The 55,252-nt window shown below is 72.4% G+C and carries 58 protein-coding genes (2 of these 58 running past the window's edge); 35 read left to right on the top strand and 23 right to left on the bottom strand.

Going from position 1 to position 55,252, the window contains the following annotated elements:
* From HOO61_RS00820 to HOO61_RS00810, 3 genes are all read left to right on the top strand, one after another.
* Window positions 1-112: the 3' end of a response regulator transcription factor gene (locus HOO61_RS00820; RefSeq protein WP_216658498.1), read on the top strand. It extends 533 nt beyond the left edge of the window; 112 of the gene's 645 nt are visible here — the last part of the coding sequence; its start codon lies beyond the left edge, outside the window; it ends in the stop codon at window positions 110-112.
* Window positions 113-481: 369 nt separating this feature from the next.
* A complete protein-coding gene (locus HOO61_RS00815) occupies window positions 482-2,392 on the top strand; it encodes a hypothetical protein (RefSeq protein ID WP_216658497.1) in 1,911 nt (636 codons plus the stop codon).
* A 98-nt stretch (window positions 2,393-2,490) separates the two neighbouring features.
* Window positions 2,491-2,826, top strand: a complete 336-nt coding sequence (locus tag HOO61_RS00810; RefSeq protein WP_172256052.1) for a hypothetical protein — start codon at window positions 2,491-2,493, stop codon at window positions 2,824-2,826.
* Window positions 2,827-2,894: 68 nt separating this feature from the next.
* On the opposite strand, the gene HOO61_RS00805 is transcribed toward HOO61_RS00810, so the two are convergent.
* Window positions 2,895-3,578 carry a nucleoside/nucleotide kinase family protein gene (locus HOO61_RS00805; RefSeq protein WP_172256050.1) on the bottom strand — a complete coding sequence of 228 codons (684 nt, stop codon included), beginning with the start codon at window positions 3,576-3,578 and terminating at the stop codon, window positions 2,895-2,897.
* Window positions 3,579-4,070: 492 nt separating this feature from the next.
* Between HOO61_RS00805 and HOO61_RS00800 the strand changes: the two genes are divergently transcribed.
* Complete coding sequence (locus HOO61_RS00800; RefSeq protein WP_172256048.1) at window positions 4,071-5,444, top strand: HNH endonuclease signature motif containing protein; 1,374 nt, start codon at window positions 4,071-4,073, stop codon at window positions 5,442-5,444.
* A gap of 20 nt (window positions 5,445-5,464) precedes the next feature.
* Here the strand turns inward: HOO61_RS00800 and HOO61_RS00795 are convergent, their stop codons facing one another.
* Complete coding sequence (locus HOO61_RS00795) at window positions 5,465-5,872, bottom strand: hypothetical protein (protein WP_172256046.1); 408 nt, start codon at window positions 5,870-5,872, stop codon at window positions 5,465-5,467.
* Between the two features lie 120 nt (window positions 5,873-5,992).
* On the opposite strand from HOO61_RS00795, the gene HOO61_RS00790 reads away from it, so the two are divergent.
* Window positions 5,993-7,162 carry a hypothetical protein gene (locus HOO61_RS00790; protein WP_172256044.1) on the top strand — a complete coding sequence of 390 codons (1,170 nt, stop codon included), beginning with the start codon at window positions 5,993-5,995 and terminating at the stop codon, window positions 7,160-7,162.
* Window positions 7,163-7,170: 8 nt separating this feature from the next.
* Here the strand turns inward: HOO61_RS00790 and HOO61_RS00785 are convergent, their stop codons facing one another.
* Window positions 7,171-7,998: an oxidoreductase gene (locus HOO61_RS00785; protein WP_172256042.1), complete on the bottom strand. Its 828-nt coding sequence runs from the start codon at window positions 7,996-7,998 to the stop codon at window positions 7,171-7,173.
* 154 nt (window positions 7,999-8,152) lie between these two features.
* Between HOO61_RS00785 and HOO61_RS00780 the strand changes: the two genes are divergently transcribed.
* The 12 genes from HOO61_RS00780 (at window position 8,153) to HOO61_RS00725 (ending at window position 16,989) form a co-directional block, all read left to right on the top strand.
* Window positions 8,153-9,169, top strand: coding sequence for a serine hydrolase (locus tag HOO61_RS00780; protein ID WP_253941944.1), 1,017 nt, complete (start codon window positions 8,153-8,155; stop codon window positions 9,167-9,169).
* Between the two features lie 54 nt (window positions 9,170-9,223).
* Complete coding sequence (locus HOO61_RS00775) at window positions 9,224-9,682, top strand: DUF4265 domain-containing protein (protein WP_216658590.1); 459 nt, start codon at window positions 9,224-9,226, stop codon at window positions 9,680-9,682.
* Window positions 9,679-10,272, top strand: a complete 594-nt coding sequence (locus HOO61_RS00770) for a hypothetical protein (RefSeq protein WP_172256040.1) — start codon at window positions 9,679-9,681, stop codon at window positions 10,270-10,272. Before HOO61_RS00775 ends, HOO61_RS00770 begins: the two co-directional genes overlap by 4 nt.
* Window positions 10,269-10,565: a hypothetical protein gene (locus tag HOO61_RS00765; protein ID WP_172256038.1), complete on the top strand. Its 297-nt coding sequence runs from the start codon at window positions 10,269-10,271 to the stop codon at window positions 10,563-10,565. Before HOO61_RS00770 ends, HOO61_RS00765 begins: the two co-directional genes overlap by 4 nt.
* Window positions 10,562-10,966 carry a hypothetical protein gene (locus HOO61_RS00760; protein WP_172256036.1) on the top strand — a complete coding sequence of 135 codons (405 nt, stop codon included), beginning with the start codon at window positions 10,562-10,564 and terminating at the stop codon, window positions 10,964-10,966. Before HOO61_RS00765 ends, HOO61_RS00760 begins: the two co-directional genes overlap by 4 nt.
* 91 nt (window positions 10,967-11,057) lie before the next feature.
* Entirely contained in the window at window positions 11,058-12,005 is a 948-nt protein-coding gene (locus HOO61_RS00755) for an ABC transporter ATP-binding protein (protein ID WP_172256034.1), read from the top strand.
* A gap of 9 nt (window positions 12,006-12,014) precedes the next feature.
* The gene (locus tag HOO61_RS00750) at window positions 12,015-13,190 is read left to right on the top strand and encodes an ABC transporter permease (RefSeq protein ID WP_172256032.1); all 1,176 of its coding nucleotides are present in this window, start codon (window positions 12,015-12,017) and stop codon (window positions 13,188-13,190) included.
* Window positions 13,187-14,350 (top strand): ABC transporter permease, encoded by a 1,164-nt coding sequence (locus HOO61_RS00745; RefSeq protein WP_172256030.1) that lies wholly within the window; start codon window positions 13,187-13,189, stop codon window positions 14,348-14,350. The genes HOO61_RS00750 and HOO61_RS00745 overlap by 4 nt, the downstream gene beginning before the upstream one ends.
* 65 nt (window positions 14,351-14,415) lie before the next feature.
* Entirely contained in the window at window positions 14,416-14,655 is a 240-nt protein-coding gene (locus tag HOO61_RS00740) for a hypothetical protein (RefSeq protein ID WP_172256028.1), read from the top strand.
* Between the two features lie 4 nt (window positions 14,656-14,659).
* The gene (locus HOO61_RS00735; RefSeq protein WP_172256026.1) at window positions 14,660-15,169 is read left to right on the top strand and encodes a DinB family protein; all 510 of its coding nucleotides are present in this window, start codon (window positions 14,660-14,662) and stop codon (window positions 15,167-15,169) included.
* 72 nt (window positions 15,170-15,241) lie between these two features.
* A complete protein-coding gene (locus HOO61_RS00730; RefSeq protein WP_172256024.1) occupies window positions 15,242-15,463 on the top strand; it encodes a hypothetical protein in 222 nt (73 codons plus the stop codon).
* A 41-nt stretch (window positions 15,464-15,504) separates the two neighbouring features.
* Window positions 15,505-16,989, top strand: a complete 1,485-nt coding sequence (locus tag HOO61_RS00725; RefSeq protein WP_172256022.1) for a cryptochrome/photolyase family protein — start codon at window positions 15,505-15,507, stop codon at window positions 16,987-16,989.
* A 241-nt stretch (window positions 16,990-17,230) separates the two neighbouring features.
* Here the strand turns inward: HOO61_RS00725 and HOO61_RS24405 are convergent, their stop codons facing one another.
* The 4 genes from HOO61_RS24405 to HOO61_RS00705 all read right to left on the bottom strand — a co-directional run bounded on the left by HOO61_RS24405 (window position 17,231) and on the right by HOO61_RS00705 (window position 20,492).
* Window positions 17,231-17,962, bottom strand: a complete 732-nt coding sequence (locus HOO61_RS24405) for a matrixin family metalloprotease (RefSeq protein WP_172256020.1) — start codon at window positions 17,960-17,962, stop codon at window positions 17,231-17,233.
* A 45-nt stretch (window positions 17,963-18,007) separates the two neighbouring features.
* Window positions 18,008-18,340 (bottom strand): hypothetical protein, encoded by a 333-nt coding sequence (locus tag HOO61_RS00715; RefSeq protein ID WP_172256018.1) that lies wholly within the window; start codon window positions 18,338-18,340, stop codon window positions 18,008-18,010.
* A 485-nt stretch (window positions 18,341-18,825) separates the two neighbouring features.
* A complete protein-coding gene (locus HOO61_RS00710; RefSeq protein ID WP_172256016.1) occupies window positions 18,826-19,197 on the bottom strand; it encodes a hypothetical protein in 372 nt (123 codons plus the stop codon).
* Window positions 19,194-20,492 carry a hypothetical protein gene (locus HOO61_RS00705; RefSeq protein WP_172256014.1) on the bottom strand — a complete coding sequence of 433 codons (1,299 nt, stop codon included), beginning with the start codon at window positions 20,490-20,492 and terminating at the stop codon, window positions 19,194-19,196. The genes HOO61_RS00710 and HOO61_RS00705 overlap by 4 nt, the downstream gene beginning before the upstream one ends.
* A gap of 175 nt (window positions 20,493-20,667) precedes the next feature.
* Between HOO61_RS00705 and HOO61_RS00700 the strand changes: the two genes are divergently transcribed.
* Window positions 20,668-21,177, top strand: a complete 510-nt coding sequence (locus tag HOO61_RS00700) for a hypothetical protein (protein ID WP_172256012.1) — start codon at window positions 20,668-20,670, stop codon at window positions 21,175-21,177.
* Between the two features lie 34 nt (window positions 21,178-21,211).
* Window positions 21,212-21,967: an MOSC domain-containing protein gene (locus HOO61_RS00695; protein ID WP_172256010.1), complete on the top strand. Its 756-nt coding sequence runs from the start codon at window positions 21,212-21,214 to the stop codon at window positions 21,965-21,967.
* Here the strand turns inward: HOO61_RS00695 and HOO61_RS00690 are convergent.
* From HOO61_RS00690 to HOO61_RS00680, 3 genes are all read right to left on the bottom strand, one after another.
* The gene (locus HOO61_RS00690) at window positions 21,957-22,256 is read right to left on the bottom strand and encodes a WXG100 family type VII secretion target (RefSeq protein WP_172256008.1); all 300 of its coding nucleotides are present in this window, start codon (window positions 22,254-22,256) and stop codon (window positions 21,957-21,959) included. The genes HOO61_RS00695 and HOO61_RS00690 overlap by 11 nt on opposite strands.
* Window positions 22,253-22,582 carry a WXG100 family type VII secretion target gene (locus HOO61_RS00685; RefSeq protein ID WP_172256006.1) on the bottom strand — a complete coding sequence of 110 codons (330 nt, stop codon included), beginning with the start codon at window positions 22,580-22,582 and terminating at the stop codon, window positions 22,253-22,255. Before HOO61_RS00685 ends, HOO61_RS00690 begins: the two co-directional genes overlap by 4 nt.
* A gap of 80 nt (window positions 22,583-22,662) precedes the next feature.
* Entirely contained in the window at window positions 22,663-22,983 is a 321-nt protein-coding gene (locus tag HOO61_RS00680; RefSeq protein ID WP_172256004.1) for a hypothetical protein, read from the bottom strand.
* Between the two features lie 109 nt (window positions 22,984-23,092).
* Between HOO61_RS00680 and HOO61_RS00675 the strand changes: the two genes are divergently transcribed.
* Both HOO61_RS00675 and HOO61_RS00670 read left to right on the top strand, forming a co-directional pair.
* The gene (locus HOO61_RS00675; protein ID WP_216658496.1) at window positions 23,093-24,508 is read left to right on the top strand and encodes a GntP family permease; all 1,416 of its coding nucleotides are present in this window, start codon (window positions 23,093-23,095) and stop codon (window positions 24,506-24,508) included.
* Window positions 24,505-25,020 (top strand): gluconokinase, encoded by a 516-nt coding sequence (locus tag HOO61_RS00670; RefSeq protein WP_172256003.1) that lies wholly within the window; start codon window positions 24,505-24,507, stop codon window positions 25,018-25,020. The genes HOO61_RS00675 and HOO61_RS00670 overlap by 4 nt, the downstream gene beginning before the upstream one ends.
* A 46-nt stretch (window positions 25,021-25,066) precedes the next feature.
* Here HOO61_RS00670 and HOO61_RS23870 read toward each other — a convergent pair whose 3' ends face one another.
* Entirely contained in the window at window positions 25,067-26,653 is a 1,587-nt protein-coding gene (locus tag HOO61_RS23870; RefSeq protein ID WP_172256001.1) for a bifunctional NAD(P)/FAD-dependent oxidoreductase/class I SAM-dependent methyltransferase, read from the bottom strand.
* A gap of 66 nt (window positions 26,654-26,719) precedes the next feature.
* On the opposite strand from HOO61_RS23870, the gene HOO61_RS00660 reads away from it, so the two are divergent.
* From HOO61_RS00660 to HOO61_RS00630, 7 genes are all read left to right on the top strand, one after another.
* On the top strand, window positions 26,720-27,280 hold the full coding sequence (locus HOO61_RS00660) for a helix-turn-helix domain-containing protein (protein WP_172255999.1): 561 nt from the start codon (window positions 26,720-26,722) through the stop codon (window positions 27,278-27,280).
* Between the two features lie 40 nt (window positions 27,281-27,320).
* Complete coding sequence (locus HOO61_RS00655; RefSeq protein WP_172255997.1) at window positions 27,321-27,533, top strand: DUF2945 domain-containing protein; 213 nt, start codon at window positions 27,321-27,323, stop codon at window positions 27,531-27,533.
* Between the two features lie 436 nt (window positions 27,534-27,969).
* Window positions 27,970-31,317: an ATP-binding protein gene (locus HOO61_RS00650; protein ID WP_172255995.1), complete on the top strand. Its 3,348-nt coding sequence runs from the start codon at window positions 27,970-27,972 to the stop codon at window positions 31,315-31,317.
* A complete protein-coding gene (locus HOO61_RS00645; protein ID WP_172255993.1) occupies window positions 31,314-31,751 on the top strand; it encodes a roadblock/LC7 domain-containing protein in 438 nt (145 codons plus the stop codon). Before HOO61_RS00650 ends, HOO61_RS00645 begins: the two co-directional genes overlap by 4 nt.
* Window positions 31,752-31,764: 13 nt before the next feature.
* A complete protein-coding gene (locus HOO61_RS00640; RefSeq protein WP_172255991.1) occupies window positions 31,765-32,133 on the top strand; it encodes a DUF742 domain-containing protein in 369 nt (122 codons plus the stop codon).
* A complete protein-coding gene (locus HOO61_RS00635; protein WP_056906137.1) occupies window positions 32,114-32,710 on the top strand; it encodes an ATP/GTP-binding protein in 597 nt (198 codons plus the stop codon). Before HOO61_RS00640 ends, HOO61_RS00635 begins: the two co-directional genes overlap by 20 nt.
* A 4-nt stretch (window positions 32,711-32,714) precedes the next feature.
* Window positions 32,715-33,542: an ABC transporter substrate-binding protein gene (locus HOO61_RS00630; RefSeq protein ID WP_172255989.1), complete on the top strand. Its 828-nt coding sequence runs from the start codon at window positions 32,715-32,717 to the stop codon at window positions 33,540-33,542.
* A 64-nt stretch (window positions 33,543-33,606) separates the two neighbouring features.
* Here the strand turns inward: HOO61_RS00630 and HOO61_RS00625 are convergent, their stop codons facing one another.
* Both HOO61_RS00625 and HOO61_RS00620 read right to left on the bottom strand, forming a co-directional pair.
* Window positions 33,607-34,779, bottom strand: a complete 1,173-nt coding sequence (locus HOO61_RS00625; protein WP_172255987.1) for a calcium:proton antiporter — start codon at window positions 34,777-34,779, stop codon at window positions 33,607-33,609.
* 43 nt (window positions 34,780-34,822) lie between these two features.
* A complete protein-coding gene (locus tag HOO61_RS00620; protein ID WP_172255985.1) occupies window positions 34,823-35,824 on the bottom strand; it encodes a GTP pyrophosphokinase family protein in 1,002 nt (333 codons plus the stop codon).
* 114 nt (window positions 35,825-35,938) lie between these two features.
* On the opposite strand from HOO61_RS00620, the gene HOO61_RS00615 reads away from it, so the two are divergent.
* Window positions 35,939-36,556 (top strand): hypothetical protein, encoded by a 618-nt coding sequence (locus HOO61_RS00615; RefSeq protein WP_172255983.1) that lies wholly within the window; start codon window positions 35,939-35,941, stop codon window positions 36,554-36,556.
* A 12-nt stretch (window positions 36,557-36,568) separates the two neighbouring features.
* Here HOO61_RS00615 and HOO61_RS00610 read toward each other — a convergent pair whose 3' ends face one another.
* The 4 genes from HOO61_RS00610 to HOO61_RS00595 form a co-directional block, all read right to left on the bottom strand.
* On the bottom strand, window positions 36,569-38,020 hold the full coding sequence (locus HOO61_RS00610; RefSeq protein ID WP_172255981.1) for a phosphodiester glycosidase family protein: 1,452 nt from the start codon (window positions 38,018-38,020) through the stop codon (window positions 36,569-36,571).
* A 63-nt stretch (window positions 38,021-38,083) separates the two neighbouring features.
* Window positions 38,084-39,319, bottom strand: a complete 1,236-nt coding sequence (locus HOO61_RS00605; protein WP_367649968.1) for a site-specific DNA-methyltransferase — start codon at window positions 39,317-39,319, stop codon at window positions 38,084-38,086.
* Between the two features lie 10 nt (window positions 39,320-39,329).
* Window positions 39,330-40,733: a wax ester/triacylglycerol synthase family O-acyltransferase gene (locus HOO61_RS00600; RefSeq protein ID WP_367649967.1), complete on the bottom strand. Its 1,404-nt coding sequence runs from the start codon at window positions 40,731-40,733 to the stop codon at window positions 39,330-39,332.
* A 101-nt stretch (window positions 40,734-40,834) separates the two neighbouring features.
* Window positions 40,835-41,968 (bottom strand): glutamate--cysteine ligase, encoded by a 1,134-nt coding sequence (locus HOO61_RS00595; RefSeq protein WP_172255977.1) that lies wholly within the window; start codon window positions 41,966-41,968, stop codon window positions 40,835-40,837.
* A gap of 79 nt (window positions 41,969-42,047) precedes the next feature.
* Between HOO61_RS00595 and HOO61_RS00590 the strand changes: the two genes are divergently transcribed.
* A complete protein-coding gene (locus HOO61_RS00590; RefSeq protein WP_367649966.1) occupies window positions 42,048-43,469 on the top strand; it encodes a threonine/serine exporter ThrE family protein in 1,422 nt (473 codons plus the stop codon).
* Here HOO61_RS00590 and HOO61_RS00585 read toward each other — a convergent pair.
* The 6 genes from HOO61_RS00585 to HOO61_RS00560 all read right to left on the bottom strand — a co-directional run bounded on the left by HOO61_RS00585 (window position 43,447) and on the right by HOO61_RS00560 (window position 48,765).
* A complete protein-coding gene (locus HOO61_RS00585; RefSeq protein WP_172255975.1) occupies window positions 43,447-44,016 on the bottom strand; it encodes a DUF402 domain-containing protein in 570 nt (189 codons plus the stop codon). The genes HOO61_RS00590 and HOO61_RS00585 overlap by 23 nt on opposite strands.
* Window positions 44,017-44,148: 132 nt before the next feature.
* Window positions 44,149-44,976, bottom strand: a complete 828-nt coding sequence (locus tag HOO61_RS00580) for an SDR family oxidoreductase (RefSeq protein WP_253941943.1) — start codon at window positions 44,974-44,976, stop codon at window positions 44,149-44,151.
* A gap of 20 nt (window positions 44,977-44,996) precedes the next feature.
* A complete protein-coding gene (locus HOO61_RS00575; protein WP_367649965.1) occupies window positions 44,997-46,439 on the bottom strand; it encodes a sensor histidine kinase in 1,443 nt (480 codons plus the stop codon).
* The gene (locus tag HOO61_RS00570) at window positions 46,436-47,161 is read right to left on the bottom strand and encodes a response regulator transcription factor (protein WP_172255973.1); all 726 of its coding nucleotides are present in this window, start codon (window positions 47,159-47,161) and stop codon (window positions 46,436-46,438) included. Before HOO61_RS00570 ends, HOO61_RS00575 begins: the two co-directional genes overlap by 4 nt.
* A 39-nt stretch (window positions 47,162-47,200) precedes the next feature.
* Window positions 47,201-48,349, bottom strand: a complete 1,149-nt coding sequence (locus tag HOO61_RS00565) for a sigma-70 family RNA polymerase sigma factor (RefSeq protein WP_172255971.1) — start codon at window positions 48,347-48,349, stop codon at window positions 47,201-47,203.
* A gap of 8 nt (window positions 48,350-48,357) precedes the next feature.
* On the bottom strand, window positions 48,358-48,765 hold the full coding sequence (locus tag HOO61_RS00560) for a YciI family protein (RefSeq protein WP_172255969.1): 408 nt from the start codon (window positions 48,763-48,765) through the stop codon (window positions 48,358-48,360).
* Between the two features lie 162 nt (window positions 48,766-48,927).
* On the opposite strand from HOO61_RS00560, the gene HOO61_RS00555 reads away from it, so the two are divergent.
* The 5 genes from HOO61_RS00555 to HOO61_RS00535 all read left to right on the top strand — a co-directional run.
* Window positions 48,928-49,311, top strand: a complete 384-nt coding sequence (locus tag HOO61_RS00555) for a hypothetical protein (protein ID WP_172255967.1) — start codon at window positions 48,928-48,930, stop codon at window positions 49,309-49,311.
* Window positions 49,312-49,367: 56 nt separating this feature from the next.
* Window positions 49,368-53,165 (top strand): ATP-dependent RNA helicase HrpA, encoded by a 3,798-nt coding sequence (gene hrpA / locus HOO61_RS00550; RefSeq protein WP_172255965.1) that lies wholly within the window; start codon window positions 49,368-49,370, stop codon window positions 53,163-53,165.
* Between the two features lie 26 nt (window positions 53,166-53,191).
* The gene (locus HOO61_RS00545; protein WP_367649964.1) at window positions 53,192-53,788 is read left to right on the top strand and encodes a hypothetical protein; all 597 of its coding nucleotides are present in this window, start codon (window positions 53,192-53,194) and stop codon (window positions 53,786-53,788) included.
* Window positions 53,789-53,937: 149 nt separating this feature from the next.
* Window positions 53,938-54,408, top strand: a complete 471-nt coding sequence (locus HOO61_RS00540; RefSeq protein WP_172255963.1) for a type II toxin-antitoxin system PemK/MazF family toxin — start codon at window positions 53,938-53,940, stop codon at window positions 54,406-54,408.
* A 9-nt stretch (window positions 54,409-54,417) separates the two neighbouring features.
* A protein-coding gene (locus HOO61_RS00535; protein ID WP_172255961.1) for an extracellular solute-binding protein crosses the window boundary here: on the top strand, window positions 54,418-55,252 show its 5' portion. Its footprint extends 572 nt past the window's final position; the window shows 835 of its 1,407 coding nt (coding positions 1-835); its start codon is at window positions 54,418-54,420; its stop codon lies off the right edge, out of view.

Genomic DNA, 55,252 nt, shown 5'->3' with positions numbered 1-55,252 from the left:
GAAGCGCCTGTTCCTCTCGCCCACGACCGTTCGGGTGCACGTGTCAAGCGTCCTGCGCAAGCTGCGCGTGAAGGACAGGGAGAGCGCCTTCAAGGTGCTGCGCGGGGAGTGAACGCGTCCGCTCGGTCGACCAGCTCGGTCGACCAGCTCGGTCAGCGGCGTCCTCAAGGGTTCGGCCCGCGAGGTCTGGGGTGGAATCTCGGCTCGCAGACGCGGACGTTCAGGTGTTTGAACGCCTCAGGTGGGGGTGTTTACGCGGTTGAACGCCCAGCAGGGCTGATTGCCATGGCCCGACCGTCGACGGGCGCCTACCTTCCCGGTGGGGGCGAGGTCAGTGGGGGTTCGCCAGTGGGCCGTGAAAGGCATAGAGGACATGATCGTTGTGGGGAAGCGTGTGAACGAGAAGGCGACGAGCGGGGCCGGGGGGACGGGGTGGCGGCGTGGGGCCGCTGCTGTCGTCGCGCCTGTGATGCTCGGGGGGTTGCTGCTGGCTGGCCCGGCGGAGGCGGCGACGGGCGCGACGGGTGGGATCTGCAACGGTGTCACCAACCAGCTCGCGCACCGTGGCAGTGTCCAGCCCAACCTGGTGAAGGCAGCAGCGCGGCAGAACGCCGAGCAGATCGCGACGCTGCAGGCCGAGCGGGCGGGTCTGGTGAGGACGCAGGAAGCTCTGACCGCGCAGATCACCGCTGCGGAGGAGGAGATCGCCAGGCTCGACGCCGAGCACGCCACTCTGGTGGGCGAGATCGACACCGTGACGATGTCCCTGACCAAGCTCGAGGCCGACAGGGCGACGCTGACCTCTGCGATCACCGCGGCTGAGACGGAGCTGTCGGCCCTGGAGGTCCAGAAGGCCGCCCTGGTCGACGAGATCGCTCCGCTGGAGTCACGGCTGAGCGCCGCTCAGGGCCAGCTCGTGGACCTGAGGGCGGAGAAGCGCGAGGTCGTCACGAGTCTCGAGGCGAAGGAGGTCGACCTGGCGGCCGCGAGGAGCAGGCTCAGCAGCGCGACCGCGACCGCGACCGCCGCGCAGCTCGCGGTCGATGCCCAGGTGGCAGCGATCGACACCGCGACCGAGGAGCTCGACGTCCTGGTCGCCGGGGGTCGTGAGACGCAGGCGCTCGTGGACGCAGCAGAGGAGAGGCTGGCGGACGCCCGCGCCGCCCTGCCGGGGCTCGAGGACGCAGCCAGGAGCGCTGATGCCGACGTCGCCGCCGCGACCGCAGCCGTGACGGAGGCCGAGGAGGGGGTACGTCTCGCGCAGCAGGAGGTCGCCACCCTCACGCAGCAGATCACCACGATCGAGGCCGCGCTGCCGGCACTGGAGACCGAGATCGCTGCCCTGGAGGCCGACATCAGCACGAAGAACGCCGAGATTGAGGCGAAGGAGGCGGAGATCGCGGCGGCAACCGCCACCCCTGTTGCCGACGTGGCCGCGCTCGAGGCCCAGCTCGATGCACTCGAGGCCGAGCGCAAGGCGCTGGCCAACAAGAGCGGTCCGCGGGCCAAGGAGCTGCAGGACCTGATCGTTGCCAAGAGGGCGGAGATCATGGCCGCGCAGCAGCAGATCGACAACAAGACCGCGCTGATCACCGCCCTGAACGGCGACCTCACCAAGCTGCAGGGCCAGCTCGCGACATTGAACTCCCAACTGTCGGCCAAGCAGCAGGAGAGCAGCAACCTCCAGCAGCAGCTCCCGGGCCTGCAGACGAGCCTGGCCGGCGCCAACGCGCAGCTCGTCAGCGCCACCGAGACCCTGGCCGATGCGAGGACCGAGCAGAAGGCTGCTGAGTCGACCCTCGCCGAGGCCGAGGCCGCGGTGGCCGCCGCGAAGGTGGAGATCGCATCTCTCGAGGCTTCCCTGCCAGACCTCACGAGCGACCGCGACGCCGCGGAGGCGGCGATCGCCGCGAAGAAGTCCGAGCTCGCGATCATGGAGGACTCGTTGTCCGGGCTGCGGGCGACGCTGTCGGACGCGACGGCTGCCGTCGTCACCGAGGCTGCTGAGGTCTCTCGCCTCGAGGGTGAGGTCGCCACCCTGTCGGCCTCGCTCGACAAGCTGAACAGCTCGATCACGGCGGCGGAGAACACCATCCTGTCGCTGCAGAACCAGCTGACCCCGCTCCAGAGCTCGCTGAACACGCTCAACAAGCAGATCAGCGACAAGGAGGCAGCGCTCGCCTCGGCGAAGGCCGAGCTCAGCTCGATCGACGCCCAGATCGTCGTCCAGTCCTCGGCGCTGCGGACGCTCGAGAGCGCCAAGAAGGTCAACCGCGACGCGGTTGCGGCCCAGAAGGCCGTGGTCACCGGCCTGCAGACCCAGTACGCGGCGGTGCTGGACAAGATCACAACGATCGACGGGACCATCGCCCTCGGCGGCTGTCTCGTCTGATCCGCTCGTCAGGAACAGCGTGCGGGGCCTCAGGTCGGACACCTGGGGCCTCGCACCTGCGCAGGGACACGCACCCGCGCGACGGTCAGGAGGTGAGCATGGACATCGACCCGGGGCGCGGTCGCCCACAGCCTGTCGATCCCACTGCCGCGGGTGTCTGCCCGCCTTGGTGTGCCTCCCACCACGACGGTCATCCGGAGCACCGGGACGGGTTGGACGTTCACATCAGTGGGACCCTCCTGGTCAAGGGCACGGTGCTTCGACTGGCATCTCCTCTCGAGCCCGCGGCAGGAGCCGCGGACAGCCCCCTCGTCTACGTCGGTGACGAGGAGTACACGCTCCATGAGGCCGAGGTCCTCATCGATGCTCTGACGCACCTGGTCGACGAAGGAGCCGGGCGCACACAGCCCGCCGATCGTGCATGGCGGAGCTGACCCACCCGGCGCTGCCGTGACCCGACCGCTCCTTCTGCGGCGCTCCGTCGCGAGGCGCAGACAACCCGTCAGTGGGTGTCCGACACCACCACGAGGTCCGCGGCGTCGCGGGTGGTCGCGATGAGGTCGGCGTTGGGCTCGTCGACCTCCTCGACCCAGGCGCGGGCGGCATCGGGGGTCTTGCCGAACTCCTCGTGCCGGCGCACGAGCCGTTCGCGGCGTACGGCGTCGTCCACCTCCACGAACCACACTTCGGTCAGGAGTGGCCGCACCCGCTCCCAGCCGCCGTCGGGCAGGAGCAGGTAGTTGCCCTCGGTGACCACGAGGCGCGCCGACGACGGGATCGCGACGGCTGCGGCGACGGGCTGCTCGAGGGTGCGCTCGAACCCAGGGGCGAAGAGCGTGCGGTCCGGTTCGTCGTGCAGCCGCCGCAGGGCGGCGACGTAGCCGTCGGCGTCGAAGGTGTCCGGCGCGCCCTTGCGGTCGCGGCGGTCGAGCCGGTCGAGCTGGACGTCGGCAAGGTGGAAGCCGTCCATCGGCAGGTGGCCGAGGGCGTCCGGACCGAGGTCTGCGCGCAGCCGCGCCATCAGGTCCTCGGCGAGGGTTGACTTGCCGGCGCCCGGCTGTCCGGTGATGCCGACCACGATCCGTCCGGGCCGGTCGAGGAGCGAAGCGGCTCGGTCGACCAGCGCCGAGAGGGAGGGCGTCGTCGTGCCAGACGGCCTGCGGGCTGGGCTTCTCTCGGCAGGCATGCCTCGAGGCTAGGGGTTGGCGTCGACGCGGCCGATCATGGCGGAATCGGCTGCGGTCCGGTCCGCTTGTGCCTAGGCTCCTGCGCCGGGGTTGACAGGTGATGTCAGCAGGGGAGTCGGCGTACGACGTCGCGCGCAGGCAGCGGGACAAGGCGGCGCGTCTTGAGCGGTCGGCCGCGCTGTGGGAGCAGGGTGCGGCAGGTGAGGTCGCCGTCGCGAGGGCGCTGGGAGCGCTGCCCGACGGGTGGGTCGTGCTGCACGACCTCGCGTGGCCAGGTCGAGCCCCCGGGACGCCGATCGCGGGGCGAGCTGGCCGACGAAGTGTGTCGAACATGCTTGCTAATAGTGCCAATCTCAGCTAGGCTGTTCGTGAACTCCTGGATGGGAGTGTGCTACGAGGGCCTCGGCCCAGTTGGCGTCCTTCGTGACGACCCGTTGACCTGCCGCACGGTGTGTGCGGTGTGGAGACCTGTCGTCGAAAGGAGGCCGCTCGTGGACCGTCACCCGATCATCGCTGCGGCTTCCGACGTGCGTGCGTCGCTCAAGGCGGTCGCGGACGCGAACCCGACGTTCATGACCACCGAGGACAAGGCGACGGCGCTGGTCCAACTGGCGGCCGCGGAGGCGCAGCTGGGCGAGCTGCGGCTGCGGATCCTGGCCGACGCCAGTGACCTCGCTGAGGTGAGCGCGGCCCGGGACGCGGCCGGCTGGCTCGCCCGGCACACCCGCAGCTCGTACGCCGACGCCCGCGCCGACCTGCGCCTCGCGACCGCCCTGGACCGTGACCGCCCGACCCTGGCCGCGGCGATGCGCGAGGGCGCCGCCTCCCTGGCGCAGGCGCGGGTCATCGAACGCGCCCTCGGCAACCTGCCCGTCGCCGTGGACGCCGAGACGGTGGCGCTGGCCGAGAAGCACCTCGTCGACCACGCCCGCGAGTTCGGGCCCAAAGAGCTCGGCCGGATCGGGCGCCGCATCCTCGACGTCATCGCCCCCCACATCGCCGAGGCGGCCGAGGCCGCCCGGCTGGCCGACCTCGAAGCCCACGCCGCCGAGAAGACCCGCCTCACCATGCGCCGCCTCGGCGACGGCACCACCCGCATCTCCGCACGACTGGCCGACGCCGCCGCCACCCGCCTCGCGACCTACCTCGAAGCCTTCACCAACCCCCGCCACACGCCAACACCCACTACCCAGCCAGCCACCCCTCAGGCACCCGACGAGCCGTCCAGCCCCCAGCCGCCTGACACCGAGCCGGCCGACACCGAGCCGACCGGTACCCGGTCCCAGGAGGGCGGCGCGACCGCACACGACCCGGTCGCCCGGCAGGCCTACCCCCGCCGGATGGGCCACGCGTTCGTCCAGCTCCTCGAAACCCTCGACCCCACACGCCTGCCCGTGCACGGCGGCGACGCCACCACCGTCGTGGTCACCATCGACCTCGACGCCCTCAAGGCCGACCTCGCCACCGCCGACCTCATCGGCGCCGGCCTCGTCCCCGGCGACGAGCTCACCGGCGATGCCATCGCCGCCGCGCAGGCCCGACGCCTGGCCTGCACCGCGAATATCCTGCCCGCCGTCCTCGGCGGCCACAGCCTCCCCCTCGACCTCGGCCGCACCCGCCGCCTGTTCACCCCCGCCCAGCGCAAAGCCCTTCTCATCCGCGACAAGACCTGTCGTGCCGAGGGCTGCGACACCCCCGGCACCTGGTGCGAAGCCCACCACCACGACCCCTGGCACACCGGCGGACCCACGGACCTCGCCAACGCCGTTCTGCTCTGCAGCCATCACCACCACCGCGCCCACGACCCCACTTGGCGCACCGAACGCCTCCCCAACGGCGACCACCGCTTCCACCCCCGCAGATAGGCCGTGACAAAACGCACGCGCTACCGGATCCCGACGACGTCGGCGGGAATGGGGCGGACGGCGCCGCGGGTGGCGAGGTGCACGACCTCGCACGGCACCGCGGCGCGGCGGGCGGCGGCGTACAGGCTGGTCGCCCAGGCGCGGTCGGTGTCGGTGACGACGTCCTTGCCGGGCCGGGAGCGAAGGAACGCGACGCGCATGCCCGGGGCCACCTCACGTTCGAGCATCATCAGGATGTCCGCGAGGCCGTCGACGTGCTCGGGGTCGGGTGGGGCCTCCGCCTCGTCGATCTGGGTCAGCTGGGGCAGCGGGCGGTCGTCGACGATGAGCATCATCCAGATGCTGTGTCGGCCGTGGCTCCACGGTCCCATGAGCTCGCGCCATGCGTGCTCGAGCTCGGTCTGGGTGGTGAGGACGGGTTCGTACATGACTCCGAGACTGCCTGCCGACGAGACCCGTGGCGAACGAATCTCCACAGGCCCGGCGGCTGTCCACCGATCCGCTCGAGCGGCTTGTGGCGGCCGTCCTCGCGGGCCTTGGGTGGAGGCATGTCTCGGAACCCCACTCCCGGCTTCCGCCGGCGGCCGCGCGTCGCCGACCGGATGACCGCGGCGCACTTCGACCTCGTCCAGCAGTCCCTCGCCGCCGAGCGGTCCGGCGATGCGGCCCGCGCGCTCGAGCTGCACGCGGCCGTGCCGGCACTCAACCTGCGCAGCCGCCACCACGTGCTCCTGACCCAGCTTGCCTCCCTCGGCGAGGAGCTCCCCGACCGGGTGTGGGCGCGCTGGATCGCCTACCAGGCCGTTCGCTGCGAGGACCCGGACACCGAGACGGGGACGATCCAGCGGCTCGCGCTGAAGTACGTCATGGAGACCTTCCACGACGACCAGCTCGCTGACTGCCATGCCGACGGCGGCGACCCGATCAAGGTGGTTGCGTGGGTGGCCTCGGAGTCCTGGCTCTTCCACCAGGTCCTCGTCCACGAGCTGGGCGGGCTGGAGCGCTTCGTGGACGAGCTCGCGACAGGGCGTCTCGCCGAGCACAGCACGCTGGCTCGGTCGTGGGAAGGAGCCCGCCTGAGCGGCTACCTGCTCGGCCCGAGCCTGCCCGGCGGCCGTCTGCGGGTCGAGGACCTGGCCGCCGACACCTGGACCGAGGTGCTCGATCTCGGAGCGCGGGCCAACACCGGCGCCGGGGGGTGGGTCCTCGGGCGGTTGGTGCCCAGCGGGGTCGACAACCTCCTCATGTTCGACACCCCGCCCATCGCCGTACCGGAGGACGTTGCCCGCGACGTGGCCGCGGCGTCCGAGCCCTGGTTGCGGATGAAGGAGATCCTCGACGAGGGGAGGCTCGTGGAGCGCGACTTCATGCGCGCCGACCACGAGCTGGTCACCGACGTGCTCAGCATCGAGCTGCTCAGGATCGGCACTGCTCCGGCCGACCTCGAGAGGGTCACGGCGCAGCTCCGCGCGGGTCGCGACGAGATTCCTCGGGCGGCCTTCCGCGTCCTGCGGCGCGCTGCGGAGGGCGCGGTGCATGAGTCCGATGCAGCCCAGGTCGCGGCGGCCATCCTCCAACCGGGCGCCAGGGCCGACGCGCGGAGGATGCTCGTCCGCGAGGGCCGGTACGACGTCTGGGCGAGGTGGGCGGCCCTGGTGCACGAGCCCGCGCGCAGCCTGCTCCTCGACCTCGCCGACGCGTCCCGGGCGGTCGGGTGATGGTGCCGCTACCGCGTCCCGTACGTCCGGCTGACGACCTCGTCGAACACCCGGTCGGGCAGCAGGTCGCGCGACGTGGTGATCATCCGGGCGCCGCGACCCACCGGGTAGCGCGCCGCCGGCCGCTTCGCGAGGGCCGCCTTCACGATCTTGTCCGCGACCTCCTCGGGCGTCGACGCGCGCGACGGCTCGTCGAAGCGCTCCATGACACCGTGCGCGTGGCGGGCGTACGAGGCGTAGGGGCCGTCGCCGGAGCGCTCGAGCAGCGAGTCGCGGGCGATCTCGTTCCACTCGGTGCGGATCGGGCCGGGCTCGATGAGCACGACCTGGATGCCGAAAGGCCGCAGCTCCATGCGGAGGCTGTCGCTGAAGCCCTCCACCGCGAACTTCGTGGCGTGGTACCACGCGCCGAACGGCTCGTAGAACTTCCCGCCGATCGAGGAGATGTTGACGATCCGCCCGGACCGCTGCGCGCGCATGTGCGGCGTGACGAGCTGGACGAGGCGGGCGAGACCGAAGACGTTGACCTCGAACTGCCGTCGCGCCTCGTCGATCGGCACGTCCTCGACGGCGCCGTACGAGCCGTAGCCGGCGTTGTTGACCAGGACGTCGATGCGCCCCCGCTCCTCGACGATCCGGTCGATGCCGGCGACCATCGAGGCGTCGTCGGTGACGTCCATCGCGAAGGTGATCACGCCCTCGGACTCGAGGCCGGCCATCCGGTCGACGCGGCGGGCAACGGCGTACACCGTGAAGCCGCGGGCGAGCAGGGCGCGGGCAGTGGACTCGCCGATGCCGGACGAGCCACCGGTCACGAGGGCGACGGGAGAGGTCATGCGCCGAGCGTAGGCTCCCGGCCATGGCGGACCTCGCGGAGACGCTGCGCCCGTACGTCAACTCCGGCGACGTCCCGGGGCTGGTCGCCCTCGTCGCACGGGGGACGACGTCGAGGTCGTCACCCTTGGCACCCAGGACTCGAACGGGGTTCCGATGTCCCGCGACTCGATCTTCCGGGCCGCGTCGATCACCAAGCCGCTCACCGCCGCACTGACCATGTCGCTCGTCGAGGACGGGCGCATCGACCTCGACGCCCCGGTCGCCGGCCTGCTGCCCGAGCTCGCCGAGCCCCGCGTGCTGCGGACACTCGGCAGCCCGCTCGACGACACGGTCGCCTGCGAGCGACCCATCACCGCCCGGCACCTGCTCACCGGGACGGCCGGCCACGGATTCTGCACGTGGGAGTCAGCGGTCACCCCGCTGCTCATGGAGCAGCTGCACCAGGCCGCCGACGACATCCACGAGGTACCGGCGCCGGACGAGTGGATGCGTCGCCTCTCGCAGATCCCACTCGTGCACCAGCCCGGCGACGGCTGGACCTACAACGCGTCCTACGACGTCCTCGGCGTGCTCGTCGCCCGAGCGGCCGGGCAGGACCTCGCCGACGTGATGGCCGAGCGCCTGCTCGAACCGCTCGGGATGACCGACACCGGCTTCCACGTCCCGGCCAGCACGGTGGACCGGTTCACCACGATGTACGGCGCCGACGACGGCGAGCTGGTCGTGCGCGACGAGCCGCACGGCGTCTTCACCCGACCGCCGGCCTTCGCGTCAGGGTCGGGCGGGCTCGTGACCACGGCGGACGACTGGCTGGCGTTCGGCCGGATGCTGGTGGCCGGAGGCGGCTCGGTGCTCGACGAGGAGTCCGTCCGGCTGATGACGACCGACCACACGACGCCGCAGCACCGCGAGATGGGCGGCTTCTTCATCGACGGGCAGGGATGGGGGTTCGGCGGGGGCGTCGACACCGAGCTGATCGACCCGTGGAACGTCGTCGGTCGCTACGGGTGGGTCGGCGGCACGGGCACGTCGGCGTACGTCCATCCCGACGGCACCGTCGCCGTGCTGCTGACGCAGGTGGTGCTCGGCTCGCCGGGCATCGATGAGCTGCTCAAGGCGTTCTGGACCTACACCCGCACGGCGGGAGACAAGCCACCGGCCAGTGCCTAGGGTCGGGCGCACCGACAACGGGTCGGGCACAGCCGACCAGAGCCCGAGGTGGCCATGCACGTGCGCGAGGCGGTGCACAGCGACCCGGTGTGGCGCGACCGGGCGGACTTCATCATCGCCGCGAGCATCGACCCCGGGTCGACGGGGATCACCACCGAGCAGCTGTGGGCTCGCCGTCTCGACGACGAGCGCCTCGAGCTGTGCTGCATCCCCTTCTTCGCCTACGACCTCGCGCTCGGCGACACGGTCGAGGTCGACGCCGAGCACCTCGTGACGCGGGTGGTCGAGGCGTCCGGTCGTTACGTCTTCCGCGTGCACTTCGAACGTCCCGAGCAGCCGCGCGACGAGGTGATGGACCAGCTCGCCGGGATGGACGTCCTTGCCGAGTGGTCCTCCGACAGCCTGGTGGCGCTGGACGCACGAGACGAGCCTCACGCCCAGCAGGTGGCGGACGTCCTCCAGGAGCGCGAGGACCGAGGGCACCTGGTCTTCGAGACCGGGAGGCAGCGGTGAGCGGGCGCAAGCCGATGGCGGCCGACGAGTTCATGAGGGAGCTCGAGGCGGACCCGGAGTGGCGGGCCGCCGAGGCGGAGAAGGAGCGGCGGATCGCCGAGCAGGACGAGCGGTACGCCGAGCAGGAGGCGCCCGTGGTGGCGGCCCTTGCCGAGGTGGGCGTCGAGGTCGAGTCGGTCTGGGACCTGGTCAACCGCAAGGACGACCACTACGCCGACGCCGTCCCCGTGCTGGTCGAGCACCTGCAGGACGAGTCCTACCCGGACCGCGTGCGGGAGGGCATCGCGCGCTCGCTGTCGTTCCGCAAGGCGGCGCCGGCATGGCCGGCGATCGTCGAGCTCTACCGCTCCACGACAGGGTCCTTCGACCTGCAGCAGGGTCTGGCGGTGGCCATGGCCGGCATGGTCACCGACGAGAGGGTGGACCAGCTCGTCGCCGAGGCGCACCGGGAGGAGCACGGCGAGTCCAGGTTCCTCCTCCTGCTCGGGCTGAAGCGGTTGCGGACCAGCAAGGCCAGGAAGGCGCTCGAGGGGTTGCGCGACGACCCGGAGCTGGGCGACAACGCTGCCAAGCAGCTGGGGGAGCGATGACGTCCCTCGTCGAGCTCCTGGGCAAGATCGACGACCTGGACCGTGACGAGGTGATCCACGCGGTCAGGCCGTGGACGCGCCAGAGCGACGCCGCCTGCCTAGCGGAGCCTGATGACGGGAGCAGCGCCTCGCCCGGACTCGCCTACCTCCTCGAGGTCGACCTGGTCCACGACGTCGCGGAGGTCTGGAGCTCGTGGCGCGGCGGCCGCAGGCCAACGACGGAGGAGCTGGCCGACGCAGTGATCCACTACGCGATGCACGACGCCTACCTCGAGCCGGAGGGCACCGGATGACCGAAGGGACGGCGAGGACGTTCCGGATCCTCAGCGCGACGGAGACCGACGTGGTGACCCTGGGGCAGTCACGCGACGAGGTCCGCGGCGTGCTGGGCGACTTCCGGACCTTCCGGCGTACGCCGGACAGCGAGGAGGCGGACCACTTCGTCGACTGCGGCGCCATGGCGACGTACGACCCGGACGGCTCGCTCGTGCTGCTGGAGCTCGCCAATCCGGCCACCGTCGAGGTGGAGGGCGTGCAGCTGCTCGGGGAGACGGTCGACGACCTCGCCGCGGCCCTCGGTGCACGAGGCCTCGAACTGGTCCGCGACGAGGACGGGGGCACGATCCCCGCCTTGACGGTCAGCCTCTACGCCCCCGGCGGGACCGTCGAGGGCGTCGGGCTGGGGAGCGACTGAGATGGGCGCTGCCGCGATCGACCCCCGGGAACCGTGACATTCGGCCCTGATCCGAGCACTCCGCCCTCTCTAGCGTGGAGGCGACGGAGGGATGCAGATGTCGCAGGACGTGCTGGTGGTGGACTCGCTGGTCCGCCGGTTCGGGGACCTGACCGCGGTGGACGAGGTGTCGTTCCGGATCGCGCCGGGGGAGACGTACGGGCTGCTCGGGCCCAACGGGGCCGGCAAGACGACGACGATCTCGATGGTCGCGGGGCTGATCGCCGCCGATGCGGGGACGGTGACGGTCGTGGGCGAGCCCATGACGCCACGGACCACGGAGCCGAAGCGCCACCTGGGCCTGGTCCCCCAGGAGCTCGCCATCTACCCCGACCTGACCGGGCGCGAGAACCTCACCCTCTTCGGCAGGCTGCAGGGCCTCCGCGGCGCGGAGCTGAAGGTGAGGGTCGACGAGATCCTCGACCTGATCGGGCTCGCGGACCGGGCCAAGGACCGCAGCAAGGAGTACAGCGGCGGGATGAAGCGCCGGCTCAACATCGGCATCGGCCTGCTCAACCGCCCCGCCCTGCTGATCCTCGACGAGCCGACCGTCGGGGTCGACCCCCAGTCGAGGCACGCGATCCTCGAGTCGGTCGAGGCGCTGTCGGGCGAGGGCATGGCGGTGCTCTACACGACGCACTACATGGAGGAGGCCGAGCGGCTCTGCGACCGCATCGGCATCATCGACTCCGGCCGCCTGCAGGCCGAGGGCACGCCCGACGAGCTGATCCGGCTCACCGGCGGCGTGGACACGATCCGGCTCAGCGGGAGCGGTGACCTCGCCGCGGCGGCCGAGGAGCTGCGCCTCATCCCCGGCGTGGAGCGGGTCGACGCCGAACGACGGTCCGCGACGCTCACCGTCAAGGACGCGCCCACCCTCGTGGCGCAGGTCGTCGGCACGGCGGCGGACTGCGGCGTCACCCTCTCCGACGTCGAGATCTCGCGGCCCGACCTGGAGTCGGTCTTCCTGCACCTCACCGGCAAGGGCCTGAGGGACTAGGGGGCCGGGATGCGCCAGCTCCTCGTCCTCACCGGCTCCGACCTGCTGCAGCGGGTGCGCGACAAGTCGGTGGTCATCTTCGCGCTGCTCGTGCCGTTGGCGCTGATGACGGTGTTCAACCTCGTCTTCGGTGCCACCGACGACATCGAGATCGACCCCGTCACCGTGGCGATCAGCGCGCCCGCGGACGACGACCTGGCGCAGGTGCTCACCGGCGTCGTCCGGTCGCTCGACGACACCGACGAGCTCGACGTCACCGTCGTGGAGACCGACGAGGCGACCGGTCGCCGCCAGGTCGAGGACGGCGACACGCCCCTCGCGCTCCTGGTGCCGGACGGCTTCGGCGAGGCCGCGCGTGCGGGCGCGCCCGTCACCGTCGAGGCCGTCCGGGGCGACGAGGCGGGCCTCGGCGCCGAGATCGTGCTGTCGGTCGTCGACGGTGTCCTGGAGCAGGTCGCGTCCGGCGCGGTCACCGCCCGGGCCGCGTTGGCGGAGGGAGTGGCGCCGACCGACCTCGGGCCGCTCGTCGAGCAGGCCACCTCCGGCGGGCCGGCGTACGACGTCGAGAGCGGGCAGGCCTCCGACGAGCAGCTCAGCGCAGGGGCGGCGCTGGTGGCGGGGCAGGCGGGGCTGTTCATGCTCTTCACCGTCAGCTTCGGCGTCACCGGGCTGCTCATCGACCGCGAGTCCGGAACGCTCGGACGGCTGCGCTCGATGCCGATCCCCGGCTGGGTGATCGTCGCGGCCAAGGCCCTCGTGAGCTTCGTCCTCGGCGTCGTCTCGACCGGTGTGCTGCTGGCGGTCGGCGGCTACCTCTTCGACGCCGACTTCGGCTCCGTCCCGGCCGTGGCGCTCCTGGTGCTGTGCGCGGCCGCGGCCGGCACGTCGGTGATGTTCCTGGTCGTGCGCGTCGCCCGCACCAGCGAGCAGGCCGGCATCGTCACCTCGATCGTGGCGCTGGTGCTGGGCATCGGCGGCGGCGCCTTCTTCCCGGTCAGTGCGACCGGCGCCCTGTCGGGCCTGCTCGACCTCAACCCGGTGGCCGCGCTGCTGCGCGGGCTCGGCACCACCTCGGGCGGCGGCGGCCTCGCGGACATCGGCGTCCCCGTCGCGATCATGCTCGGCTTCGCCGCCGTGATGCTCCTCGCCTCGCGGCTGGTCCCGGACCGGGGGGTGTTGTCATGAGGAACGCCGTCACGGTCGCGGGCGCCGAGCTGCGGCTCTTCCTGCGTGACCGCTCCAACCTGTTCTTCGTCTTCGTCTTCCCGCTCCTGCTCGTGCTGATGATCGGGCTGCAGTTCGGTGAGGGCGCCACCTCCGGCCGGGTCGCGGTGAGCGGCGCCGGGTCGTCCCTGCAGAGCGGTCTGGTGGAGCGGCTCGAGGACGGCGACGTCGTGGTCAGCGACCCCGCGTGGGACGACGCCCTGGCGCTGCTCGCGCGCGGCCGGCTCGACGTCGCCGTGCGTGTCGACAGTGCGGCAGCGACGGCGTACGACGCGGGTGAGGCGGTCACCCTCGACGTCGTGCGCGGCCCGTCGGGCAACGCCCAGGTCGTCGAGCAGGACGTCCGTGTCGCCGTCGACGCGCTGCGGTCCGCGCGCAGCCGGATCCTGGCGCTGGAGGCCGGCGGCGTGCCGTCCGACCGCGCCGAGGCAGCCCTGGCTGCCGCCGAGGCCGAGGTCAGCGCGCCGCGGCTCGAGGTGACGAGCGTCGACCGGCTCAGCCAGGAGTTCGAGGGGATGGGGCAGTTCGAGTTCGGTGCCTCGGGGCAGCTGCTGCTCTTCACCTTCCTCGCCTGCCTCGGCGGCTCGGCGACCCTCATCCAGGCCCGGCGCCTCGGGGTGGTGTCGCGGATGCTCGCCGGACCGGTGACGGCGGAGCAGCTCGTCGCCGGCCAGGTCCTCGGCCGGTGGGCGATCGCGCTCTTCCAGGGGGGCTACCTGATGGTCGCGACCAGCCTGCTCTTCGGCGTCGACTGGGGCAGCCTGCCGCTCGCGCTGCTCGTGCTCCTGGTCTTCAGCCTGGTCGCGGCGGGTGCGGCGATCCTGCTCGGCACCCTGCTCGAGAACGAGGGCGCGGCCGCGGGCGCGGGAATCGGCCTCGGGCTGGTGCTCGCGGCGCTCGGCGGGTCGATGTTCCCGCTGGAGCTCTTCCCCGACACGATGCGCACCATCTCGCGGTTCACCCCCCACGGCTGGGCCTACGAGGCGCTCGCCGACGTCCAGCGCCGCGGCGCCGGGCTCGCAGAGGTGCTGCCGGAGCTCGGTGTTCTCGCCGCGATGGCCGCGCTGCTCGTCGCGCTGGGCAGCTGGTCGCTGCGGAGGAGCCTGGCGCGGGCGATGTAGGTCCCGGGTGACGGCACACCCCGTTGGACGGTTGTCCCGGGCGGGCGCCTCACTACCGTGGTCGCATGACTGACGAGGTGAAGCAGGCAGCGATCGAGGCCGCCCAGCGAGTGGTCGACGAGGTCTCCTCCTGGCAGTACAGCGCCGAGGACAGCACCATCGCCGACCAGCTCGACGAGGGCCTGGCGAAGGCGAAGGTGTCGGTGAGCGGCGACGAGCGCACGCGCCTCCTCGCCGAGATCGACGGCATGAAGGACGAGAAGTCCTCTGCTCCGCAGGTCAGGTCCGCGGCGCCGGTGGAGTGACGACATGGACGTGCGCGGACTCCTGACCGAGGGCTTCGGTCGCATCACCGAGTTGTACGCCGGCATGGTGGAGGACCTCGACGACGCGAGCCTCCACCACCGCCCGGGCGGCACCGGCAACCCGATCGGGTGGCTGCTGTGGCACCTGGCGCGGGTGCAGGACGACCACGTCGCGGACCTCGCCGGGCAGCCGCAGGTCTGGGAACGGTTCCAGGACCGCTTCGGCCTGCCCAACGGCACCGACGACATCGGCTACGGCCACACCAGCGAGCAGGTCGACGCCCTGCGGATCGAGGACCCGGCGCTGCTGGGCGAGTACCACCACGAGGTGACGCTCGCGACCGCGCGCTACCTGCAGACCGTCGACGAGGCGGAGCTCGACCGGGAGGTCGACCAGCGGTGGGACCCGCCGGTCACCGCCGGCGTACGACTGGTGAGCATCCAGGGCGACTGTCTGCAGCACCTGGGGCAGGCTGCCTACGTGAAGGGACTTCTCGGGTCGCGCACGTCCTGAGACGGCGCCCGCGAGGTCACGATTGGGCCGCGATGCCCCACGATCGGCCCCGGGGGTTCATACTCAGGGGTGATGACCACTCCGAGCGGCCGACGGCCGAAGCACCTCTCCAGCAGTCCGTTCAAGCCCGCCGCGGAGCCGGTGGTCGAGGTGTTCGAGGTCGGCGACCGCGTCACCCACGACCTCTACGGCCTCGGGCAGGTCACCCACGTCGACAGCCAGGCGGTGACCGCCGACTTCGGGTCGAAGTCCGTGCGGATCGCGCACCCCTACCCCAAGCTGCACCACCTCTGAGGCGCTGCCGCCCCGCGTGGGCGGCTGCCTAGGGTGGCGGGATGACGACCCGGTGGCTCTTCGGCGACCAGCTCGGACCGCACTTCGTCGACGACCACCGCGGTCCGGTGCTGATGGTGGAGTCGACCGGCGTCTTCCGGCGTCGGCGGTTCCACCGGGCCAAGGCCCACCTGGTGCTGAGCGCGATGCGGCACCGCGCCGCCGAGCTCGGTGATCGGCTGACCTACGTGCAGGCGGAGACGTACGCCGAGGTGGTGCGCTCGCACACCGCCGATGGGGGCAAGGTCGAGGTCGTGCACCCGACGTCGTACGCCGCCCTCGGGCTGGTCGAGCGCCTCGACTGCACCGTGCTGCCGCCGCGCGGCTTCGCGACCGCGCGGGAGGACTTCGAGCGCTGGGCCGAGGGTCGCCGCGGCAAGCGGCTGCTGATGGAGGACTTCTACCGCCGCGCGCGGCAGGCGCACGGCGTGCTGCTCGACGGCGGCGAGCCGGCCGGCGGGCAGTGGAACTTCGACCACGACAACCGCCAGCCGCCGCCGAAGGGCGCCGAGACGCTCGGGGTCACCGAGCCGTGGTGGCCGGCGGAGGACGACATCGACGCGCAGGTGCGTGAGGACCTCGACCGCTGGGAGTCCGACGGCGAGGTGTCGTTCATCGGGCGTGACGGGCCGCGGATCTTCCCGGCCACGCGGCGCCAGGCGCTGGCGGCGCTCGACCACTTCGTGGAGCACCGGTTGCCGGAGTTCGGGGCGCACGAGGACGCGATCCTCGAGGGCGACCCGTGGATGGCGCACAGCCTCGTCAGCGCGCCGATGAACCTCGGGCTCTTCGACCCGCTCGAGGTCGTCGAGCGGGCGGAGGAGGCGTACCGCAGCGGCTCGGCGCCGATCGAGAGCGTCGAAGGCTTCGTTCGGCAGGTCATCGGCTGGCGCGACTACGTCTGGCACGTCTACTGGCACATGGGCGACGGCTACCGCCGCTCGAACGGTCTCCGCGCCACCGGGCGCATCCCGCAGTGGTTCGCCGAGCTCGACGGTACGGCGACCGACGCCCGCTGCCTCTCGCACACCCTCGACCAGGTCGCGGAGCACGGCTGGGTGCACCACATCCCGCGGCTCATGGTGCTGGGGTCGTACGCCCTGCAGCGCGGGTGGGCGCCGACCCAGGTCACCGACTGGTTCCACCGGGCCTTCGTCGACGGCTACGACTGGGTGATGGTGCCCAACATCGTCGGGATGTCGCAGCACGCCGACGGTGGGCAGATGATGACGAAGCCCTACACGTCGGGCGGCGCCTACATCAACACGATGAGCGACCACTGCGGGTCGTGCCGCTTCGACCCCAAGGTGCGGGTGGGGGAGGACGCGTGCCCGTTCAGCGCGGGCTACTGGTGGTTCCTCGACCGGCATCGGGAGACGTTCGAGGGCAACCACCGGATGTCGCGGGCCGTGCGCGGGCTCGACCGGCTCAAGGACCTCGGCGAGCTCGTCGAGCAGGAGGACGCGCGAGGCAACCGGGCGCCCTGAGGGTGTTGCCGCGGTTGGTCGGACACCGTGCAGGCAGTTCGTAGCGCGCCACGGCGGCCTGAGCGTGGGGCCGGGGGTCGGGCGGTCGAACTGCCTTCATGGTGCATGTATGCGCTCGTCGCTGGGCCCAACGTAGGCAGTTCGGCGTACGCGGCACCGAGCCCAGCGCGGTGGGCGCGCGCGGCGGCCTGAACTGCCTACGTTGGTCGGGTGTCGACCCGGGCGCCCTTCCGCGGGTGGTTCAGCGGCAGGGGAGGGAGCCGAGGCGGGCGAGGCCCTCGCGGTCACCGGGCCCGAGCTCGACCTGGCCGGTGTTGTCGGCGTACATCAGCTCCATCGGCTCGCTGACGTGCCCCAGCCCGACCACGTGCGCGACCTCGTGGAGCACGATCGCCTCCATCACCCGCGGTTGCTGCTCGACGCTGGTCGCGGTGAAGGCTTCCACGTCGAGCACGACGCCCCCGCTGACGAACCGGAGCCGTCCGCCGGTGTCTCGCTCGGCGACGGCACCGCCCACGCCCGCGACCGTCCCGGCGAGGTCGGCGTACTCCCCGGCGTCGGCCCAGCCGATGACGACCGGGTCCGGGCGCCCGAAGAGCTTGACGCCGCCCGGGAACGGCCGGTCGTCGGTCTCGCCCTCGTCGGCGAACGCCAGCCCGGTCGCCGCGCTCGCGCGTTCGATGGCCCTCCTGACCAGCTCATTGCCGCCGGGCGGCCCGCCGGCGGGGTTGATCCGGTAGCGGATCTCGTCGCACGGGTCCCAGCCGACCGGCTCCCTGCTCCCGGGCTGGGTCATGGCCCAGGTGAAGGTCCCTCCCCGCTGTACGACGCTCGGCGCCGGCAGCGGCCGCTCGGGCCCCAGCCCCACCGCACGCCGCACGGGGTCGAGCTGCTCGGCCGGGTGCCACACGACGACCGCCGCGAGCATCGCCGCAGTCGCGGCGAGCGTCATGGCGGTCTTCGAGCGGGGCACGGGGACAAGTGTGCGGCCGCGCGACGAAGCGCGGCAGGAGGTTCTTCAGCCAGTGACCCGATCCGAACGGATCAGGGCCTGGAGCCACGTGGACGGCGGCGCGTCGGGGTCCAGGTCCAGCTGGAGGTGCACGTCTGGTCCCACCGGCTTGGCGCGTGCGACGTCGATGGGCCACGGCAACTCGACCAGACGGGCCTCAGGATGCCGATCGGTGAACTGCCGGTAGGCCTCCCAACACAGCTCCTCGAACCCGGAGTCGGACCGGTCGAGCCCGAGCCCCGCCAGGGACCACGCGAACATGTAGAGCGGGAGGACGCCGCTGAACGCGTACTCCTCCTCCACCTCCGCGACGAGGTGCTCGACAGTCGTTGACGTCAAAGCAGCGGGGTTTCCCTCCAGCGGGTCGTGCTGGGCTGGCCTCCTGTGCGAGCTGGACCGGGGCAGAAGCCGCGGTCAGGGCTCGCGTGGGCGACGACGTCCTGAGTTGAAGTCAATCAAGTTCTGAGATCCACGCCCGCGGACGGCCTGCGTAGTCGGTCGGGGAGCTGCGCCAACCACCTTCGGTCACCGTCCTCAGAGGCGAACGTGCAGCCCATCGCGCGAAGGCGACTGTCCAGCTGCTCCTCGGTGAGTGGTTCGTCGAGAAGTGCACGCACGGCCGCCGTGGCTCCAGTGACTCCTTCGGGTGACCTGCGCGCGACGTCGTCGACAGCGGCTTGCCACGATTCGTACTCGTCCTCATCCCAGGCTTCGTTAGGCACGGCACAGGTGTGTGAGGTCGTCCACGCTCATCTCCCCCTAGCAGCCTTGCCTTGTGGGCGTGCCATCGGTGTCGAAGCGAAAGCGGCCCCCGAGATCGTTCCTCACCTGGTCGACCCGTCTGCTTCGTCGAGCAGAAGTCCCGCAACCTCCGCGCGTGCCCGCAGAACGGGACCGAGCATGGCCAGTATCGGCGCGCCACCCGGCATGGCCGGGAGCATCTCGACGATCCCCACGTCGATGAGGTTGCGGACATCGAAGTTGCCGCCGACGTATTCAGTCTCGAGCCACGACAGGATTTCCTGCACGCGCTGAGGCGAGGACGAGCAGTGCGCGGTGAGCCATCGGGCAACGTCTGCCATCAGGACGTAGGCGAGAAGTTCCCCCTCTTGATCCGAGAGGTGCTCATCGAGCAGGGCGCCCAGCTCCGGGGCAGCTGTGACGAGGCGTTTCGTGAAGTCGGCCTCTTCAGTCATGGCTTCAACAGCTCCTTCAACTCATCGGCGAGCGCTTGTGCAGTCTCTCGGTCTTGCGGACTCGCATCGCCTCGAGTACGGAGCCAGCGTTCCAACCCTCTCAGGATGTCGTGTCCCTTACGCACGTGATCCTTGCCGTGCACCAAGTCGCCCGAGGCCAGCTCGTGACGGATCGCATCCATGGTGGTGCCGTCCCCCGAGCGGTTGGGTTGCTTCACGCCCTTGAACAGCTGATCCACGTAGTTCGACAGCTTAGGGTCGTCGACCTCTGGTCTCGGTCTGCCCGGGCGCCGCGGCAGCCACCCGCCCGGGTGCTTGATCGTCCCGGCTTCGTCGCGGGCCTGGATCCGGAGGAACTTCTCGAGCCTTGCCCGGACGTCCGCCAGGCCGTCGCGGGCCCGCTCGAGCCGGGTTGCGGCGGTCGCGACGCTGGCACGCAAGGCCACCAGCAGTGCGTAGAAACGTGGTGCGGCGGATCGCACGCGGGCCGCGGCTGCGGCTGCGGCCGCTCCGCCGGCGAGGCCGCCGGTCAGGCCGGTGACGATCACCGAGATCGCGGCGCCCTCGACGATCATCTGCGCGACCTCGGCGAGCAGGGCGCGGGTCCGCTCGCGCGCGGCCTCCACCGCAGCGGCGTACTCCTCGCAGGCCGTGGCGAGGTTCGACAGCTGCCAGGCGGTGTCGGCGATCAGCGTGGTGAGCTCGGTCAGCGCGTCGACGGCGAGCGGGACCTCGGGTGAGCGTTGTGCCTCGAGGAGGCTGATGGCGACGTCGACGTGGTCCGCGAGCCGGGCCGTCGTGGCAGCGGCGTGCCGCCACTCCGACGCGGCGTCGGTCAGCGCGGCCACGTCGGCGCCCGGCCAGACGAAGCCCTCGACCAGGTCGAGGATCCACTGGTCGACGACGCCCAGGGACGGCTCCTGCGCGCCCAGGCTGGAGGGTGGCGACGGTGGATCGACGCGCGCGAAGGCGCTGTCGTCGAGGGCCGCGGTCCCGTCGTAGGGGAGCTGAGCGGCCCCTGCCTCCGCCCGCTCGTGGTTGTCGCCGGTGGCGGCGAGCAGCCTGCCGGCCCCGGTGAGGGCGTGGGTGAGGTCGGCCAGCGCGGCCACCGCCTCGGCGGCCCCGTCGTCGTACGCCGTCGCGAAGTCGATGCTGGTGGCGTCGTCTCCCGCCATCCCCGCCGTGGTGGTCAGCCGGGAGCTGAGCGACTCGGTCAGCAGGGCGGCGACGTGGTTGGCGGTGAGGCAGGCGTCCGCCGCCCGGGTGAACCCGCTGCACTCCACGGTGATCCGCATGCCACCCAGCCTTTCGGCGCGGCACGTCCGCGCACCAGAGGGCCGGTGCGATCTGTGGAGAACCGGCCACCGGCGGTCCCGACGGCCCGTTCTCCACAGAAGCCTGCTCCCGCGTTTCCAGCGAAGAAGGACGGGCACGAGCCCCTGCACACCCCGACCCGACGAGGAGGACCCCATGACGCTCGACCCGCGCTTCATCGGCTGCATCCGCATCCAGCCGCCGCTCAACGACGCCGAGTGCGACTTTCTCCTCCACGTGCTCGACTCCGACGGCACCCTGCGGGGCACGCCGACGGGCCGGGGCGACAGGGACGTGCCGTTCGCGCGGCTCGCGTGGGAGCCCTGCCTCCAGGGCTGCTGCCTCCAGTGGAACCCCCACCTCGAGGACCCGAGGTGGATGGTCGAGTCGCTGCGGTTCGTCGTCGACCACCTGCTGCGGCCGGGGGCGAAGGGGAGGGGCCACCCGAGGCTCGCGGGGTTCACGTTCGACCACGTCGCCTCCGGCGTCGTCGTGTGTCGCGGGCACGGAGATCGCGCCACGCGGGTGGTCACGGCCACGGACAACGACGTGACCGGCTCTGAGTTGCCGACACCCTGCGAGGAGGTGACGGCACCGTCGCAGCCGGCGCGGGCCCACGGCGGGCGGTTCGACAACGTCATCGAGCTCCGGCCGCGCCGCGCCTGACCGCCCCATCGCCGGCACGTGGAACCATGGCCGCATGGACGAGCTCGTGGTGCGCCGGGCCGGGTTCGCGCCGGTCAAGGGCATGCGCCACCTCGCGCTCGACGGGATCGACCTCGACGAGCAGGGTGCTGTCGGCGACCGGTCGTTCTGCCTGGTCGACGTCGACGCGGCGCGGGTGCTCAAGACCGTCCAGCACCCGTCGCTCATCGGAGTCGTCGCACGGGCCGAGGGCGACCGGCTCGGTCTCACGCTTCCCACTGGCGAGGAGGCGTCCGGGACGGCCGCGAGGTCCGGACGGACGGTCACCTGCGACTACTGGGGCCGCAGCGTCGACCTCGACCTCACCGAGGGCCCGCACGCCGAGCTCGTCTCCGGCTGGCTTGCCCGACGCGCGTCCGTGGCCATCGCGCCGCGCGGCGGAGTGGTGTTCGGTGACCCGCTGACCGTCGTCGGCACGGCGTCGCTGCGCGAGCTCGGCCGTCGTACGGGCCGTGACGAGGTCGCCGACCAGCCGGCACGCTTCCGGCCCACGCTCGTCGTCGAGACCGACGAGCCCCACGTCGAGGACTCCTGGGTCGGGCAGGAGGTCGCGATCGGCGAGGCCGTCGTACGGATCGGCGGCCCGGTCCCGCGGTGCGCCGTCATCGACCACCACCCGGAGACCGGGGTCAAGGACGTGCGGCTGCTGAAGGCACTCGTGCGCGAGCGCCCGACCAACCGCGCCGGCGAGCCGATGTTCGGGGTCTACGCACGGTGCGTGGTGCCCGGGCGGGTCACCATCAGCCGCTGACCTGCTGCCACAGGGCCAGATTGGCCCCGACCGCCGACGAGTAGTGCTCGTCGGCTGCGGCGACGACGCCGCGCAGCGCCGCCAGCGCGGTCACCATCTCGGCGCACCCGTCGCGCCAGGAGTCGTACGACGACGCCTGCGCGTCGCTCGCCCGGCCGAGCCAGTCCGCCTGCAGCCGGTCGTGCGCGTGGTCGATGTCGACGGCGAGGGCGAGGAGGTCGCGCTGGCAGGCCGCGAGCTGGGCCACGGCGAGCCGGACCTCGGCGAGGTCGACGTCGTACGCCCTCACGGCAGCCTCCCGCCGAGTCGCCCCCGCAGGTGGTCGCCCGCGACCCCGCGAAGGTCGTCGGCTCCCACCACGTCCGCGGCGGCCGACGGCAGCGCGTCGACCGCGGCGCCGAGGTCGTCGACGACCGCGCTGGCCGCACGGCTCCACACCTCCCACTGCTCGCGGAAGGTGGAGGCCGCGTCACCGTGCCACGTGGCCAGCAGGCCCTCGACCGTCGACTCGGCGGTCCGCCGGCGCGCGTCGAGGTCGGAGAGCCGGTCGCCGAGGGAGGCGGTGGCCGTGGCGTGGGCTGCCGGGTCGAGCTGGAGGGTTCCCGAGAGGATCATGGTCCGATCGTGGCTGCCGGGGCGCCCCGGCGACACCCCGCCGGACGGATCTGTGGAGAAGCGATCGGTGGAGAAGCGGCCTAGTGGTCGACCTCGCGTCGGTCGACCTGGCGCGGCACCGTCGGTCCGTGCTCGAGGTCGGCGAGCTCCCGACGGGCGAGGTCGAGCGCGGCGATCAGCGCCGAGAGGGCGTCGATGGCGTGGTGGGAGGCGCGGTCCCACTCCTGCCAGCCCGAGCCCTGGTGGCGGGCGGTCCCTCCCTGCCAGGCCACGAAGAGGGCGTCGATGCTGGCCTCGGCGGCACGTCGGCGGGCGTCGACCTCTGCGATGCGGGCTGCGCTGGACGAGGACACCACGGCGCGGCTCGAGCGGTCGTGCTGGAGGTGGCCGGAGATGATCATGGACCGCCAGTACCCTCGCCGCCCCGGGCTCTACACGTGCTTGGGGAGATCTGGAGACAACCGAGACCCCGCCAAGAGGGGGCGCAGCGGGAGCGACGGAGGATCTAGGGTGGGGCGACCCGTCCCGCTCATCTCGGAGGCCACCCACGTGGACACCATGACCCCCGTCTACGGCTCGAGCACGCTGCTGCTGATCGCTGCGCTCGCCGTCGCCGCGCTCCTCGTCCTGATCATCGTGCTGCGCATGCATGCCTTCGTGGCGCTGGTGCTCATCAGCTTCCTCACCGCGATCGCCGCCGGCGTACCCGTCGCCGACGTGCCGACCATCGCCATAGCGGCCTTCGGCAGCACGCTCGGCACCGTCGCCCTGCTCGTCGGGCTCGGCGTGATGATCGGGCGCCTGCTGGAGGTGACCGGGGGAGCGCAGGTCCTCGCCGACACCCTCGTCGGACGCTTCGGCGAGAAGCGCGCGCCCCTGGCGCTCGGCGTGGCGGCCCTGCTGTTCGGCCTGCCGATCTTCTTCGACGCCGGGCTCGTGGTCTTCCTGCCGATCATCTTCTCGGTCGCCAAGCGCTTCGGCGGCTCCGTCCTGATGTACGCCCTCCCGGCCGCGGGTGCCTTCGCCGCGATGCACGCCATCGTCCCGCCGCACCCGGGCCCGGTCACGGCGGCCACCGAGATCGGCGCCAGCATCGGCCTCACCCTGCTCGTGGGCGTGGTCGTGGCAGTCATCGCGTGGTTCGTCGGCGTCTACCTCGCCACGATCACGTGGCTCGGCAAGGTCTACGTCCCGGTCGACGACTCGGTCCTCACCGGCGGTCGCGAGGCCGACACCGACAACCCGCCCGCCTTCGGGCACGTGCTCGGCATCCTGCTCCTCCCGCTCGTGCTCATCGGTGCCAACACCGTCCTGACGACCCTGCGGACCAACGGCTCGATCGCCGAGGAGGGCACCCTCGTCGACGTCTTCGTCTTCATCGGCCAGACGCCCGTCGCGCTGCTCATCGCGCTCCTCGTGGCGACGTACACCCTCGCCGTCCGTCGCTACTCCCTCGCTGAGACCGAGTCGCTGCTCAACGACTCCCTCGGCCCGATCTGCGCCATCATCCTCATCACCGGTGCGGGCGGCATGTTCGGCGGCGTGCTCCGCTACAGCGGCATCGGCGGCGCGCTGTCCGACTCGCTGGCCGACCTCGGCCTGCCGCTCATCGTGAGCGCCTTCGTCATCGCCACCATCCTGCGCGTCGCCCAGGGCTCCGCCACCGTCGCGCTGACGACCACTGCCGGACTCATCTCCGCCGGCGTCGCCGACGCCGACCCGTCCAGCCTCCAGCTCGTCGCGCTCGTGCTCGCGATCGCGGCGGGTGCCACCGTGCTCTCGCACGTCAACGACTCGGGCTTCTGGCTGGTCGGCCGGTTCTTCGGCATGGACGTCAAGACGACGTTGAAGACCTGGACCGTCATGGAGACCACCCTCGGCATCAGCATCTTCGTGCTCGCCCTCGGCCTCTGGGCGGTCGGATGAGATCACCCGACGCACCGCTCCACCTCGTCTTCATGGGCGTCTCCGGGTCGGGGAAGTCGACCGTCGCGCGCGCGGTGCAGGAGCGCCTGGGCTGGGAGTTCGCCGAGGGCGACGACTTCCACCCGCCGGAGAACGTGAAGAAGATGAGCGAGGGGACCCCGCTCACCGACGCCGACCGCTGGGGATGGCTGGAGTCGCTGGCGGAGTGGACGGCCGAGCGCGACGCGCGCGGCGAGCCGACGCTCATCGCCTGCAGCGCCCTGCGCAAGGCCTACCGCGAGGTGCTGCGTCGCGGCGGCGAGGGCACGTTCTTCGTGCACTGCACCGGCGACAAGCACATGCTCCTCGGCCGGATGAACGCCCGCGACCACTTCATGCCGCCGAGCCTGCTGGAGTCCCAGCTCGACACCCTCGAGCCGCTCCAGCCCGACGAGCACGGGATGGACGTCGACCCGGCGCTGCCGGTCGAACGGCTCGCAGCGATGGTGCTGGCGCGGCTCGGCCTGCCCTGAAGACGGGCATGGGACCGGCCGCGCCCCACCACGCCGGGGCCGCGGGTCAGCCCTTCCGACGTGCGCGCAGCACCGCGTCCGCCACCGCGATCTCCTCGCCGGTGTGCGGGTGCGCCTGCGTGCGCGGGCGTGCCTCCGACACCTCGACGACCCACTGTGCTGGATCCTCGGGGTTGTCGAGCAGCGCCGGCACCAGCTCGTCGGCGGTGAACATGAACGAGGTGTGCCCGTGCCGCAGGCCGGTGGCGAGGTCGTCCGGGTGGTGCCCGACGACCAGCAGCGTGCCACCCGGCGCGACCGCGGACGCGAGTCGTCGTACGACGTCGGGCATCGCGCCGTCGGGCAGGTGGAAGAAGTGCGACGTCACGAGGTCCCACGTCTCGCCGGCCGGCTCGAAGGTGCGTACGTCGACCCGGCGGGTGTCGACGCGGTCGCCGACCCCGGCCTCCTCGGCGTGCTCGGCCGTGCGGGCCAGCGCCGCCTCGGCGAAGTCGACGGCCGTCACCTCCCAGCCCTGCGAGGCCAGCCAGATCGCGTCGCCGCCCTCGCCGCAGCCGATGTCGAGGGCGCGACCCGGCGCGAGTGACGGCGCCTCCGCCGCGAGCTGGACGTTGACGCGCCCGCTCCACACCCGGTCGCCGGAGTAGCGCTCCTCCCAGGCAGGCTGCTCGAAGAAGCCGTCGCGCATGGCCCGGACGGCCTTCGCTGCGTCGGCGTTGGCCAGCTCGGCGTTGATCCACGCGCCGACCCGGTTGCCGTGCGCGGCGGAGGCCATCAACGTCATCGCGATGTCGGTGGCGTTGCCGGCGGCGAACACGCCAGGGACCGAGGTGGCGCCGGTGGGCTCGGCCGCGATGACGGAGCCCAGCACGGCGCCGTTCATCTCGAAGGGCTGCGGCTCGATGCCGAGCGGACCGAGGTAGTCGGCACGCACGTGCGGCTTCGACGCGACGACGATCGCGTCCCGCTCGAGGACGGTGCCGTCGGCCAGACGCAGCCCGACCAGCGTGTCACCGTCGGTGACGACCTCCTGCGGCGTGCCGTGCGCGAACCGGACGCCGATCGTGCCCAGCTTCTCCACCTCCTCGTCGGGCAGCTCGACACCGTCGTGCACGACCATCACGACGTCGTCGGACAGCTGGCGGAACAGCAGGCCCTGGTGGGCCGCCATCGGCGTGGTCGCGAGGATCGCCAATGCCTGGTCCCGCACCTCCCAGCCGTGGCAGTAGGGGCAGTGCAGCACGTCGATGCCCCACCGCTCGGCCAGCCCCGGCACGTCGGGCAGCTCGTCGACGACACCGCCGGTGACCAGCACCCGGCGGGCGACGTACCTGCGTCCGCCCTCGGTCGTCAGGAGGAAGTCGTCGACCTCGCCGGACAGCCCGACGACGCGGTCGGCGACGACCTCGACGCCGTACGCCGCCACCTCGGCGCGGCCGTCCTCGAGCAGCTGCAGCGGAGGGACGCCCTCGCGCCCCAGGTAGTTGTGGGCGTGGTCCGCGGGCGCGTTGCGGGGCTCGCCGGCGTCCAGCACCAGGACCCTCCGCCTCGACCTGCCCAGCGCCATCGCGCCGCTCAGCCCGGCCGCGCCGCCGCCGATGACCACCACGTCGTACGTCTCGTTCTCACTCATGCCGCCAGCATGCAGGGGTGAGTGCAGGGTTGACAAACATCCTTGCTGAAGTGGCAAACTGAAGGCATGAACGACGACGACGTGCTGCAGGCAGTCGGGCCGCGGCTGCGCCAGCTGCGGCTCGAGCGCGAGGCCACGCTGACCGACCTCGCGGAGGAGACGGGCATCTCGGTGAGCACCCTGTCGCGGCTGGAGTCCGGCCAGCGCAAGCCCACCCTCGAGCTGCTGCTGCCGCTGGCGCGCGCGCACCGCGTCGCCCTCGACGAGCTGGTCGACGCGCCCGAGACGGGCGATCCGCGCATCCGCTCGAAGCCGGTCGTGCGGCACGGGCGCACCTTCATCTCCCTGACCCGGCGCCCGGGCGGGCTCCAGTCCTACAAGATGGTGATGCCCGTCGAGGATGCCCCGGCGCCGTCGCTGCGCACGCACGAGGGCTACGAGTGGCTCTACGTCCTCAGCGGGAAGGTCCGCCTCCTCCTCGGCACCCGCGACCTCACCCTGGGGCCGGGCGAGGTCGTCGAGTTCGACACCCGCACGCCGCACTGGATCGGCAACCCCGGCCCGACGCCGGCGGAGGTGCTGGCGATCTTCGGCCCCCAGGGCGAGCGGATGCACGTCCGCTCCTGAGGGTGGGCCGAGCCTTGGCGGGCGGTGGCACCGTGGGCGCATGGCGATCCGCACCGGCACGAGCGTGAAGTGGAAGTGGGGCTCCTCGTGGGCCGAGGGCACCGTGAAGGAGGTCCACCACGAGGTGGTCTCCCGCACGACCAAGGGCGAGAAGGTCACCCGCAAGGGCAGCGACGACGACCCGGCGTACGTCATCGAGCAGGAGGACGGCACCACCGTCCTCAAGCTCCAGAGCGAGGTCGAGCGCGCCTGACCGCTCGTCACCTGTCCGCGGGCGTGTGCCGTCCGCCAGCCAGCCGAGCAACGTAGGCAGTTCGTTTCTCTCGCCCCCTGCCCGAGCGTGCCCGGGTGTGGCAGGCCTGCGAACTGCCTACGTTGGTCGGTTCGAGGACGCCGTGGGCCCACTACGGGTGGTCGGTGTGCGCAGCGCCGGAGCCTGCCGCAACTCCGCCGGCCGGGGAAGGCCCGAGGAACCTTCGAACGCTCTTAACATCCCGGGTGCCCAGTTCTGTGAAAACGCCACGGAATGTCGCCGAACTCCTTAGGTTGAGCCTGCGCCGGTCCCCACCGGTGCGCTCGGGACTTCGACGTAGTCGCTCACCAAACGCGAGGCACACATGACTCAGGATGCAGCCCAGGCCCGGAAGGGCGCTGGTCTCTCGGTCGCCGGTTGGCCACTGGGGCGGAAGATGGCCCTGGCCCTGGCGATCCCGCTGCTGCTCGCGGCCGTCCTCGGTGGGCTGCGCGTCGCCGGCGACTACGGCGACTCCCGGCAGGCCGCCCGGAGCGCCCAGCAGGTCACGATCATCCAGCCCGCCGTCGACTACCTGACCGCGTCCGAGGCCGCGATGGTGGCGGCGCAGTCCGACAGCGCCTCCAGCCAGGGTGACCTGGTCGACGCGATCAGCGACATCTCGAGCAACGCCGAGGCCCTGGTCGAGGCGCGCGACACCGCTGACCTCGACGAGCTGCAGACCGCCCACGTGAACGCGCTGCTCGACCTGAGCCAGGCGATGCGGGGCGAGGGCGCCGAGACGCTCGGCCCGGCCACCTGGATCGCGCTCGTGCGTCAGCTCGAGTCCAGCGTCAGCCAGCTCATCACCAGCGTCAACGCCGCCCAGGAGACGCCCGAGCCGCGCCTCGAGCAGCTCTCCCAGGCGATGAGCGGTCGCCTGTCCCTCGCGCTCCAGCAGGGCCTCATCGCGACCTCGCTCTCCCAGTCCAGCTCCCAGGAGCTCTTCTCCGAGATCGGCGTCGAGGCCGCGGCCATCGACCGTCTCGCTGGATCGGTCGAGGGCGCCGACGACCAGACCGCCCTCCTGCGTCAGCAGAACACCCGCCACGCCGGGCAGATCCGGGACGACGCCGCCACCGACCTCGACGGCCGCGACGCCTACGCGCCGTACGACGAGATCACCGAGACGCTGGTCACCGGTGTCACCGAGACCCTCGACGAGGCCGCCGGTGCCGCCCAGCGCAACGCCCTCGTCGGCGCCGTGCTCACGCTCCTCGCGCTCGCCGCGGCGATCGCCCTCGCCTTCTTCATCGCCCGCAGCCTCCTCGGGCCGATCGGCAAGGTCCGCGACGGCGCCCTCGCGGTGGCCCGCCACCGCCTGCCCGACGCGGTCGCCCGGATCCGGGCCGGTCAGGAGCCCGAGCCGATCAAGACGATCGACGTGCACACCAACGAGGAGATCGGCCAGGTCGCGCGTGCGGTCGACGACCTCCACCGCCAGGCCATCCACCTCGCCTCCGGCGAGGCCCAGCTCCGCCAGACCGTCAACGCGATGTTCGTGACGCTCTCGCGCCGCTCTACCTCGCTGGTCAACCAGCAGCTCGCCCAGATCGAGCGCCTCGAGCACGACGAGGAGGACCCCAAGCGCCTCGAGTCGCTGTTCCGCCTCGACCACCTCGCCTCGCGCATGCGTCGTACGGCCGACTCGCTGCTGATCCTTGCCGACGCCCCCAACCGTGCCGCCGGGCAGTTCAGCCTCACCGTCGGCGAGGCCCTCCAGGCCGCGACGTCGGGCGTGCAGGACTACCAGCGCGTGCAGATCCTCTCCAACCTCAACACCCGGGTCGGCGACGAGGCCGCGGCCGACGTCGTCCACCTGCTCACCGAGCTCGTCGACAACGCGCTCAGCTTCTCGCCGCCGGCCGAGCCGGTGCGCCTGGCCGCCAAGCAGGGTCCCGACGGCGTGACCATCACGGTCACCGACTCCGGCCTGGGGGTGCCGCCGGCCGAGCTCGAGCAGCTCAACAGCGACCTCCAGCACGGTGCCCAGGCCACGCCCGACACCGCTCGTCGCATGGGACTGTTCGTCGTGTCCCGGCTCGCCGAGCGCCACGACATCCAGGCCCACCTGGCGCGCAACCCCGGTGGCGGCATGACGGCCACCGTGCTGCTCCCGCCGTCGGTGCTCCCCGACGTGCCGCAGTCCGGCGCACCTGCGGCCCCCGCCCCGGCCGAGGCCGCCACGACGAGCACGCCGTCGTCCGACTCCACGGAGCTGGTCGGCGCCGGCGCCGGAACCGCTCCCGTCCTGTCCAAGCGCGAAGCCCGCAACCGTGCCCGCGCCGAGAAGGCCGAGGCGAAGGCCGCTGAGCGTGCCGCCGCCACCGAGGCGAAGGCCAAGGCCAAGGCCGCCAAGGCGGAGGACGAGCTGGAGGCGCTGCCCGCCACGGCCGGTACGACGGACGCTGCCGCCGGCCCGGCCAGCGAGCCGGCCACCCCGGCCGCCGCAGCTGCCGCGTCGCCCTCCACCTCGGAGCCGACCCCGGACCGGCCGCCGCTCGGCAGCCTCCTGCCGCGCCGCGACCCGGGTGCCAACATGCCCCGCACGGGTGCCGAGGCGTTCCTGCCTCCGGAGACCTCCGGTGCGACCGGTCCCCTCTTCGGCAAGCGCGCCGACACCGCTGGTGCGACCGCCGACGCCAAGGCCGACGCCACCGGCGGCGAGGGTGCCGCGACCGAGCGTGCCGAGAAGGTCGCCCGCGTCGTCCCGATCACGGCACTGGCCTCACGCCAGCGTGCCCAGGCCGAGCAGGAGGCCCGGAGCGCCGAGATGAGCGCCGAGGAGCCCGCCGCCGAGCAGCCCGCAGCCGAGCAGCCGGCAGCCGAGGAGCAGACCGACCAGCCCGTCGAGCAGCCCGCCCGGGCCTTCGACCCGCTGTCCGACCCGCTGCCCGTCGAGCGGACCGACGAGCCCGCCGCCGAGCAGGTCGAGCCCGAGGTCGAGCCCGCGGTCACCGAGCCTGAGGCCGACGCAGCTGAGACCGCGGCGGAGCCCGAGGCCCAGCCCGAGCCCCGGACCGAGCCCCGGACCGAGCAGGCAGAGGCCGAGCCGGCCGCCCACGTCGACCGGGACGAGGTCGAGGTCGACGCCGCCGACCCGCTGGGTCTCGGCACCCCGGCGCAGCCGGTCAGTGAGCCCGAGCCGGTCAGCGAGGCCACGGCCGAGCCGGTGGCCGAGCCCGAGGCGCGGCCGGAGCCCGAGCTCGAGCCGGTGCCGTCGTACGACGCCGCCACGCTGCTCACCGACGGCCACGGCCTCCCGGGAGCGAACGGCCACGGCACCAACGGGCACGGTGCCAACGGGCACGGCACGAACGGCCACGGCACGAACGGCCACGGCACGAACGGCCACGGTTCCAACGGGCACGGGAGCAACGGCCTGTCGCACGGAGCCGAGCCGGCCCGAGCCGGCGGTGAGTCGCCGATCTTCAAGTCGATGCGCTCCGGGTGGCTCGCCGGCGAGGGCAAGGGCGAGTGGCACGAGACCGAGGTCGACCGCGGCTGGGAGATCGCCGAGCACGTCACCGAGCCGGCGCCGGTCGCCGAGTCCACCTCGGCCGGACTCCCGCGCCGTGCCCCCGGTGAGCGCCTCGTGCCCGGTAGCGTGACTCCGCCCACAGCCGCCAAGACGCGCGACCCCGAAGCGATCCGCCGCCGTCTCCAGGCTCACACCGCGGGTGTCTCCCGCGGACGACGAGCAGCCCAGAGTTCCACCCAGCACACGGAAGCAGGCCCCGCATGACTCACGACACCTCCGCCGCCCCCGTCGCCAGCACGGCTGGCGACGACCGAGACCTCGACTGGGTGATGTCGCGCTTCGTCGACGACGTACCCGACGCGGCGCACGCGATCCTCGTGTCCGCCGACGGTCTCCTCATGGCCTCGAGCACCAGCATCCCGGGTGAGCGCGCCGAGCAGGTCGCGGCCGTCTCCTCCGGTCTGGCCAGCCTCGCGGTCGGCGCCGCCCGCCTCTTCGAGGGCGGATCGGTGATGCAGACCATCGTCGAGATGGAGATGGGCTTCCTGATGCTCATGAGCGTCGGTGACGGGTCCAACCTCACCGTGCTCACGACCGAGGAGGCCGACATCGGCCAGGTGGGCTACGAGATGGCCCTGCTGGTGGACCGCGTGGGACGTACCGTCGAGGCCCAGGCCCGCGTCGGTACGGGCGGCTGAGCCGGACCCTGCCATGACGCCGCCACCCGAGCCGGACGACGAGGGCTACCGCCCTCGGCTGATCCGGTCCTACACCCTCACCGCAGGCCGGACGGCCTCGAAGGTCGAGCTGGCCATGGAGGCCACGCTCCGCCTCCAGGCGGGTGCGGAGGCACCCGTGCTCTCCCCGTCCGCTGCGCAGGTTCTCGAGGTCTGCGACCGGCGTTCCGTGGCCGAGGTGTCGGCCCTCACCAAGATGCCGATCGGCGTCACCCGGGTGCTGCTGGGTGACCTGATCGAGCAGGGCCTGGTCCGCATCCAGGCCACCATCAACGACAGCACGTCGACAGATGAGCGTCTCGAGCTCATCGAAAGGACCCTCCGTGGACTTCGAAACTACTAAGGCACAGCGCGCGGCCGCGTCGACGAAGATCGTCATCGCCGGCGGCTTCGGCGTCGGCAAGTCGACGCTCGTGGGCGCCGTGTCCGAGATCGACCCACTGCGCACCGAGGCACTCGTCACCAACGAGTCCGAGGGTGTCGACGACCTCGCTGCCGTGCCCACCAAGGCCACCACGACCGTGGCCATGGACTTCGGCCGCCTGACGCTGGCCGAGGACCTGGTGCTCTACCTCTTCGGCACGCCCGGTCAGCGCCGGTTCTGGTTCATGTGGGACGACCTGTGCCGCGGCGCCATCGGCGCCATCGTGCTGGTCGACGTGGCGCGTCTCGACGAGTCGTTCTCACCGCTGGACTACTTCGAGTCCAAGGGGATCCCGTTCATCGTCGCCGTCAACGAGTTCGACGGCGTCCCGCGCTACCCCGCCGAGGAGATCGCTGCCGCGCTGGCCCTGCCCGCCGACGTACCGATCATCAGCCTCGACGCCCGCGACCGCGAGCAGGCCAAGGGTGCGCTCGTGAAGATCACCGAATACGCCCTCATGCGACTGCGCGAGTCGCTCACCGTGAATGCGAACTGACGCCATGACCCGCACCGTCCGACGGCAGCCCCGACGAATGGGCCCTGCCCGCACGGCCCTGGCCGCCCTGTCCTCCGTGGCCCTCGCGGCCACGCTGAGCGCCTGCGGCGGCAGTGCCAGCGCCGACGAGGCCGACGCCCTGAGCGAGGTGTCGCTGGTCTTCAGCGGCGCGCTCACCGTCTGCACCGACATGCCCTACGCGCCGTTCGAGTACGAGGAGGGCGGCAAGCCCACCGGCTTCGACATCGACCTGGTGCGCAAGGTCGCCGACGGCCTCGACGCCGACCTCGACGTGATCGACGTGTCGTTCGACGACATCACGTCGGGCAACTCGCTCAACAACGACGTGTGCGACGTCGCCATCTCGGCGATGACGATCACCGGCGAGCGGGCCCGCGTGCTCGACTTCTCCAGCCCCTACTTCGACGCCAAGCAGGCGCTCATCACGCCGCGCGGCTCGGGCCTCGACGAGCTCCCGGAGCTCGCCGGCAAGCGGGTCGGGGTGCAGAAGGAGACCACCGGCGAGACCTACCTGAGCGACTTCGCCCCGGAGACCACCCAGGTGGTGGCGTACGACGACGCGGCGGGCCTGCAGGCCGCGCTGGCGGCGGGCGAGCTCGACGCGGCGATGCTCGACAACACCGTGTCGGGCCAGTTCGTCTCCGACAACCGCAAGCTCAAGCTGTCGCGGGAGTTCGACACCGGTGAGCAGTACGGCATGGCGGTGAAGAAGGACGGCAACATCCCGCTCCTGCGCGCCATCAACGGCACCCTCGCCGACCTCCGCGAGGACGGCACCTACGACGAGATCTACGCCACGTACTTCGGCTGATCCACACGCGCACGCGGCCCGGCAGGACTCCTGCCGGGCCGTTGCGCGTCCGGCGACGGGCCGGCTAGGGCGCGATCGTGAGGAAGAGGAACGCCGCCAGGAGCACGAGGTGCACCCCGCCCTGGAGCGGCTTCGCCCGGCCCGGTACGACGGTGAGGATCGCGACGGCCGCGGTGAGGACCAGCAGCACGGTCTGGAGCTGGTTGAGGCCGAGCTCGAGCGGCCCGTCGAGCCAGATGCTGGCGACGGCGATCGCGGGGATGGTGAGGCCGATCGACGCCATCGCCGAGCCGAGCGCGAGGTTGAGGCTGACCTGGACGCGGTTGCGGGTCGCGGCCCGGACGGCCGCGATGGTCTCGGGGGCCAGGACGAGGAGCGCGATGACCACGCCGACTACCGCCGGCGGGAAGCCGAGCGCGGCCACGCCGGACTCGATCGCGGGGGACTCGATCTTGGCGAGGCCGACGACGGCGACCAGCGCGACGACGAGCAGGCCGAGGCTGGTGAGCGCGGCCCGGTCCGTGGGCGGGTCGGCGTGCCCGTCGTGGTCGAGGTCGACCGGCTCGTGCTCGAACGACCCCGCGTCGGCGGCCGCGCGCGCGGCGGCGGCGTCCGCGGCGGCCTTCGAGGTGACGAGGGGCGAGTGGGCCTCCTGCGTCACCGGCAGGAAGAAGTCGCGGTGCCGGATGGCCTGGGTGAAGACGAACATCCCGTAGAGAGCAAGGGAGGCGATCGCGGCGAAGGCCAGCTGGGCGCCGGTGAACTCCGGCCCGGGCTGCGAGGTGGTGACCGACGGGACGACGAGGCAGAGCACGGCGAGCGCGATGACGGTGGCCAGCGCGGCGCCGGTGCCCTCGGGGTTGAAGACAGCGAGGTGGTGCTTGAGCGCGCCGACGAGCAACGAGATCCCGACGATGCCGTTGAGCGTGATCATGACCGCCGCGAAGACGGTGTCACGCGCCAGGCCCGCGGTGTCCTTGTCAGTGGTGACCATCAGCGTGACGATGAGCCCCACCTCGATGATCGTCACCGCGACCGCCAGCACCAGCGAGCCGTAGGGCTCCCCGACGCGGTGGGCGACGACCTCGGCGTGGTGCACGGCCGCGAGCACGACGCCGACGAGCAGGATCGAGAGGACCCCGAGCACGGGCGCGCTGTCGGGGTGCAGCGGCCAGGCGATCGCGAGGGCCACCGCGGCCAGCAGCGGGGTGACGGTGGTCCACGAGAGCCGGCGCATGGCTCAACCCTAGGGGCGCGGAGTCAGCGGGCCTCGGCCATCCTCAGCCGTCGGGCGTGGTGAGCTTCTCCAGCCGCGCCCGCAGCAGCGGGACCCGGTGGCTGTTGCCCTCGAGGGTGACGTACTGCTCGCCGAAGATCGCCAGCAGCGCGTCGTCGAGGCGGCGTACGGCGCCGGCGGGGTAGCGGTAGCCCATGCGCCGGATCACCGCGTCGGCGTCGACGGAGGTGAGCAGGTCGGCGAGGTCGTCGATCGTGTCGATGCCGAGCTGGGTGAGCAGGCCGGCGATCCAGTCGTAGTGGTCGGTGTGCGACCAGCCGGCGTCGCTGTAGTGGCCGGCCAGGAAGGTGGCCAGCTCCTGCCCGACGATGTGGTCGGCGTCGGCCTCGACGGAGCTGCCGGGCGCGGCCGCCTGGATGCGCTCGCGGATGGTGGCGAACTCGCGGTCGGCGAGCTCGATCAGCCCGGCGGCGAGGGTGAACCGGCGGTCGAGGTCGGCGGCGGCGTCCTCGGGGACGTTGCCCTTGTAGCGGATGTCGTGCTCGAACTCCGCCCACGCGTGCTGCAGCACCGTGCGGACCTGGACGCTGGCCCGCTCGCCGACGAGCTCGGGGTGCTGCTCGTCGTCGGCGTCGGTGCGGACGAGCAGGTGCCGGCTGGCGTAGCCGAAGCGGCCGGCGCGTGCGGTCTCCTCGCCGAGGTCGCGGTCGTCGAGGATGGTGAGCTCCTCGTCGAGCAGCTCGGCGACGGCGGCCACGTCGCTGTGGACGTAGGTGATCACGCGGACGCCGATCTGGTCGGTCACCTCCTGCAGCGGGTCGGCGTACATCGGCCGGCCGTCCTGCGTGCGGTTGGCCTTGGCCGCGAACGACGCGACGCTCTTGGTGCGACCCGTGACGCTGAGGTAGTCGATGCCCGCGTCGTCGAGCAGGGTGCGGACCAGCGTCACCCACCCGGCGGTCGCCGCGACGAGCTGCGGTTGCCGGGCGGCGTACGCGCGGACGGCCTCGCGGACCGGCTCGGCCTGGTTCTCGGGGCCACTCATGGCGCCAGCCTGCCAGTGCGGGCCGCACGGCGTCGACGCGACGTCCCGCGTGCCGACGTCCCGCGTGCGAGCCTTCCGGGGGAGCCGGCCGCGCGTCGTTATCGTCGAAGCACCATGAGCACCTCACCGCGCCGCTCGGGCGCACGCACCCGGCCCCACCCGGCCGCCTCTGCGGTCTCCGCTGCCGTGGTCGCCCTCGCCCTGGCGGCCGGGCTCGCGGCCTGTGGGGACGAAGACGGCGGGACGGCGACCGACCCGGCACGTACGACGAGCACGCCCACCCCGTCCGAGACGACCAGCGAGAGCCCCACCGAGACGCCAGCCGAGTCGCCGACGAAGACGCCGTCCACGTCGATGCCGCCCGAGTCCGCGCCGATCCGGACGACGGGGTCCGCCGGCGTCTCCGAGGCGGTCATGGTCAGCGCGACCGAGGGCGGCGGGTCGCCGTCGACGATGGCGATGGCGCTCGACACCGAGCAGGCCGTGGCCGACTTCGTGGTCGGGCTCGGAGCGGGCCTGCCCGAGCTGGTGAGCGCCGCGGTGACCGACGTGAGCTCGCCCGGCGCGACGCCCTACGGCGCCGTCGTGTCCACCGGGTGCGAGCCGCCGAGGAGCGTGGCGATCGACGCCGGCGAGGCCGGCTTCCAGGTCGTCCCGATGCTGCCGAAGAACACCGTGCAGTGCTTCGCGCCGGTCACCTACGTCGTGGTCTTCGCCGCGCCCGACGCCTGAGCGGACGCCCCGTCAGGGGACCGGCGGCGTGGTGGGTGGCGTGGTCGGCGCCGGCGTGGGGGTGGGCGTCGGCGTCGGGGTCGGGGTCGGCGTCGGGGTGGGCGGCAGGATCGGGAGCACCGGCGGCAGCTCGCCGTGGTAGACCACGCCGAACCCGTTGGGCACCAGTCGCTCGCTGCCGTCGGACGGCTCGTTGACGATGCCGAACGCCCCGGTGCCGGTGCGGGAGTACATCGCCGAGGAGCCGCCGCCGTCGAGGTTGATGGCGTTCTCCGCGCCGAGGGCGGTCATCATGTCGGCGAGCTCGACCATCGTGTAGCCGCGGCTGACCGACGAGCGCCCGTCGACGACCAGGATGAGGAGCTTGCGGCCGTCGGCATCGATGCCGACCGCCGTGCGCGGGTGGGCGATGGTGTTGTTGACGACGGTGCGGATTCCGTTGGCGAGCAGTGGGCGGTCGCCGCTGATCGCGACGGTCGGCTTGCCGCCCACCATGCGCTGGGAGATCGTCAGCTTCTTGCCCCGCTTGAGGGTCTTGAGCTTGGCGGCGGCGGGGCCGGTGCCGATGAGCACCCGCTCCTTCTGCTTGATCTTGCGGCCGTCGGAGAGCTTGGGCCGGTTGGAGATGACGCGGTTCTTGCGGAGGACCACCTCGCGCGCCCGCTTCTTGCCGTCGGTCACCTTGTAGCCCTCGGTGCGGTGCCAGTCGGAGGTGAAGACGCCGATCTGGCCCGACGGGACGATCGGGTGGTTGACGCCGCTGACGGTCCACTTGCGGCGCTGGCGGATCGTCCAGTCGATGGCCAGGGGGCTGACGTGCGGGCCGGCGTCGTCGAACCAGAGCGACGAGTTCACGCCGGGGATCCAGCCCTCGCGCGACCCGGTGAGGATGCCGTCCTCCCGGTTGATGGTCACGCCGAGCGGCGCGTCGGTGCTGCCGATGTCGAAGAAGTCGCCGTTGACGGCGGTCAGTGCGTCGTTCCACCCGCCGAGCTGGCTGACCTTCTTGCGGCTGGTGACGTAGGTGGGGGAGAGCTCCTCGAACGAGATGTTGGCGGCGTCGAGGCTGACGGTCACGAGGTTCATCCGGACCTGACCGATCGGCTGGCGGCCGTCGACCTGGTCCCACTCGCGCAGGACGACGCCGGGCGCGATCTCGTAGCTGACGTCGTTGAGCACCCGGGCCGCGCGGCCGCGCGCGTTGACCGGGGGCCCGACCACGACGCCGGGCTTGCCGTCGGAGGTCTGGTTGCGGCCCCGGTAGCCGCTGTCGCCGCCGTACATCAGCCCGCGGCCCTGCGCCTCACCGGTGCGGTCACCGTCGTCGGCGACCGAGGGTGCGACGCCGACGTTGAGCGCGAGCCCGGCGACGAGGACCCCTGCGGTCGCGAGCGTCAGCGCCCGCCCGCGAGCGGGAACCGGGCGACGTGCGGAGGGCTGGGAACGGCGCGTGGAGGAAGACACGCGCTCCACAGTAAAGGACGTCGTGGGACTGGTGGGAAAATTGGGACCACCGATCTCGGCCGGCTACCGGGAACCCCGCTCCGCGAGATCGTGCACGTCGAGGCCGCCGCCGACCGTCTCGGCGACGGCGGCCAACCTGGCGCGGGTGATGTCGGCGACCGTGGCGAGGCCGGCGAGGCGGGCGTTGGAGCCGTCCCGGGTCGGCTCGGCGGAGTTGATGCTGATGCAGCGCCGGGTCCCACCGTCGGCGGCGTTGGCGAGCGCGACGGCGTGGCCGGTGGTGCCGCTGCCGGCGAACGGGTCGAGCACGACCGCGTCAGCCGGCAGGGTGGACAGGATCCGGCGGACGAGCCCGGTCGGCTTGGGCGACTCGAAGACGTGGCCGACGAGCGCCTTGAGCTCGGCGACGGCCGTGTCGGTGGACCCGATCTCCTCGGCCAGCCAGATGGTGCGCAGCTTCTTGCGGCGCCCGCCCTCGCGGTGCAGCCAGTCGCGCTGGAAGATGTCGGCGCGCTCCCCGCCGCGGCCGCGGATCACCCGGCACTCGAGGTCGTCGGGGCGCTCCTCGACCCGCGGGCGCGACCACCGCCACACCGCCGGGCGCCCGTCACCGAAGACCGGCGTCAAGGCCGTGCTGCCGTCGAACGCGGTGGTCGAGACCCGCCCCGTCATCGGGTCGCCGTGCAGCGGGTAGTGGAGCGTCGGCGTGGTGACGGGGTTGAACTTCTTGTTGGTGTTGCGCAGCGGCAGGTAGCGGAAGCGTCGCCCGTCGGGCGAGGTGAGCGGGAAGTCGGCCTCGTCGACGGCCTCGGTGGTGGACCCGTCGACCAGGCAGGAGGGCAGGTCGCGGGCGTACGCCAAGACGTACTCGTGGCTGGTCGCGAACCCGCGGCCGAGCTGGCGGCCCTTCGGGTTGAGGTTGACGACCACCTGGGCGAGGAAGTTGGCCTCGCCGAACACCTCGTCCATCAGCAGGCGCAGGTGGGCGGCCTCGTTGTCGTCGATGCTGACGAACACCGCTCCGTGCGGCGCCAGGACCTCCCGGACGGCCTCGAGGCGCGGGCGCATCATCGCCCGCCACGCCGCGTGCCGCCCGGCGTACGGGTCGGCGTGGGAGCCGTCGCGGAAGCGGTCGGCGTACGCGAAGTCGTTGCCGGTGTTGTAGGGCGGGTCGGTGTAGACGACGTCGACCGAGCCGGCCGGGAGCAGCGGGAGCACGTCGAGGTTGTCGCCGACGTGGAGCGTGTTCCACACCGGTGCCGACGCGCCGCCGGTAGGGGGCGCGGGCTCGTCGGGCACGTGCGACAGCCTAGGCGCCGGCAGCGCGCTCGAGGGCGGTGAGCTCCTCGTCGAGGTACTGCAGCAGGACCTGGAGGTGCGGGACGGTGCGCCGGCAGCCGGTGAGGCCGAAGCACATCTTGCCGTCGTAGGAGGTGCAGGTGATGTTGAGCGCCATCCCGTTGATCGGGATGGAGAGGGGGTAGGTGCCGGTGAGCTTCGCGCCGTTCCAGTAGTGGGTGGTGCGCGGACCGGGGACGTTGCTGACGATGAGGTTGTAGGGCGGGCGGACGATGCCCTGCATCCGGAGGAACGGGCCGAGGATGGCGGGCGCCTGCCCGAGGGCGCTCATCGCCAGGATCTGCGTCGGCGTCATCACCGAGAGGCTGTCCTTGCCGTCCTTCATCGAGCGGTGGATCGCCGCCAGCCGGTCGGCCGGGTCGGGCAGGTGGGTGCCGAGCTGCACCATCACGGAGCCGACCGCGTTGCCGCCGTCGGCCGAGGCGAGCTGCGACTGCTTGGCGTTGAGGCCGACCGGCACCATCGAGATCAGCGTGGTGTCGGGGAGCGCGTCGAGGTCGAGCAGGTAGGTCCGCATCGCGCCGCTGACCATCGCCAGCACGACGTCGTTGATGGTGGTGCCGGTTGCCTTGCCGACCGCGCGGAGCCGCTCGACCGGCCAGTCCTGGGCCGCGAAGCGGCGCGACCCGGTGATGTTCTGGTTGAGCATCGTGCGGGGCGCGTAGAGCGAGAGGGCGGAGGTCTCGTTGCGCACGCTCTTGTTGAGGGTCCTGACCAGCGCGCCGGGCATGCCGGCGGCCTCCGACGCGATCGCGAGCGCCGTACGCAGCGTGGCGGCCGTGACGTCGGACAGCGAGGTGTCGCCGCTGCTCGCCGGCTCCTCACGCGGCGCGCGCGGGCGCAGTGCCCACGGGGCGGGCATGTCGCGCTCGTCGGGGTCGGTCGACAGCACGCTCGCGAGGAGGCGCATCGCCGAGACGCCGTCGACGAGGGCGTGGTGGGTCTTGGTGTACATCGCCACGCGGCCGTCGCGCAGGCCCTCGATGACCGTGGCCTCCCACAGTGGACGCTCCCAGGCCAGCCGGGTGCTGTGCAGCCGCGAGCAGAGCTCGAGCAGCTCCCGGATGCGTCCGGGCTTGGGCAGCGCGCTGTGCCGGACGTGGTGCTCGATGTCGAACTGCTCGTCGGGCACCCAGACCAGCTGCCCGGCCGTACGCGCCGAGCGGTGCGGGTGCTTGAGGAAGAGCGGCGCGACCTGCTCGACGTCGCGCATGTGCTCGTACATCTCGCGGACGTAGCCGCGGCCGGCGCCCTCGGGCTTCTCGAAGAGCTGGAGCCCGCCGACGTGCATCGGCATGTTGCGGTTCTCGGCGAGCAGGAAGCCGGTCGCGGTCGGGTCGATCGGGTCCACCACTGGCTGCTCCTCCGTTGGGCCTCGGGCCGCGGAGCGGCGAGGTCCGGGCATCCTCTCGCCCCGGGGCGAGCGCCACAAGGCCACGACTGCGGGAGGTGTGCTCAGGACTCCAGCGAGTGGGCCAGCTCGTCGACCAGGGAGTCGACGACCGCGACGAGGTCGCCGCCCGACTCGTGGGCGACCGCCCGCTGGCGCTGGTAGGACGCGCCCCGCACGGGGATGTCGGCGACGGTGCGCAGCTCGGCCTCGCAGCCGAGCCGTTTGGCCACGGGCGTGAGGTGCTCGAGCAGGTCGGCGAGGTCCTCGGTGACCAGCCGCTCGCGGTTGCGGTCGTCGAGGATGACGATCGCGTCGAGGCCGTAGCGGGCGGCGCGCCACTTGTTCTCCTGCACCTGCCACGGCGGCAGGGTCGGCAGCTCCTCGCCGGCGGCGAGCCGCGTGTCGAGGTCGACGACGAGGCAGTGGACGAGCGCGGTCAGGGCGCCGAGCTCGCCCAGGTCGGACATGCCGTCGCAGACGCGGTGCTCGAGGGTGCCGAGGTGCGGAGCGGGGCGCAGGTCCCACCGCACGTCGGCCATCGAGTCGATGATCCCGGTGGTCGTCTGGTCGGCGATGCACTTCTCGAACTCGGTCCACGTGTCGAACGCGAAGGGCAGCCCGGCGGTGGGGAGCTGCTGGAACATCAGCGCGCGGTTGGACGCGTAGCCGGTGTCCTGCCCGGCCCAGATCGGGGAGCTGGCCGAGAGCGCGAGGAGGTGGGGGTACGTCGTCAGCATCGATGCCAGGACCGGCATCACCCGGTCGCGCTCGGGCATGCCCACGTGCACGTGGACGCCCCAGATCAGCATCTGGCGGCCCCACCACTGCGTGCGGTTGATGAGCTCGGCGTAGCGGTGGCCCTCGGTGAGCTGCTGGTGCGACCAGTCGGCGAAGGGGTGCGACCCGGCGCCGAGGAGGTCCACCCCGAGCTCGGCGGCCGCGGGCCTGACGACGGCCAGGGTGTCGCGCAGGTCGGCGACGGCCTCGCCGGCGTTGTCGCAGATGCCGGTGACCACCTCGATGGTGTTGCGCAGGAGCTCTTTGTGCAGCCGATCGGGCCGGTCGAGTCGACCGCCGGCGAGCTCGTGCACCTCGGAGGCGACGCTGACGAGGTCGCGGCTGGTCCGGTCGACGAGCGCGAACTCCCACTCCACCCCGAGCGTCGGCTCCGGCGACGCGTGGAAGTCGATGCGCATGGCTCGAGTCTAGGGACGCCCCTGCAGGGCAGGCTCACCCCTGTGTCGGGTCGGATCCGGCCTTTGCCACCATGGCCGGGTGGACCAGCTGGACGGACGATCGCGCACGCCGGACGACGACGATCCGCAGGACGGGCTGGACGCCCGGCTCGAGGCCGAACGGGCTCGTGAGGTCCACCTGACGATGGACCTCTGCCTGCGCATCGGCGAGATGCTGCTGTCCTCCGGCGCGGGCGCGGCGGACGTGACCGCGACGATGCGCTCGGTCGCCGACCACCTGGGCCTCCGCGCGGCCGAGATCGACGTGACCTTCACGGCCTTGTCGATGAGCCACCAGCGCTCGCCCGACGACGTACCGACGCTGATGCTGCGCCACGTCCAGCAGCGCGACATCGACTACGAGGACCTCACCGCGGTGGACCACCTCGTGCGCGACGTCCTCACCGACCAGGCCGACCTCTACCTCGCGCGCTCGCGGATGGCCACGATCGTCTCGCTCGGCCACGCCCTGCCGCGCTGGGCCGTCACCGTCGCGTGGATGGTGATGGCGGCCGCGGTCGGCGTCTTCCTCGGCGGCGGGCCGGTGGTCTCGGTCGTCGCGGCCGTGGCGGCCGCCCTCATCGACCGGGTGCAGGTCGTGCTCGCGCGCCGACGGCTGCCGTTCTTCTACCTCCAGGTCGCCGGCGGCGCGATCGCCACGCTGCTGGCCGCGGGGGTGGCGGCCACCCCGATCGAGGTGGACCCGTCGCTCGTCGTCACCGCCAACATCATCATGCTGCTCGCCGGGATCGGCCTGATGGGCGCGGTGCAGGACGCGCTCACCGGCTTCTACCTGACCTCCAGCGCCCGGCTCATCGAGGCGATGATGGCCACCGCGGGCATCATCGCGGGCGTCGCACTGGGCATCTCGGTCGCCGAGGGTGTCGGCCTCGAGCTCGGCCAGCTGGTGCCCGGTGCACTGGGCATCTCCGACCTGCCCGCGGTCCTCGGCGGTGCCGCGGTCTCGGCGGCGGCGTTCAGCGTGGCGTCGTACGCCCCGAGGCGCGCCGTGGTGCCGATCGCGCTCATCACCGCCGTCGCGGCGCTCATCTCGCAGGGCATCTCGGTGGCCGGCTTCGGGCGGGCAGCGGCTGCGGGCGGGGCGGCGTTCTTCATCGGCCTCGTGGCCTACGCCGTCGCCGGGCGCGTGCGGGTGCCGCCGCTGGTGGTCGCGGTGCCCGCGATCGTGCCGTTCCTGCCCGGCCTGTCGATCTACCGCGGCCTGACCTTCCTCGCCGAGGGCGGCGCCTTCGTCTCCCAGGGCATCCTCGCCCTGATGACGGCGATCTCCGTCGCGATCGCCCTGGCCTCGGGCGTGATCCTGGGTGAGTACGTCGCCCAGCCGCTCAAGCGGGAGGCGCGCAAGCTGGAGAGCAGGTTGGCCGGGCCACGGCTGGTCGGCCCGTTCCGCGCGATGACCCGGGCCGAGCGGCGGGCCCTCAGACGGACGTCAGACGGCTGAGCTCGACGAACCAGCGCTCGTGCGTGCCGTCGTACGGCGGCAGGCCGGCGCGCACGGCCGCCAGGAGCTCGTCACAGCTGGCCTGCGCGGCCTCGACGACGTGCGCGGGGTAGCCGAAGGCCACCTGGTGCTCGGCGAACTCGTCCTCGTCGTCGACGAAGATCTCGCCCGCCACGCGACCGGAGCCGACGGCAGCGCTGTAGACCTTCTCAGGCAGCGGGTCGGACAACCGGATGACGTCGAGGTCGAGGTCGACGGCGCGCAGGACGTCGCCGTCCCACGTCGCGGGGCTCGCGACGTCGACGTACAGGTCGCACCAGATCCCCGGTGCCTGGAAGGTGGGCAGGTGCCAGCGGTCGGGCTGGACGAGCGTCACGCAGGCCACCTCGGAGTGGAACTCGTAGCCGGGGCGCCGGTTGTGCGTGCCGGCGGGGAAGCCGAGCCACTCGCCGTGCTCGTCGGCTCCGAGGTAGACGCCGTCGAACCGCCAGTGCGGCCGGTCGCCCCACTTGGTCATCTCGCAGCGGATGGCGGTCCCGGGCTCCATGGGGTCATCTCTACCAGTCGAGTCGGCGCATCCTGCGTCCAGTACGGGGTCGAGTCGGCGCATCCTGCGCGACCGGACGGCAGGATGCGCCGACTCGGCGCGCTGAGGAGAGCAGGATGCGCCGACTCGACCTCAGCGGAGGCGGGAGGCGACCCGGGCGAAGAGGTCCTGGTAGCGGGCACCCATGATCCGGGCGACCTGGTGGATGACGTGGGCGTCGAGGCCGACGAGGACGCGCGGCTTCCCGGCGAGCGCGCCGTCGAGGATGATCTCCGCGGCCCGGTCGGGCGACATCTTGGCCAGCTTCGTGTCGAACAGCGCGTCGATGCGGGCGGCGTCGAGACCGGCGGCCTTGCGCCCGTGGCGGCTGATGCCGGTGCGGATGCCGCCGGGGTGCACGCACGTCACCGTGACGGGGTGCCCGGCGACCAGCATCTCGCCGCGGATCGCCTCGGTCAGCCCGCGGACGGCGTACTTGGTGGCGTTGTACGCCGACTGCCCGGGCACGGAGACCAGACCGAAGAGCGAGGAGATGTTGACCAGGGCGCCGTCGCCCGACGCGATGAGGTGGGGCAGGAACTCCTTGGAGCCGTGGACCACGCCCCAGAAGTTGATCCCGACGATCCAGTCGAGGTCGTCGTAGGTGAGGTCGGTGAAGTCGCCGGTCGCGGTCACACCGGCGTTGTTGACCACGAGGTCGACCCGGCCGAGATCCTCGACGACGGCGGCGGCCCAGGTCGCCACCGCGGCCCGGTCCGAGACGTCGACGACGTCGCTGCGCACGGTCGTCGCACCCGCGTCCTCCGCGAGACCCACCGTCTTGGCGAGGCCGTCGGCGTCCCAGTCTGACAGGGCGAGGAGGGCGCCCGCCCGGGCGCTGCGGACGGCGAGGGCGCGTCCGATGCCGGACCCCGCACCGGTGATGACGACGACCTTGTCGGCAAGGGTGGTCAGGCTCATGCCGCCACCGTAACCAGCGGTTACGAGGGCAGCGTGACGGTGATCGTCGTGTCCCCGGGCCGGCTCTGCAGCGTCACGCGCCCGCCGTGGGCCCCGACGATCGCCTCGACGAGCGACAGCCCGAGCCCGGCGCCGCCGCGGGTGCGGGCGGCGTCGCCGCGGGTGAAGCGCTCGAACGCGTGGGGCGCCAGGTCGGGGGCGAAGCCGGGGCCGTCGTCGTGGACGGTGAAGCCCTGGCGGGTCGCGGTGACGGTCACCGTGCTGCCGGGCGGGGTGTGCTTGCGGGCGTTGGCCAGCAGGTTGCTGACGACCTGGTGCAGGCGGGCCTCGTCGCCGGTCACGGTGATGGGCTCGTCGGGCAGGGAGAGCCGCCAGGACCGGTCCGGGTCCACGACGCGTACGTCGTCGACGGCCTCGAGCAGGAGCCGCGACAGGTCGACCGGCTTCTGCTCCAGCGGACGGCCGGAGTCGAGACGGGCGAGCAGCAGCAGGTCCTCGACCAGCGCCGTCATCCGCGCGGACTCCGTCTCCACCTTGTCGAGCGCGGTGCCGCTGGTCTCGGGGCGGTGGCGGGCCAGCTCGGTGTAGCCCGCGATCGTCGCCAGCGGTGTCCGGAGCTCGTGCGAGGCGTCGGCGACGAACTGCCGCACCTGCTGCTCGCTGCGGTGCCGCTGGTCGAGCGAGTCCTCGACGTGGTCGAGCATGGCGTTGAGCGCCGAGCCGACCTGGCCGACCTCGGTCCGCTCGTCGGTCAGCCGCTCCGGGACACGCTCGGTCATCTCGATCTCGCCGGCCGCCAGCGGCAGCTCGGCGACGCGGTGCGCGGTCGCCGCGACCTCGCGCAGCGGCGCCAGCTGGCGGCGTACGACCCAGGTGCCGGCTGCCGCGGCGAGCACGACGCCCAGCAGCGTGGCCAGCGCCTCCAGCCGCAACAGGTCCGTGATCGTCTCGTCGACCTCCTGCATCGGCAGCCCGGCGACCACGCGGCCGCCGTCGAGCTCGGCGACGGCGACGCGGTAGTCGCCGAGGCCGGGCAGCGTCACGGTGCGCAGGTCGCGCTCCGCGTCGTCGAGGGCGGACAGCGCGTCGAGCTGGTCGTCGGAGAGGGCGGTGGACGCCTCCCAACCCCGGCCCTCCTTCTCCGACACCACCATGCCCTGGGCGGTCCCGTCGTCGGGCAGTGCGGCTGTGAGCAGGCCCAGCTCCCTGACCTGGCCGAAGTCCTCCTCCCCCCGGACGTCGCCCGGCGTGCGGGGAGCCGGTCCGCCGGGGCCGTCCAGCGTGCGGGCCAGGGTGGCCCGCACGTCCTGGTCGAGCCGGCGCTCGAGGTTCTCCCGCATCGCCAGGGTCGTCGCCGTGGCGATCACCGCGGCCGTGACGACGACGAGCAGCACCACGACCGCGACGAGCCGCGCTGTCAGCGTCCGGGGGAGGGCGGGACGTCGGGCGCCGAGCGGGGTCACGGCGCCGGCTTCAGGACGTACCCGGCGCCGCGCATCGTGTGGATCATCGGCTCGCGACCGGCGTCGACCTTCTTGCGCAGGTAGGAGATGTAGAGCTCCACGACGTTGGCCTGCCCCCCGAAGTCGTACTGCCAGACGCGGTCGAGGATCTGTGCCTTGCTGAGCACGCGTCGCGGGTTGCGCATGAGGAAGCGCAGCAGCTCGAACTCCGTCGCGGTCAGGGTGATCTCGTCGTCGCCGCGCCGTACCTCGTGGCTGTCCTCGTCGAGCGTGAGGTCACCGACCACCAGCACGTTGCCGGCGTCGGCCCGGGCGGCGGTGCCGCCGCGCCGGATCAGCCCGCGCAGCCGGGCCACGACCTCCTCGAGGGAGAACGGCTTGGTGACGTAGTCGTCGCCCCCGGCAGTGAGGCCGGCGATGCGGTCCTCGACCGCGTCCTTCGCTGTGAGGAACAGGACCGGTACGTCGCTGCCGTCGGCGCGCATGCGGCGCAGCACCTCGAGGCCGTCGAAGTCGGGCAGCATGATGTCGAGGACCACCGCGTCGGGACGGAAGTCGCGCGCCGCGGCGACCGCGTCGCCCCCGCTGTGGGCCATCCGGAGGTCCCACCCCTCGTAGCGCAGGGCCATCGCGAGGAGCTCGGCGATGTTCACCTCGTCGTCGACGACGAGGACGCGGACGGGGGAGCCGTCGGGGCGGGTGAGCTGCTGCACGGACAGCATCCTGCCGGGGCTTGCTGTGGAGTTCCTGTGAGGCGGCTGTCAGCGGCCCAACGAGGAGTTGAGGCGGGCCGCCTCCTTCGTCAGGTGCGTGCGCTCGGGGAGGTTGGTCGCGAGGTCCGCGGCCTCGGCGTAGAGCCGCGCGGCGGTCGCCAGGTCGCCGGACCGCTCATGGAAGTACGCCGCTGCCGCGCGGTGGCGGGGCAGGCCGGGGTCCACCTCGGCGAGCGCCGCGAGGCCCGCCCGGGGACCGTCGGCCTCGCCGACGGCCACGGCCCGGTTGAGCCGCACGATCGGGCTGCCGGTCAGCGCCAGCAGCTCGTCGTACCACTGCACCACCTGCACCCAGTCGGTCTCCGCCGCGCTCGGGGCGTCGGCGTGGAGGGCGGCGATGGCCGCCTGGAGCTGGTACTCACCACGGCGCTGCTTCGCGAGCGCGGCCTGCAGGACCGCGACGCCCTCGATGATGAGCGCGGTGTCCCACCGGGAGCGGTCCTGCTCGGCGAGCGGCACCAGCGTGCCGTCGTCGCGCAGGCGCGCCGGACGCCGGGCGTGGTGGAGCAGCATCAGCGCGAGCAGTCCGTCGGTCTCGGGGTCGTCGGGCCGCAGCCTGGCCAGCTCGCGGGTCAGTCGGATCGCCTCGGCGGCGAGGTCGACGTCGCCGGTGTAGCCCTCGTTGAAGACGAGGTAGAGCACCCGCCGCACGGTCGCGAGGTCGCCCGGGGTGTCGAACGACTCGCCGGCCACCGTCCGCTTCGCGCGGCTGATCCGCTGCGCCATCGTCGCCTCCGGCACGAGGTAGGCCTCGGCGACCTGCTTCGTGGTCAGGCCGGCGACGGCGCGCAGGGTCAGTGCGACGGCGGATGCGGGCGTGAGCGCCGGGTGCGCGCACAGGAAGAAGATGCGCAGCGTGTCGTCGGCCGTCTCGGTCGGACCCTGCTCCGGCTCGAGGTCGACCGCGACCTCGCGCCGCTGCCGGGCGGTCTCGGACCGTACGACGTCGAGGAAGCGCCGCCAGGCGACGGTGACCAGCCAGCCCTTGGGGTCCCGCGGCGGGTCGTCGGGCCATGACCTCAGCGCCTCGAGGAGGGCGTCCTGCACCGCGTCCTCGGCCGCCGCGAAGTCTGCTCCGCGGCGGACGAGGATCGCGATGACCTGGGGCACGACCCCGCGCAGGACCGCCTCGTCCACGGGACGGCTCACTCGATGGTCTCGGAGTGGTGCTGCAGGAACGGCCGCACCTCGAGCCACTCGTGGATCGGCTTCCCGCCGTGGCCGGGGGCGGCGGAGAGCTCACCCGCCAGCTCGATCGCCCGGTCCTTCGACTCGACGTCGATGACCATCCAGCCGGCGATCAGGTCCTTGGTCTCGGCGAACGGACCGTCGACGGCCGGCGGCTTGCCGGGTCCGTCGTGGCGGACCCACATGCCCTCGGGCGCCAGCGCCTGGCCGTCGACGAACTCCCCGGTCTCGCGCAGCCGGTTGGCGAAGTCGTCCATGTACCGGATGTGGTCGTCGACCTCCTCGGGCGTCCACTGGTCCATCGGCACGTCGTTGACCGCCTCGGGCGCGCCTCGGTAGTGCTTGAGCAACAGGTACTTCGGCATCTCGGTCTCCTTGTCAGGTGCGGCCCATTGTGGCCGCGTCCACCCCGGGGACGGAGCCGGGCGCGGGTCCTCGACATGCTCCGGATGTTTTCTTCCGCGCCTCACCGCGGGCTCAGGGCCGGTCCACAGCCCGCGCACAGCATCGGCGCGCACGCTCGGACCATGAGCGACGACACGCCCCACGACGAGACCCAGCCGGTGCGCCCTGCCACTGCCACCGAACCGGCGGCGACCGAGGCCCCCGCGCAGAGGCGCGGCTTCCGGGAGCGCCTGCGAACCTGGCGCGGCCCCCGCGGCGGCGACCGGACGTACGGTCTCGCCGCGCTGATCGCCTCCGCTCTGGCCGGCATCATCGTCGGCGGTCTCGGTGTCGCGACGTTCCAGGCGGTCACCGACGACCACGACCGGGATCGCGCCGGCTGGGTCCAGCGCGACGACGACCGCGGTCCGGGCGACCGCGGCGGCATGCGTGGCGGTCCACGCGGCGTACCGGGTCAGCTACCGCCCACCACCGCCCCGGAGGACGAGGACGGCTCCGCCAGCTGACCCACCACCGACCGGCAGGGTGGCCAGCGGAAACCCGGTTGCCGGCGTGGGCGAGAATGGCGCCCGTTGTGAAGATCACCTATCCGGCCGAGCTCCCGGTCTCCGCGCGCCGCGAGGACATCGCCGCCGCCATCCGCGACCACCAGGTCGTCATCGTCGCCGGCGAGACCGGGTCGGGGAAGACCACCCAGCTGCCGAAGATCTGCCTCGAGCTCGGCCGCGGCCTCGGGTCGGCCGAGGGCGGCCGGCTCATCGGCCACACCCAGCCGCGCCGGATCGCCGCGCGATCGGTCGCTGAGCGGATCGCCGAGGAGCTCGACACCGAGCTCGGCGACGTCGTCGGCTACCAGGTCCGGTTCACCGACCGCACGTCGAAGGCGAGCCGCATCAAGCTGATGACCGACGGCATCCTGCTCGCCGAGCTCCAGCGCGACCGCGACCTGCGCAAGTACGACACGATCATCATCGACGAGGCCCACGAGCGCAGCCTCAACATCGACTTCCTGCTGGGCTACCTCAAGCGGCTGCTGCCGCGCCGGCCCGACCTCAAGGTGATCATCACCAGCGCGACGATCGACGTGGACCGCTTCGCCGCGCACTTCCGGGCGCCGGTGGTCGAGGTGTCGGGGCGCACGTACCCCGTCGAGGTCCGCTACCGCCCGCTGCTGGAGCTGCCCGAGAACGACGAGGACGGCGAGCCGGTCCAGCGCGACCAGACCGAGGCGATCCTCGACGCGGTGCGCGAGCTCTCCGCCGAGGGCCCGGGGGACGTGCTGGTCTTCCTGCCGGGCGAGCGGGAGATCCGCGACACCGCCGACGCCTTCCAGGCGCTGCAGAGTGACCGGCTCGAGATCGTCCCGCTCTACTCCCGCCTCAGCGCGGCCGACCAGCACAAGGTCTTCTCCAGCCACCCCTCCACCGTGCGCCGCGTGGTGCTGGCCACCAACGTCGCCGAGACGTCGCTGACGGTGCCCGGCATCAGGTACGTCGTCGACACCGGCGTCGCGCGGATCAGCCGCTACTCCGTGCGCACCAAGGTGCAGCGGCTGCCGATCGAGCCGATCAGCCAGGCCTCGGCCAACCAGCGGTCCGGTCGGTGCGGCCGTGTCGCGGAGGGCATCGCGATCCGGCTCTACTCCGAGGAGGACTTCGAGGCGCGCCCGGAGTTCACCGACCCGGAGATCCTGCGCACCAACCTCGCCAGCGTCATCCTGCAGATGGCCTCGCTCCGCCTCGGCGACATCGCCCGCTTCCCCTTCGTCGAGCCGCCCGACCGCCGCAACGTCAAGGCCGGCACCGACCTGCTGGAGGAGCTCGGCGCGGTGACGGCGGCGACCGATCGCCCCGGCGTACGCCTCACCGACGTCGGCCGGCGCCTGGCCCGGCTGCCGATCGACCCGCGGCTGGGCCGGATGATCCTCGAGGCCGAGCGCCTCGGCTGCCTGCGTGACGTCCTCGTCATCGCGGCGGCCCTGTCCATCCAGGACCCGCGCGAGCGGCCGGAGGAGCAGCGGGCGCAGGCCGACCAGCTCCACGCCCGCTTCAAGCACGAGTCCAGCGACTTCCTCACCTGGCTCAACCTGTGGCGCCACCTCAAGCAGCAGCAGCGCGAGCTGTCCTCGAGCGCCTTCCGGCGGATGTGCAAGCGCGAGCACCTCAACTACCTGCGCATCCGCGAGTGGCAGGACTACGAGTCGCAGCTGCGCCAGGTCTGCAAGGAGATGAAGCTCCACGTCGGCCACCCGTCCGATCTCCCCGACGAGGACGGCATCCACCAGGCCCTGCTGTCCGGCCTGCTCAGCCACATCGGTGCCCTGGAGGAGCGCGAGAAGGGCAAGCCGGGGGAGCGGCGGCCGATGCGGGAGTACCTCGGCGCCCGCAACGCCCGCTTCGCGATCTTCCCCGGCAGCGTCCTCAAGGGCCGCAACCCCGACTTCCTGATGAGCGCCGAGCTGGTCGAGACCTCGCGCCTGTGGGCCCGGCAGAACGCCGCCATCAAGGCCGAGTGGGCCGAGACCCTCGGCGCCCACCTGGTCAAGCGCACCTACTCCGAGCCGCACTGGTCGCGCAAGCGCGCCGCGGTGATGGCCCGCGAGCGGGTCACGCTGTACGGCGTCCCCCTGGTCGCCGACCGGCTCGTTCAGTACGGCCGCATCGACGCGCCCCTCGCCCGCGAGCTGTTCATCCGCCACGCCCTGGTGCAGCGCGAGTGGGACTCCCGGCACCGGTTCCTCGCCGAGAACACCCGCCTCCTCGAGGAGGCCGAGGAGCTCGAGCACCGGGCCCGGCGCCGCGACATCGTCGTCGACGAGGAGACCCTCTTCGAGTTCTACGACGCGCGCGTCGGGGCCGACGTGGTCAGCGGGCAGCACTTCGACCAGTGGTGGAAGCGCGCCCGGCAGAAGAAGCCCGACCTGCTGACCTTCGACCCGGCGATGCTCACCCACGACACGGCCGACGAGGTCCGGGCCAACGACTTCCCCACGCAGTGGCACGACCGCGACGAGGCCGGGCTGACGTTCCCGATCAGCTACCACTTCGAGCCCGGCGCCGTAGACGACGGCCTCACCATCGACGTCCCCGTCGCCACCCTCAACCGCATCGAGGCCGACGACTTCTCCTGGCTGGTGCCGGGCCTGCGCGAGGAGCTCGTGACCGAGCTGATCCGCTCGCTGCCCAAGAACCTCCGGGTAGCGATGGTGCCCGCGCCCAACACCGCCCGCGAGTTCCTCGCCGCGACCCCGCCGGGCGCCGAGCCGCTGCTCGACGCGCTCGAGCGCTTCGCGCGCAGCACCCGGAGCCTCGTCGTCCCGCGCGAGGCGTGGGACTGGTCCAAGGTGCCGGCCCACCTCCGCCCGACCTACCGGGTGGTGACCGAGGAGGGCGCCGAGGCCGGGCGCGGCAAGGACCTCGACGCGCTCAAGGAGCCACTGCGGCCGACCTTCGAGCAGGCGATGGCCGACGTCGCGTCCGACTCCGGGGTGACCGCGACCGGCCAGGTGGGGTGGACCTTCTGCACCGTCGAGGAGTCCTTCGTCCAGCGGCGTGCGGGCCACGAGGTCCGGGGCTTCCCGGCCCTCGTCGACGAGGGGACGACGGTCGGCCTGCAGGTGCTCGCGACGGCCGACGAGGCCGCGGCGCACCACCGCCTCGGCGTACGTCGCCTCGTGCTCCTCGCGCTCGGCCCGGCCGACCCGGTGGACGACGTGCTGGCCGCCGCCGGCCTCGACCAACGCGCCAAGCTGGCCCTGGTCGGCTCGCCCTACCCGTCGGTCGCCGACCTCCTCGACGACGTGCGCGCCGGCATCGTCGGCGAGGTCGTCGACCAGCACCCCACCGTGCGGGACGAGGCGGCGTACGACGCCGTGGGGGCCGCCTCGCGCGAGGCCGTCGCCTCGGGCATGGGGCCGGCGGTGCACGACGTCATGCGCGTGCTGGAGGCCTGGCGCACCACCGACCGGGCGATCTCCGGGCGGGCCGACCTGATGACGCTCCCCGCCCTCACCGACATGCGCGCGCAGGTCGGTCGGCTGATGGCGCCCGGCTTCGTGGGCGAGGCGGGGGTGCGCCGGCTGCGTGACTACCCGCGCTACCTCGCCGCCGTGACCCACCGCCGTGAGCGCCTCGACGGTCAGGTCGCCCGCGACCGCCAGCTGATGGACCAGCTCGCCGGGCTGCAGGAGGCGTGGCTGCACGCCGTCGCGGCGGTCCCCGACGGGCAGCCCGTGCCGCAGCACCTCCGCGACGCGCGGTGGCTGCTCGAGGAGTACCGCGTCTCGCTCTTCGCCCAGCAGCTCGGCACGGCCACCAAGGTCAGCGACCAGCGGATCCGCAAGGTGATGGCGCGGGCCTGAGGCTGCTCGCGTCCTAGGGTGGACCGGTGACCGGCCGCCAGCACCACCGCCCGATGACGCCCGGCGACGGGTTCTTCGCCGACATCGTGGGGGGAGCCGACCCCGCCCAGGTGCGCGAGGCCGGTGACCTGGCCGCGACCGTGCTCGTGCGCGGCGCCCGCGCGTCCGACGACCCCGAGGTCGCCGAGCGGGTGGTGCGCCTCGCCGACACCGAGGGGCTCGAGACGCTGGCGGAGGTCTGGTCGGGCGCCCCGGCCGACACGCTCGCGGGGAGCCTGTGGCGGCTGTTCCTCCTCCGCTCGTGGGTGTACGCCGACCCGGACCGGGTGGCCGGGGACTACGAGGCCGGTCAGCGTCGGGTCGACGTCGCCCGCGTGGTCGCCGGTGTCGCCGACCCGCCCGGTCCCGACGAGCTGCGCCGGATGGTCGACGACGTGCTGCGCGGGATCACTCGCGGCGACTTCGCGGTGACCCTCTTCCGTGCCGCCGCGTTCGCCCGCATCGTCGCCGCCGGTCGCGCCGCGCTCGGTAGCGCCACGCACCAGGAGATCACCCGGATGCTCGCCCTGTCGGAGCAGCTCGAGGCCGCGGGACAGGTGGAAATCAGGGACAGGCTCGCCTGAGGCGTTAAAATGTTCGTGAGTGCGTCGGGCTGTGGCAGCCCCGGGTCCCAAAATAAGCCGCTACGAGCGGCCACGCGCCGTGAGGCGCTCCCGGTCCGGCGCACTCACTCATCCCCGGTTCGTGTCCGGCCCCGGACTAGGCTCCCTGAGTGAGCATCGCCAAGCGCATCAGCGCGTTCTTCTCCGGCACCTCGTCCCCGAGCCGCCCTTCGTCGCAGGCTCCCGCGCCCGGCGGGTCGACGTACGCCCCCGAGATCGACGGCGAGCCCGACCCCGGCGAGGTCGTGTGGGCGTGGGTGCCCTACGAGGACGACCCGAGCCAGGGCAAGGACCGGCCCGTGCTGGTCCTCGACACCGCTGGGGACGGGCCGGACGACGGCTGGGTCGGGCTGATGCTCAGCAGCCAGGACCACGACCGCGACGCCGAGGACGAGGCCCGCTGGGGCCGGCACTGGATGGACGTCGGCACCGGCGGCTGGGACTCGCAGGGCCGCCCCAGCGAGGTGCGCCTCGACCGGCTGATCCGCCTCGAGCGAGGCAGCGTACGGCGGGAGGGAGCCGCGCTCGACGAGACGATCTTCACGTCCGTCGTCGAGGCTCGGCGTGGTCTGTCCCGATAGGGTCTGGCCGTGTCTCGCTCCTCCCTGCGCCGCGGTGCCCTGCTCGCGACGGCCCTCACGGTCGCCCTGACGACGGCTGCCTGCACCGGGGACGCCGAGCCCGACCCGCAGCCCACCCGGTCGCCGAGCGCGAGCCCGTCCGGCAAGCCGACCGAGAAGCCGCGCGAGGTCACCTTCGGCGCCTTCGGCACCGAGGAGGAGGTCGCGGCCTTCCAGAGCGTCGTGGACTCCTTCAACGCCTCGTCCACCACCCGCAGGGTCACCCTGCAGTCGTGGCCCGACCACGAGTCGGCGCTCGAGGACGTGCTCGCCGGCAACGCCCCCGACGCCTTCCTCACCTCGCGCATCGACCTCGACCAGCTCGTCGACGCCGAGGCGCTGCAGCCGGTGAGCCTGCTGCTCGACGAGCGCGGCGTCGACTTCGGCGACCGCTTCTCGCGCGACGCCGTCGACGCCTTCGCGATGGACGACGAGCTGCAGTGCATGGCCTACTCGGTCTCCCCGATGGTCGTCTACTACAACACCGACATCGTCGACTTCGACAAGATGGAGCGCCGGGACTACGACGTGCCGACCGCCAACGACGAGGGCGTCCGCGAGCGGTGGACCCTCGCGGAGTTCGGCGCCGCCGCCCAGTTCGCGTCGCGCCGCGGCGACCGCCGCGGGGTCTGGATCGACCCGACGCTGCAGGGCCTGGCGCCGTTCATCTACTCCGGCGGCGGGCAGGTCTTCGACGACGACGACGCGCCCACGTCCCTCGCCTTCAGCGACGACTCGACCCGCGAAGCGCTCAGCGAGACCCTCGCGATCCTGCGCAACGCCACGCTGACGCCGACCAACGCCC

Origin of the sequence: Nocardioides sp. zg-1230 (genome assembly GCF_013155335.1) — a bacterium.
In the GTDB taxonomy this organism is placed as follows: Bacteria; Actinomycetota; Actinomycetes; order Propionibacteriales; family Nocardioidaceae; genus Nocardioides.
The sequence above is the reverse complement of the archived record's forward strand: the minus strand, read 5'-3'. Positions and strand labels throughout refer to the sequence as shown.

Coding starts and splice junctions, on each gene's coding strand:
- HOO61_RS00810 (WP_172256052.1), top strand. CDS start 2,491: ATGGACATCGACCCGGGGCGCGGTCGCCCACAGCCTGTCGATCCCACT.
- HOO61_RS00805 (WP_172256050.1), bottom strand. CDS start 3,578: ATGCCTGCCGAGAGAAGCCCAGCCCGCAGGCCGTCTGGCACGACGACG.
- HOO61_RS00795 (WP_172256046.1), bottom strand. CDS start 5,872: ATGTACGAACCCGTCCTCACCACCCAGACCGAGCTCGAGCACGCATGG.
- HOO61_RS00790 (WP_172256044.1), top strand. CDS start 5,993: ATGTCTCGGAACCCCACTCCCGGCTTCCGCCGGCGGCCGCGCGTCGCC.
- HOO61_RS00785 (WP_172256042.1), bottom strand. CDS start 7,998: ATGACCTCTCCCGTCGCCCTCGTGACCGGTGGCTCGTCCGGCATCGGC.
- HOO61_RS00780 (WP_253941944.1), top strand. CDS start 8,153: ATGTCCCGCGACTCGATCTTCCGGGCCGCGTCGATCACCAAGCCGCTC.
- HOO61_RS00775 (WP_216658590.1), top strand. CDS start 9,224: ATGCACGTGCGCGAGGCGGTGCACAGCGACCCGGTGTGGCGCGACCGG.
- HOO61_RS00765 (WP_172256038.1), top strand. CDS start 10,269: ATGACGTCCCTCGTCGAGCTCCTGGGCAAGATCGACGACCTGGACCGT.
- HOO61_RS00760 (WP_172256036.1), top strand. CDS start 10,562: ATGACCGAAGGGACGGCGAGGACGTTCCGGATCCTCAGCGCGACGGAG.
- HOO61_RS00755 (WP_172256034.1), top strand. CDS start 11,058: ATGCAGATGTCGCAGGACGTGCTGGTGGTGGACTCGCTGGTCCGCCGG.
- HOO61_RS00750 (WP_172256032.1), top strand. CDS start 12,015: ATGCGCCAGCTCCTCGTCCTCACCGGCTCCGACCTGCTGCAGCGGGTG.
- HOO61_RS00745 (WP_172256030.1), top strand. CDS start 13,187: ATGAGGAACGCCGTCACGGTCGCGGGCGCCGAGCTGCGGCTCTTCCTG.
- HOO61_RS00740 (WP_172256028.1), top strand. CDS start 14,416: ATGACTGACGAGGTGAAGCAGGCAGCGATCGAGGCCGCCCAGCGAGTG.
- HOO61_RS00735 (WP_172256026.1), top strand. CDS start 14,660: ATGGACGTGCGCGGACTCCTGACCGAGGGCTTCGGTCGCATCACCGAG.
- HOO61_RS00730 (WP_172256024.1), top strand. CDS start 15,242: ATGACCACTCCGAGCGGCCGACGGCCGAAGCACCTCTCCAGCAGTCCG.
- HOO61_RS00725 (WP_172256022.1), top strand. CDS start 15,505: ATGACGACCCGGTGGCTCTTCGGCGACCAGCTCGGACCGCACTTCGTC.
- HOO61_RS00710 (WP_172256016.1), bottom strand. CDS start 19,197: ATGACTGAAGAGGCCGACTTCACGAAACGCCTCGTCACAGCTGCCCCG.
- HOO61_RS00705 (WP_172256014.1), bottom strand. CDS start 20,492: ATGCGGATCACCGTGGAGTGCAGCGGGTTCACCCGGGCGGCGGACGCC.
- HOO61_RS00700 (WP_172256012.1), top strand. CDS start 20,668: ATGACGCTCGACCCGCGCTTCATCGGCTGCATCCGCATCCAGCCGCCG.
- HOO61_RS00695 (WP_172256010.1), top strand. CDS start 21,212: ATGGACGAGCTCGTGGTGCGCCGGGCCGGGTTCGCGCCGGTCAAGGGC.
- HOO61_RS00685 (WP_172256006.1), bottom strand. CDS start 22,582: ATGATCCTCTCGGGAACCCTCCAGCTCGACCCGGCAGCCCACGCCACG.
- HOO61_RS00680 (WP_172256004.1), bottom strand. CDS start 22,983: ATGATCATCTCCGGCCACCTCCAGCACGACCGCTCGAGCCGCGCCGTG.
- HOO61_RS00670 (WP_172256003.1), top strand. CDS start 24,505: ATGAGATCACCCGACGCACCGCTCCACCTCGTCTTCATGGGCGTCTCC.
- HOO61_RS23870 (WP_172256001.1), bottom strand. CDS start 26,653: ATGAGTGAGAACGAGACGTACGACGTGGTGGTCATCGGCGGCGGCGCG.
- HOO61_RS00660 (WP_172255999.1), top strand. CDS start 26,720: ATGAACGACGACGACGTGCTGCAGGCAGTCGGGCCGCGGCTGCGCCAG.
- HOO61_RS00655 (WP_172255997.1), top strand. CDS start 27,321: ATGGCGATCCGCACCGGCACGAGCGTGAAGTGGAAGTGGGGCTCCTCG.
- HOO61_RS00650 (WP_172255995.1), top strand. CDS start 27,970: ATGGCCCTGGCCCTGGCGATCCCGCTGCTGCTCGCGGCCGTCCTCGGT.
- HOO61_RS00645 (WP_172255993.1), top strand. CDS start 31,314: ATGACTCACGACACCTCCGCCGCCCCCGTCGCCAGCACGGCTGGCGAC.
- HOO61_RS00640 (WP_172255991.1), top strand. CDS start 31,765: ATGACGCCGCCACCCGAGCCGGACGACGAGGGCTACCGCCCTCGGCTG.
- HOO61_RS00630 (WP_172255989.1), top strand. CDS start 32,715: ATGACCCGCACCGTCCGACGGCAGCCCCGACGAATGGGCCCTGCCCGC.
- HOO61_RS00625 (WP_172255987.1), bottom strand. CDS start 34,779: ATGCGCCGGCTCTCGTGGACCACCGTCACCCCGCTGCTGGCCGCGGTG.
- HOO61_RS00620 (WP_172255985.1), bottom strand. CDS start 35,824: ATGAGTGGCCCCGAGAACCAGGCCGAGCCGGTCCGCGAGGCCGTCCGC.
- HOO61_RS00615 (WP_172255983.1), top strand. CDS start 35,939: ATGAGCACCTCACCGCGCCGCTCGGGCGCACGCACCCGGCCCCACCCG.
- HOO61_RS00595 (WP_172255977.1), bottom strand. CDS start 41,968: ATGCGCATCGACTTCCACGCGTCGCCGGAGCCGACGCTCGGGGTGGAG.
- HOO61_RS00585 (WP_172255975.1), bottom strand. CDS start 44,016: ATGGAGCCCGGGACCGCCATCCGCTGCGAGATGACCAAGTGGGGCGAC.
- HOO61_RS00580 (WP_253941943.1), bottom strand. CDS start 44,976: ATGAGCCTGACCACCCTTGCCGACAAGGTCGTCGTCATCACCGGTGCG.
- HOO61_RS00570 (WP_172255973.1), bottom strand. CDS start 47,161: ATGCTGTCCGTGCAGCAGCTCACCCGCCCCGACGGCTCCCCCGTCCGC.
- HOO61_RS00560 (WP_172255969.1), bottom strand. CDS start 48,765: ATGCCGAAGTACCTGTTGCTCAAGCACTACCGAGGCGCGCCCGAGGCG.
- HOO61_RS00555 (WP_172255967.1), top strand. CDS start 48,928: ATGAGCGACGACACGCCCCACGACGAGACCCAGCCGGTGCGCCCTGCC.
- hrpA (WP_172255965.1), top strand. CDS start 49,368: ATGGCGCCCGTTGTGAAGATCACCTATCCGGCCGAGCTCCCGGTCTCC.